This is a genomic window from Amycolatopsis sp. NPDC051061, from assembly GCF_040682935.1.
Lineage (GTDB): Bacteria > Actinomycetota > Actinomycetes > Mycobacteriales > Pseudonocardiaceae > Amycolatopsis.
Window position 1 is genome coordinate 1 of the sequence record NZ_JBFBBZ010000004.1, and the last position, 55,390, is coordinate 55,390.

Genomic DNA, 55,390 nt, shown 5'->3' on the forward strand with positions numbered 1-55,390 from the left:
GCGGCGGGGCGCCACCGGCCGGGGGGGGTCGTGCGGGAGGACGATCCGGCGACCGCCGACCGGCTGGCCGTCCTGTGCCGCGCGGCCGGCCGTCCCGTCCGCGTGCTGCCCGTGCGCCCGGACCTCGTGGAGACCGCCGCGAAACTGGCGGCGGGGCTGCCGGACGGCGAAACCGGAGCCGGCTCGTCGGTGGTGGCGGTGGCGCCCCGGCGCCACGGGCACGACGAGCTGACCGCGGCCGTCGGGGTGCTGCCGGGCGACGCCGTGCTCGTGGCGGTGGTGCTGGCATGAGCGTGCGACAGCGGGTCGTGCTCGTCGTCGCGGCCGTCGCCGGGGTGCTGGGTGCCTGGCACGCGCTCGCGCCGTCGTGGCAGGTGCCGCTGCCGACGCCCGCCGACCTGGCGGAGGAACGGCTGCAGGACTTCCGCGACGCCCTGTACTTCCCGATCCGCGAGTTCCTCGCCGGGGGCAACCCGTACGACCCGGCCGCGATGTTCGCGCACTGGCCGGTGCGCCAGGACTTCAACCTCTACCAGCCCTACCACCTGCTGCTGCACGCGCCGTTCGCGCTGCCGGGCTACCGCGTCGGCGCCGTCGCCTTCTCGGTGTTCTCGTTGCTGCTGCTGGTCGCGCTCGCGGCGTTGACGGCACACTCGGTCCGGCGGCACCTCCAGGTGTCCTTTGTGGTCACCACGGTCGTCGTCTCGGCACTCCTGGTGACGAGCCAGGTCGGGAAGGCGCAGCTCTACGTCGGCCAGATCAACCCGCTGATCGCCCTCGGCGCGGCGGGCGCGTTGCTGGCGCGGCGGGACCGGCCGGGGTGGGCGGCGGTGGCGCTCGCGCTGGCCTGGCTGAAGCCGCAGTACGGCTTCCCGCTGGCCGTCCTGCTCTTCGCCCGCGGCTCGCGCGGGGTGGCGGTGCGGGGCACCGCGTTCGCGGCGGTCGCCAGCCTTCCGGTCGTGGCGGTCCTCGTGGTGCGCGGTGGCGGGATCGGGCCGTTCCTCGACGTCGTCGCCGCGAACCTCACGCACGCGCGCGGCACCGGCTACGGCGCCGTGGACTCCCTGACCGCGCAACGGATCGACATGGCCGCGGTGCTGTTCCGCGTCACCGGCTGGGCACCCTCCGGCGTCGAGCTGGTGGTCCTGGCCGCGGTGCTGGTCACGAGCGTGCTGCTGGCCCGGCGCCTCGACCGGGTCTCGGCGACGCCGGTCGCCGACCTGGTCACGTGCCTCGCCGTGGTCGTCTGCGTCGTGCACCAGCCCGGCGACGTGCTCATCGCCGTACCCGCGATGGCGGCGACGGCCGCGCTGTGGTGGCGCCACCACGCCGAGCCGGGCTGGGGTCCGGCGGGCTTCGCGGTACTGACGCTGGCGATCCCCTTCGCGCATCTGTACACAGTGGACACCGCGATCGCTTCGCCGCTCGGGCCGCGGGCGGCGGTCACGCTGGACGGCGCCGCGGTCGTCGTCGCGTGGTGCCTGCTGGTGTTCGCCGCCGTCCGGCTCACCCGCGGCTCCGCCGCCCGGACCCCGGTGGCCGCATGACCGGCACGCTCGGGAGCCGCGCGGTCCGCGGTTCCCTGTGGCTCGGCGTGGTCAACCTCGTCAGCAAGAGCAGCCAGATGCTGGTCACGCTGGTGCTGGCGGCCCTGCTGACCGAGGGGCAGCTCGGGGCCGTGGCGCTGGCGGTGGCGCTGGTCAACCTCGGCCAGGTGGTGCAGTCGATCGGGGTGTACGACGTGATCGGCCGCACCGAGCTGGACCCGCGCCGGATGGCGGGCACCCTGCTGACGCTGAGCGTGGGCGCCGGGCTGCTCCTGGCCGTCGCCCTGGTGATCGCCGCCGGTCCCCTCACGGTGCTGCTCGGCACCCCGGAGGCCGCCGATCTGGTGCGCCTGGCCGCGCTCGGCCTGCCGTTCTCCGCAGCAGGCGGCGTGCAGATGGGCTTGATGCACCGGGAGCTCGACTTCCGCCGCCGGATCCTGCCCGACGGCGGTGGCGCGGTGCTGGGCGCCGGGCTGACGGTGGTGCTCGCCCTCTGCGGGGTGGGACCGGTCTCGCTGGTGCTCGGCCTGGTCGGCACGGCGGTGGCGCAGCCGCTGCTCGGGACGCTCGTCCGCGGCGGGGTGCGCCCGCGCTGGGACATCGCGGCGGCCCGGGAAGCCCTGCGGTGGGTCGCGGTGGTCGGGCCGGCCGCGATCGTGTCCGCCCTGCTGGTCAACCTCGACTACCTCGCGGTGGGCCACGTCCTCGGACCGGCCGCGGTCGGCGTCTACTCGCTGGCCTACCGCCTCGCCTGGGTGCCCTACATCATGGTGGCGGTCGTGCTCGGCGCGGTCGCCTTCCCGGTGTTCACGCGGTTGCGGCGCGAGGGCCGACCGCTCGGTGAGGCCGTCGCCCGGTTCACCCGCGCGGTGCTCGTCGTGACCGGCGGCCTCTACCTCGCGCTGGCCCTGCTCGCCGACCGCGTCGTGCTGCTGGGCGCCCGGTGGGCGGCCGCGGCGGGTCCGCTCGTGCTGCTGTCGGGCTACGGCGCGGGGATCTGCCTGCTGCAGATCTGGTACCAGGCGGTGAAGGCCACCGGGCACGTCCGGCGGTACCTGGCGCTGGAAGCGACCCACCTCCTCCTGCTCGCGGCCGGGCTGGCGCTGCTGACCTCCGCCGGCATCGGCGCCGTCGCCGGCGTGCAGCTCGGCGCGGCGTGGCTGGTGGTGCCGCTCGCCTGGCTGGTCCTGGACCGGAGCGGGGTGGCCCCGTCGCGGGCGGAACTGGCCGGCGTGGCCGCCCGCGTCCTGCTCGCGGGCGCCGCCGCGGCCGTGCCCGCCGTCGCGCTGGCCCACGCCGGGTGGTTCGGGGCCGCGGGTTCCCTGCCGGGTGCCGTCGCCGAGGCCGCCGTTCTCGTCGCGGGCTACGCGGGCGCGACCTGTCTGCTGCAGCGGAACGCTCTCGCCGAACTGCGCCGGGGTGGCCACGGATGAGAGTCGTGCACGTTTCGCAGCCGGTGACGGCTGGCGTCGCCGTGGTCGTGCTGGAACTCGCGGTGGCGCAACGAGACCGGGGCTGGTCGGTGACCGTGGTGTGCCCGCCTTCGGGACGGCTGGCCGAGCACGCCCGCGAACTCGGCATCGACGTCCGCGGCTGGCCGGCGAGCCGCTCCCCCGGCGTGCGGTCCGCCGGCGAGACGCTGCGGCTGCACCGGCTCCTGACCGGCCTGGACCCCGATGTCGTGCACCTGCACAGTTCGAAGGCCGGGCTCGCCGGCCGGCTGGCCGTGCGGGGCAGCCGGCCCACCGTCTTCCAGCCCCACCTGTGGTCGTTCGAGACCGCGAAGGGACCGCTGCGCCGGGTGACCGCGGCGTGGGAGCGCTTCGCCTCCCGCTGGACCGATCTCGTCGTGTGCGTGAGCGACGACGAGCTCGTCGCCGGCCGGGCCGCCGGCGTGACGGCCGGAGCCGAGGTGGTCTGCAACGGCGTCGACACCGTCCGGTTCTCCCCGGGCGACCGCGCGGCGGCCCGCCGGCGGCTCGGCCTGCCCGGCCAGGTCCCGATCGCGGTCTGCGTCGGCCGGCTGGCCGAGCTCAAGGGCCAGGACCAGCTGCTGTCGGCCTGGCCCGCCGTGCTGCGGCGCGTACCGGACGCGAAGCTCGTCCTCGCCGGCGACGGGCCGATGGGTGTCGCGTGGCGGGAGCGGCACCCCGTGGCGAGCCACGAATCCGTGCGGTGGCCGGGACACACCGACGAACCGGCGGCGTGGTACACCGCCGCGGACGTCGTCGTCCTCCCGTCCCGCGCCGAGGGCATGGCCCTCGTACCGCTGGAGGCGATGGCGTGCGCGCGGCCGGTGGTCGCGTTCGACGTCGGTGGCGTCCGCCAGAGCGTCTCCACCGCGGGCGCGGTGCTGCCACCCGGGGACCTCGACGGCCTCGCGGACGCGGTCGCCGCGCGCCTCGCCGACCCGGAACTGGCCGCGCTCGAAGGCAAACGGGGCCGCCGCCGGGCGGAGGAGTCCTTCGACCGCGGCCGCATGACCGACCGGATCGCCACCCTCGCCGACCACCTCTACCGCTCGGAGCATGCCTCGTGACCCGCATCGCCTACCTGCTCACCCAGGACCGCGGCGGCCCGGTCGACGTCACCGTCCGGCTGGCCGCCACGCTGGCGGGATCCGGCGTCGAGGTACGGGTCTTCGGACCCCCGCCCGCCCGCGGCGCCGAGCTGATCGAGGGCCGGCACCAAGAGCTGCGGGTCGCCGACAAGGAAAACCTCGCGGCGGCCGGCCGGGCACGCGACGCGATCCGCGCGTGGCGGCCCGACGTGGTGCACGCGCAGGACCGGCGCGCCGGGCTCGTGATCGCGGGCCTGCGAGCCGGCCGCGGCCCCCGGCCCACACTGGTCCAGACCTATCACGGCGTACCGGACGACGTGGCCGAGCCGTGGTTCCGCGGCGGGCGCGCGGCCGGCCCGTCCGCGTACACGAGGACCGTCCTCGCGGCGGACGCCGTGGTCGCCCGCCTCCTCGACCGCACGATCGTGCCCGCCGAGGCGATGGGCGGGTTCCTGCGCCGCCGCTTGAAGGTGCCCGTGGCCCGGCTGGCGCACATCGACAACTGCGTCGAACCCGCCGAGCCGGTCCCCCCGCGCGGACCCGTGCGGAACCTGGTCTTCGCCGGGCTGCTCGTGGAACGCAAGGGGATCCTCGACCTCCTGGCCGCGTTGGCCGTTCCCGGCGTGCTGCCCCCGGACGCCCGGCTGACCGTGGTCGGCGACGGCCCCCAGCGCGCCGAGGCGGAGCGCGCCGCGCGGGCGGCCCCGCTGGCCGGTCGGGTCACCTTCCTCGGCTTCCGGCCGGACGTCCCGGCGCTGCTGGCCGAGGCGGACGCGCTGGTCCTGCCGTCCTCGATGGAGCAGCAGCCGCTGGTGGTGGCGGAGGCGATGGCGGCGGGCAAGCCCGTCGTCGCCACCGCGACCGGCGGCGTGGCCGACATGCTCGACCTCGACGGCGGACCGTCCTTCCTCGCCCCACCCGGCGACGTCACGGCGCTCGCCGACCGGCTGCGCGCCCTGTTCGCCGAACCGGACCCCGGCCGCGTCGGGCGGCTTCTGGCCGAGCGCGCCCACGCGCGGTACCGGCCGGAAGCCTGCGCGCGACGGCACCTGGCCCTTTACGAAGAGCTGGCCCGGATCCGGTCTCGAGCGTGACCGGACCCGGCCGGATCAGGCAGGCACCGGCCGAGCACGCCCCCGCGCACAGTCGGCCGGAACCCTGCGCACCCCCGCGCTCGCCAAGATTTTCGCCGGCGAGACGAGCACGATCCCGTCCGCGGCCTCGAGCGTGATCGGGGCGGGTGCCGGGCTCGGCGTAGTCGGCGGCGGCGAGGTCGGTGGCGAAGTCGGCGGCGGCGAAGTCGGTGGCCGCGAGCCGGGTTCCGCCAGCCCCTCGGGCGGAGTGACCGTCTGCGTCGCCGCGGTGGTGTTCACCGCGACCCAGCCGTGGCTGAACGTCCGCGTCCAAACGCCGTTCGGCAGGCGGCCGGCCGCGTCCACCGCCTCGCCCAGACCGCTGTCCTGCAGGGCCGACCACTCGGGGTCGCGGTAGTCGTCGGTGGTGGCCCGGGTCCAGCAGGTCCGGGGACCGGCGAGCAGGGCGGCACTCGCGTACCCGGCCCGCTCCTCCCGCGTGTTCCTCGTCCGCGTCACCAGCAGCAGCATCGACTCCCCCAGCGCCGCCTGGGCGCGCAGCTCCTGGAACTCGTTGCCCCGGAACGTCAGGAGACCACCGGTGCCGCCGTCTTCGCGGAACCCGAAGTTCTCCTCCATCGCGCCGCCGAAGCGGGAATGCGCGGTCCAGCGGCCCGGCACCAGGTGCGTCTCGGACACGTTGGGCACGAGGAGCTTCCCCGCTTTCGTGAAGGCGTCGCCGACGCGGGAGAGGAACGCGTCGAGGCCGTCGCGGAGCTTGCGGTCGGTCTCCGCGACGTTCGCCGTCCCGGCGAGCACCGCCGGCGAGTAATGGCTCAGCGAGTTGAAGTCGTTGTCCGCGAGGATCCCGTCCCAGCCTTCGCGGGTCGTCTCCCCGACGACGGCGTCGGTCCAGGCCTGCTGGTAGTCCGGGTTCCAGACGGCCATCTGCCAGTGCTTCGGGTAACCCTGCCACTCGATGCGGCGGCCGCGGTCGTCCGTGGCGAACCAGTCCGGGTGCTTCTCCTGCGCGGCGACGTAGCCGATGCCGCTGGGCAGGAACGCGGCGTCCCGGCCGCCGTCGACGGCGCCCGGGTAGTTGCGGGTGCTGGAAAGGTCCTTGTACACGAGCACCTTGACCGCGGGGTTGAGCTCGTGCAGCCGGTGCATCGCCGCGCTCTGGTCGGCGTTGAGCACGACGACCTGGTACCGCTTGGCGGCCAGCTCGATCTCGCGGGACGTCGGCGGCTGACCGATCCCGTACCACCACGCGCACGGCGCCAACGGCTTCGGCGGCGGCACCGACACCTCCTGCGCGGAGCTCGTCACGCACCCGGACAGGCAGCCGGCCACCAGGACGAGCACGCCGGCCCACCCCCGGAGGCGGGTGGTCGCCGGGATCCGGCGCATCAGCGTTGCCTTCGGCACAGCAGTTCTCCCACGGTGAGGATGATGATCTTCACATCCAGCCAGAGCGACCAGTTGGCGATGTAGTAGTTGTCGTAGCGCGCCCGGTCGGCGATCGAGGTGTCGCCGCGCAGGCCGTGCACCTGAGCCAGCCCCGTCAGCCCGGTCGGGACGCGGTGCCGGGCCTGGTAGAGGTCGTGGACGGCGGAGAACTCGTGCACGAACACCGGTCGTTCCGGCCGGGGTCCGACCAGCGACATGTCGCCGCGCACGACGTTCCACAGCTGGGGCAGCTCGTCCAGCGACGTCCGGCGCAGGAGCCGGCCGACGGGACCGACCCGGCTGTCCCCGGCGACCGACCAGCGGACCTGCGAATCGTCCACAGCGGACGGCCGCACGCTGCGCAGCTTGTAGAGCACGAAGGTGCGGCCGTCCATCCCGACCCGCACCTGGCGGAAGAAGACCGGGGAGCCGCTCTCCACCAGGACGGCCAGCGCGCAACCGGCGATCACCGGGGCGAGCACGAGGAGCGCGGCCGCGGCCAGCGCGGTCTCCACGAGGCGCTTGACCCACCAGCTGAGCCGCCGGGTCGGCGCGCCGCCCAGCCACACCAGCGGGTAGCTGCGAAGCCGGTCGACCCCGGGTCCGTCGGAACAGAGTTCGAACAGGTGCGGCAGCACCAAGGTGACGCACCCGGACCGGTGGGCGCTGATCGCGGCGTCGACGACGGCGCCGTCGCGGTCGTCGCCGGGGGCGAGGATCACCGTGCCCGCGCCCAGCCGGGAGATGGCCTCGGTGAGGTCGTCCCCGATCGTCTCGATCGGCAGGCCGGCCGGCGCCGGATCGCCGCCGGACACGGCGATACCGACCGGGAGCAGCCCGAATTCCGGGTGCTCGAGCATGGTGCGGACCAGCTCACCGGCGAGCGGCCCGGATCCCACGACGACGGCCCGGTCGCACCGCCGCAGCCGGCGGCGCCCCCACCGCCCGAGCGCGAAGACCAGCGGGCGGACGCTTTCGCCGAGCGCGAAGAAGAGCAGGACGACCTCCTGCATCTCCGCCGTGCCGGTGCCGTCCATGCCGGAGGCGAGCCCCACGCCCGTCACGAGCGCGAACGCGAGGGCGGCGGTGGTGACCGACCGCGGAAGGTCCTGCAGCCAGGAAAGCCACAGCCGGCGGCGGTGCACCCCGCCACCCACCCGGACGCCCGCGAGCGCCACGGCGGTCACCACGGCACCGGCGAGGCCGGGGCCCGTCCGCACGACCGCGACCAGCCAGGCGGCGCAGTCGACGGCGACCAGCAGCACGGCCACGGCGTTGATCCGGGCCAGCAGCGGGCGCGGGCGCGCCGGTTCCCCCGACCGGGTGGTCGGCCGGGGGCGGCGCGGCAGCGGCGGCACGCCGGCGAGGACCGGGTCCTTCAGTTCGGTCATCGGCCTTGGCCTCTTCGGGAACGAACGGGGGCGGTGGTGGTCATTTCTTCCTTTTTCTTCACGACTCATCCATTCGGGGAGATCCCTGTTCTTTCGAGTGAATTTCGCGTCCGCGGGCGCGCTTTCCACCCGACCGGGGAGCCAGGGAAACCCATTCCGGTGACCCGGAGAAACACCGTGTAGTTCTGATGACGTCCATCCTTCCGGGGGACCTTCGAGGCCGCTAAAGAAAGCACACAACATAGCCGAATACGTCGTGACGGCCGCGCGATGCTCGACGCCGGTCGGGTGACAACACGATCGAACAAAGGAACCGTGGTGCACGAAGAAACCACCTTGGCCACGCCGGCGGAACCCGACCGCGCCACGAGACGGACCGTCGGACGGGCGCACGTCGTGTTGCCCGCGTACAACGAGGAAGCGTCGTTGCCGGCGTTGCTGCGGCGGCTCGCCGAGGTGGCCCGCACCGAGCAGCTCACCGTCTGGGTCGTCGACGACGGCTCCGCGGACGCCACGGTCGCGGTGGCCGAGTCGGGCGTCGACGGCCTCGACGTCCGCGTGGTGCGGCACCTGGTGAACCTCGGCCTCGGCCGCGCCGTGCTGTCCGGGCTCCGAGCGGCGCTCGAGGAGGCCGGTCCCGGCGACTCCGTCGTCGTCATGGACGCCGACGACACCCACGATCCGGCGCTGATCCGGGCGCTGCAGGCGGAAATCGACGCCGGCGCGGACGTCGCGATCTGCTCGCGGTTCGTCCCCGGCGGCGACGACCGGACCGCCCCGCTCGGGCGGCGGGTGCTGTCGCGAGGCGCGGCGAAGCTCTTCCACCACGCCCTCGACGTCGACGGCGTCCGCGACTTCACCAGCGGGTACCGCGCGTACCGCGCGTCCCTGCTCACCCGTGCCTCCGCCCACTGGGGCGAACGGCTCATCGAGGAACAGGGTTTCGCGTGCATGGTCGAGCTGCTGCTCAAGCTCCGCCACTGCCGGCCGGTCATCACCGAGATCCCGCTGGCCCTGCAGTACGACCGCAAGCAGGGGCCGAGCAAGCTCAAGCTGCGGCGGACCATCGTGCAGTACCTGAAGTTGCTCGCCCGCGACCGGCTCAGCCCGGCGCCCTTCCGAAAGCTGTGACCCACCGGTGACCCAGTCGACCACCACCCCGCACGTCGTCGTCATCGGCGGCGGCATCTGCGGCCTCGCCGCCGCCCACCGCCTGGCCCGCCGCGGCGCCGAGGTGACCCTCCTGGAGGCCGGCGACCAGCTCGGCGGCCTCGGCACGTTCTTCCCCCACGGCGACCGGTGGGTCGAGCGGTTCTACCACTGCATCATGCCGTCCGACGCGAGCTTGCTGGCGTTGCTGGACGAGGTGGGCCTGAAGGATTCGGTCCGGTGGCAGGACACGACGATGGGCATGGTCGTCGACGGCCGGCGGTACCCCTTCAACTCCGCCGTCGACCTCCTGCGGTTCACCCCGCTGCGACTCCACGACCGCGTCCGCTTCGGCGTCGTCTCGCTCCTGCTGAGGCGCCTGGGCCGAGGACGCGACCTCGACGAGCTCCGCACCGAGGACTGGCTTCGCAGCCTCTACGGCGATGTCGTCTGGGAACGGCTCTTCGCGCCGATGTTCGGCTCCAAGTTCGGGCCGTCCTTCGGCGACGTGCCCGCCCTGTACCTGTGGCAGCGGCTGGGCCGCGAGCGCAACGTGGCCGAACGCGGCTACCCCGCCGGCGGCTACAAGGCCGTCATCGACGCGATGCGCGCCGCCATCGAGCGCGCCGGCGGAACCGTCCGCACGTCGACCCCGGTGCGCCGGCTGCACAGCATGGGCGACAGCTCCATCCTCACCCTGAACGGAGGCGAGGTGCTCGGCGCGGACCACGTGGTCTCGACCGTGCCGCTGCCCCTGTTGCGGCGCATCGCCGACGAGGCGCTCGCCGCCCGGCTGCCCCGCACCGACCTGCCCTACCAGGGGGTCGTCACCGCCGTGTTCTTCCTCCGCCGGCGGCTGACCGAGCACTACTGGACCCCGGTGCTGCGTTCGGGGACCGAGTTCGACGGCGTCGTCGCGATGTCCGAGCTGGCCGGCACGGAGGCGAACGGCGGTCACCACCTCGTCTACGTCATGCGCTACACCGATCGCGATTCGCAGCTGTACATCGACGACGAGGCCGGGATCGCGGCACGCTGGACGGCTCAGCTCAGGGGCCTCTACCCGGAGCTCGGCGCCGAGGACATCGAGGACGTGCGGGTGTTCAAGGCGCCGTTCGTCGAGCCCGTGTACCCGCTGGGTTACCTGTCCCGACGTCCCGTCGTCGCGGTGGAGGACACGAACCTGCTCCTCGCGACGACGGCCCACGTGTACCCGGAGGTCACGAGCTGGAACTCCAGCGTCGCGCTCGCGAACGACGTCACCGGCCGGATCACGGCCGGGCTCGATCAGCCCGCGGTCACCGAACCGGTCCGGTGAACCAGGACTTCGCCGAGCGCCGCCACGATCCGGGCGGCGGCCGTCCCGTCCCCGTACGGCGACGGGTGGTGCCGAAGGCGCTCGCGGTGGCCGGCGACGTCCTCGAGCCACCGAGCGGCCTCCTCCCCGATCCGCGGTCCGGCCGGCACCAGCACGCCGAACGTCCCGGCGATCTCGGGCCGCTCGGTGCTGCGCCGGACCACGATCACCGGCCGCTTGAGCACGCTCGCTTCTTCTTGGATGCCCCCCGAATCGGACACGATGACCGCCGCTTCCGCGGCCAGGGCGAGGAACGTCGTGTAGGACTGGGGTTCCAGCACGACGAGGGGTTCCAGGAGCCGGCCCAAGCCGAACCGGTCCACGCTCTTCGCGGTCCGGGGGTGCAGCGGGAACACCACCGGCACCGGCAGCCGGCCCAGCTCGCCGAGGATCACCGCCAGCCGTCCGGGATCGTCGACGTTCTCCGGCCGGTGGATGGTGGCCAGCGCGTAGCGGTCCCGCGCCAGGCCCTGGCCCGCCAGGACGGCTTCGCGCTCGCGGTCACCCGGGAGCGCGGCCCGCAGCGCTTCCACGACGGTGTTGCCCGTGACCGCTATCCGGTGCGGGGGCACGTTTTCCGCCAGCAGGTTCGCGCGGTTCAGCTCGGTCGGCGCGCAGCACAGGTCGGCCAGGTGGTCGATCAGCACCCGGTTGTGCTCTTCGGGCATCGCGCGGTCGTGGCTGCGCAACCCGGCTTCGACGTGCACCAGCGGCAGACCGTGCGTGTTGGCCGCCAGCGCGCCGGCGAGGGCCGAGGTCGTGTCGCCCTGCACGACGACCACCCGGCCGGGGTGCGTCGCGAGGACCTCGTCGACGGCACTGATCGTCCGGCCGAGCTGGTCCCCGCGACGGCCGCCGCCCACGCCCAGCTCGTGGAACCGGTTCGACGGCGGGAGATCCGCGCGGATGCGCGAGTAGAGAGACTCGTCGTAGTGCTGTCCTGTGTAGACGACGGAACATTCGTCGCCGAACAGCCGCATCAGCGGGGCCAGCTTGATGAGTTCCGGGCGGGTCCCGCACACCAGCGTCGCACCCCCGACGGCCGCCAGGACCACCTCGGGACAACTCGTGACCACTTCCCGGAAATCAGCGGTTGCCGACATGAACTTCCTTTGCGACGACGATGGTTCGCCCGCACGTTACTCACCGAACCCCCGAATCCGGTGGCGACTCAGTCCATTGAGTGACCCGCGTGCGTCGTTGCCCGTCACGGCGACCTAGGCACTCCTAGAATCACCCCGATCGGAACACCGGACAGGACGGTCCAGCTCTTGCTCAAGAAACTCGTGGTACTGGCGGCCGTGGCGATGGTGGCCGCGGGCTCGTCGTCGGCTCCTCGCGCCGATGCGTCGCCCACACTGCTCCTGCCCGATCTGCGCCAGGTTCCCCCCGGCTGCGCGAGCGGCGAACCGGGCGACCTCTCACGGTGCGGCAACTGGGACGTGTGCCTGGTCGTCGACCCGGCCGCGCCCAACGGGCGCTGCGTTCCGCCCACCGCGGCGAAGGCCGCCCGGCTGCGGTTCACCAGCTCGGAAGAAAACATCGGCGACGGGCCCTTGCTGCTCTACGGTCGCCGCGACAGCACGCAGCAGGACAAGATGTCCGTCCGCCAAGCGCTGCGCAACAGCGGTGACGGCTCCATACCGCAGGACTACGCGTCCGCGCAGCGTGCCACCGGAGCCTTCACCTACTACGAACCCGCTCGGGCGCACCAGCACTGGCACCTGATGAACTTCGAGCACTTCGCGCTGGTTTCCCCGGCGGGCAAGACGGTCGTCACCGACCGCAAGAACGGCTTCTGCCTCGGCGACCGGTACCCGGTGGCCGACATCGACCGCCTGGCCCACGTGCCCGGCGACACCGGCGCGGACGCCGAACTAGCCGGGCGCCTGCACGACAACATGTGCCGCCACCACGAACCGACGGCTCTCGAAGTGCTGGAAGGCATCTCGGTCGGGTCGGGCGACGACTACAAGTACAACGTCGATTTCCAGTGGCTGGACATCACCCACGTGCCTTCGGGGACCTACGACCTCGTCAACACGGTGAACGACGACCGGACGCTGGCGGAGAAGAACTACCGGAACAACTCTTCTTCGGTCTCGGTGTCGATCCGGTGGCCACAAGGCGCGCCGGGACCGAACCAGGCGATCACGGCCGCGCCGGTCGTCGAATTCCTGCGCGCGTGTCCCGGTGAGCCGCGCTGTCGGTGACAAAAGGAAGCGGCGGTCCCGGAGCCCGGGACCGCCGCCGCACGTGTTCGTGATGATGTCGGGTGGGGCCGGTCCCCATCTCCAGGCGGAGACCGGTCCCACCCACACCGGCGTTGCTTCGCGTCGATGCGAACGCCGGATTTCCGTGCTCCCGGCCGGCTTCCGAACACACAACGGGCAGCCGGGGCACGGAGGATCAGTTGCCCTGGCTCGTTCCGCCGTCGGCCACGCCACCCGAGGCGCAGTTGTACGGCGACTCACCGCTGGCCTCGTGCTCGCCCGGCGACAGGATCGGCACGCCGATGCCGTTGAGCGAGTGACGGATCGGCACCTGGACGCCGAGCACGTTGACGTCGTTGTCGCACAGGCCGACCGTGCCGTTGACGTTGTGGAGCGCGTCGGTGTTGTCCAGGTTGAGCAGGCCGAGCTGGCTGGTGACGTCGCGGCCGTGGCCGTGGTCGTCGTGGCCCGACGGCGTGCCGGCGGCGGCGACCCCACCGGCCAGGAACGCGCCCGCCGCCGTGGCGGCGACGACGAAGCCGAACTTCTTCAGCATGAATTACTCCTCGATTGGCGATTTGGTGAGGCGGTCCGGCGGCGAAAGGTGTGTTCACCGTCCCGCCTGACGGAAATTACTGACGTGGCCCCGATCACTCCACTTGGTTCACCAATCGGGTGGGTCCCGCGGGCCGCCGACCGGGAATAGTTGACTCGATTGGGGCCGGGCGGTTTATCCCGGCACGCGCGGCCGGCACCGAGACCGGCGTCACACGATCAGGTCGTGACGATCACCGGCCGGCCGGGTCTGGACAGCGAGGACTTCCACCCAGGCAAGCAGATCCGGCCCAAAGGAGCACACGATGTCGACCCAGGCAGCCACGAAGACCCCCGTCCCCTCCACGCAGGGCTCCACCAGCATCGCCGACACGGTGGTGTCGAAGATCGCCGGACTGGCCACGCGCGAGGTGTCCGGCGTGCACGCCCTGGGCGGCGGCGCGGCCCGGGCGTTCGGCGCGCTCCGCGAGCGCATCCCCGGCGCGACCGCCTCGGCGAGCCAGGGCGTATCGGTCGAGGTGGGCGAGCGCCAGGCCGCGGTCGACCTGCAGATCCTCGTCGACTACGGCGTGTCCATCGCCGACCTGTCGCGGTCCGTGCGCCGCAACGTGATCACGGCGGTGGAGCAGATGACCGGGCTCGAGGTGGTCGAGGTGAACATCACGGTGTCCGACGTGCACCTGCCAGGCGACGACGAGGGCGGCGCCCCCAAGCCCGACCGCGTCCGGTGACCTCCGGCTCAGGATCAGCAGCGCCGCGACGGCACGGCCACGTCGAACCGGTTGAAAGAGGCTGATCGAACCCTTAAATACTTGCATGTCTCATGTCTTCCTCAGCTACTCCCGGTCCGACCGAAGGCTCCTCGACCAAGTGCGGGACGACCTGCGTACCTCAGGCGTGGAAGTCTGGTCTGACCGTCGGCTGGGTCTGGGTGGCTCGTGGATTGCCGAGATCAGTGCCGCGATCGGCGACGCGCGAGCGGTCCTTCTCCTGGCCACCCCGGCAGCCCTGGCGTCACGGTGGGTGATGCGCGAGGTGGAGGCCGCTCAGTTGCTCGGGAAGCCGATCGTGCCGCTCCTGGCCGAGGGGAGCCGGTTTGGTGACTTGCCTGCCGGCCTGGCCGGAATCAACGGGGTCGATTTGGCTGACGGGTACGAAGAATCGATGAAGGTGGTCGTGGGCGCGTTCGCGAACGTGGAGCCGGCCTCCGAAGGCGAAAAGTTCCCGGCGACGCTGCCCGTGTTGTTGCTGCTGACCGCGGCCGACACCCTGGCAAAAGTCGTCACGGAGGTCGCCCGGTCGGTCGGGCTCGCTGTAGTGCGCCCTGACCCGTCGGCCGCCGATGTGCTCGAGATCGCTGCCGGGGCGCATGTGATGGTGATCGACGGGCGATTGCCCGTCGACTGCGGATTCCTTGCCGGTTACGTCGCGGGCAAGGGCGGACGAGTGGTCTGTGTGACCGAGCCGTCCGGACGCGGGTCAAGGTGGACTGGCGTCAGATTTTGCGGGCGCGACGTCGTAGAACTGGAACGGGAGATCTGCGTTGCGGCCTTTCTGCCGGTTCTCGGTAGGGCTTAGCGGACCCGGCTCGCCAACGGCGCTGCGCAACAGCACCGCTAGGGCGCGCGCCGCCGGAATGGGCAGTTCGCCGCGCCGTGTCGCCCGCTGCCCGCGGGCCCGGGACGCCACTATCTGATCGTTGGCCCCCGGGACGGTTCTGCCGGCCAGGAGGGTGATCGTCGGTCCGGTGGACGCCGGGGTCGAACGGTGGAAAACGCCCGCTCGGAGGCAGTAGTAGGTATCGCCTGCCTCGTACAGTGTTCGTTGCTCGGTCTGCACGGTGACGGTCCGCCCGGTTGCCGCTATCCGGTCGAGTGGCCCGGTGCTCTCGACGTCGAGAAGGTGCTGATCGCCTTCAGAAGAGTCAGTCACGGCGAAGACCTCGTTGAAGAGGGCGCCGGCGATGACTTCGCTGGTGAGGTGCCAACTGTGGCAATGAACCGTCGGGGCGGCTTGGCCGTCCTGCCAGATGTGTCCGCACACGCCGAGCCCGGGGGTGCGCAGGAGCGGGATGCAGACGAACTCCAGCGGGTGCGCGACGGCGACCGGTTGCCGGTCTCCCGCGAGTACGGTGTCGAGGATCGCGCGCGCCAGCGCCCGCAGGTCGGGAGACGACTTCGCGCTGGCGGAATCACTCATCCGATGTCCTCCAGCGCCTGCCGGGTCAGGGTGACGTCCGGATGTTCGGGTCCGAGGATGCGGCCCTGATCGTCCAGCAGATGCGTGAGGACGGCCCGCTGGGCGGCACGGTCTCCGGCGGCGCCGGTCCAGTGCGCGAGGTTGTACCGGGTGCGCAGGGTGTGCGGGTGGTCCTTGCCCAATGCGCGGGTCTGATCGGCCAGCAGGTCCGCGGTCAGGTCGCGGGCGCGGACGAGTTGTCCGCTGTGACCCAGTGACTGGGCGAGGCTGTAGCGAGTGCGCAAGGTATGTGGGTGGTCGTGGCCGAGTATGCGGGTGCGAATGGGCAGCAGTTCCTCGAGCATGGCGCAGGCCGCGACATAGTCTCCGGTTTGTCCCGTCCGGTAGGCGAGGCTGTGTTTCGTCCGCAGCGTGTCGGGGTGTCCGGCACCCAGAATCCGTTCTCGCCGCGCGAGTACGTCTCGAAGACGAGCGCAGGCGCCGTCCGGGTCGGCCGCCTCGCCGAGCCAGTACGCGGAGCTGTGTACGGCCCGGAGCGCCTCTGGGTGATCCGGCTCTGCTGTCTGCACCCAGAGTGCGACCACCTCGTCGAACAAGACGACCGCCGTCGAGAAGTCGCCGGACTCGCCTGTCCACTGGGCTTGGCTGTGGCGCGAGCGCAGGGCGTCCGGATGGGTCTCATCAAGGACCCGGGCCTGGTCCTCGATCAAGCCGGCAAACGCGGCCAGGGCCTCGAGCGGGCGCCCGATCTCGCCGGTCCATTGGGCGCTCCAGTGCCGCAGCCGCAGAGACCGGATGCTCTCCGGCGCAGGAGTGATGCGCAGGTGGTGCTCGATGTGCGGGCGTAGCCGCAGCCAGGTCGCGATCTTGTCGGCGTCGGCAGGCGGGGTCGGGACGGCTGCCAGCAGGAGCGCGGCGGCGGCCCCGGCCCAGTCGGTGGCCGCGCTCTCAGGCTCGGTGCTGTCCCGGGTCACCGCTTGGATCAGCCGGTGCACCGTCGCGTCCCGGCCGGTGACCGTGGCCAGCCCGTACCCGGAGAGGGCACTCACGGCGTCCAGGTAGACGATCTCAGAAGCGAAGACGGCGCCGACCCGATCGGCGACCGGCCGCGGAACGCCGTCGACCGGCTCCCTGCTCAGCAACAGGTCCAAGGGCACCATCTCCGGTCCCAGCCACGCCAGGACGTTGAGGACCGTTTGGGCGTTCTCGGGGATCATCTGGAACGAGACCTCCCACGTCGTTCCGACCCTCAGGTCGTAGTCCGGTGCAAAGCCCAGCTGATTGAGCCGGGCCCGGTGCTCCCGGTAGAGCCGCAAGTACTCGGCCAGGCCGATCGGGTTCTCCGCGACGTAGGAGCCTGCCTGGTGCAAGGCCAGCGGCAGGCCTCCCAGTTCTTTGACCAGATCGCGCGCGGCCGGCGCATCGTCGTCGCGGCTGGTGTCGAGCAGGAGTGCCGCACCGACGTTGTCCGGCAGTGGGGGAACCGGCAGGACCATCCTCGGGTCGCTCCACGACTGCGTTCTACTGGTCACGATGACGTCCCCGGTTCCCTCGGGGGGAATCAGACCCCGCAACCCGGACTGGCGGGGCACATTGTCGAAGATCAGCAACCATCGGCCGCCCCGGTTGGCCAGCAGCACGTGGGCCAGCTGGACCGGTTGCTCCAGCCGCTGCACCTCCGATATCCCCAGGGTGGTCAAAAGCCCGCGGAAGTCGTCCACTGCCAGCTCGGCTGTCTCCGACCGGATCCACCAAATCAGGTCGTAGCGCACCTGGTTGTGCACGCCGTACGCGCGGGCAAGACTGGACTTGCCGATGCCGCCGATGCCGGTGAGAACACGGATCACAGGGGGTGCGACCGCATTGCGGGCCACGCTGAAGAAGCTGTCCGACAGCCGCGCCAACTGGCCATCGCGGCCGACAACGCGCGCCATGCCGAAAAGCTGACTGGTGATGACCCGATCGGCTGATGGGACATCAGGCCCTGCGGGCCGATGGTTCGGCCGGACGTCCCCTTTCGGGGCATAGGTCAGCAAGTCGATGGTCGGGGTGCCGCGTACCTTCGCGATTACGAGATCAGCCACCTGCTCGGGTGTCAGATCAACGGCGTTCAGGTAACCCACGGTGTCGAGCAGACCGGGAATTTCGGTCTGGTCGAAGCGCACTGGCAAAATGTACTCGGTCGCGCTGCGGATTGCCCGCGCCTGGATACTACGGCGTTCGTGGGTCGTCCAGATCTTGTCGGCGTAGTCGGAAGACACGAACATCACGCAGAAGCGCGCTTGTGTGCGGAACACTTCGTCCAGGTGGGCTACAAGGTCCTCGCCCCATAGTGCTGCGGTCTCGTAGCGGTCGTAGAAGACCCGCACCGCCTTTCGGTGCAAATGAGCAGCCACCTGGTCGACGTAGCCACGCTGCTCCCCGGCGAAGGACAGACACACGTCATATTTCGTACTGCCCTCAGGACCACCGGAAACGCCCATCGCAAGCCCTACCTCCCAGCCCATGGTCTCCGCGAGGACCACCTCGGGTCAACCATCACCGGACTCCGCCGCGGCTGTAACCGACGGCGCCCGTGTGACGACTGACGCGCCGTGCTGCTCATGACTTGCGGGCGAGCGGATCGGATGAACGAATGACCGAGCTGGCCGCTACAGCGTCCACATCGGACACAACCTGCTGCAACGGTTCGACCGGCTGCTGAACGACCTCGCGGCCGAACTCGCCAGAGCGCTTCGAGTCACCACGGAGAGATCCCTTTCGCGTCGAGGAAGCTGCCGGTCGGATCCGCCGGGGTGAACCGCGCGGCCCGCACGATCGGCGCCGCACCGGCCTCGACGGGCTGCACGCCGGGCAGCGAGTTCATGCCGGTCGCCGTGGGCCCGGGTCGACGACGTTCGAAAGGGCCGCTTTCGATGCCGTGTAAGGGATTTCGACGAGACGAGACTCCAGCGACGACGCCGTGGGCGGACTTTTCCAGCAGGGCAGGAAGGCATGCATAGCCTGGACCACGCGATGATGTTGGTGTCGAAGACCGTCCGCGCGTAGGCGGCGGTCACCTAGGCCACCGGCTTCAGCGCCGGTCGGACAGCGGCGTTGTTGACGAGCACGTCGAGGTGCCTCTGTTCGCGCTCGACGAGCGCGGCCGCCGCGGCCACGGAATCGTCATCGGTGACGTCGAGGGTGAGGGGCCGCACTCCCAGCTTCGCCGCCGCGTCGGCGGCTCGCCGCCTTGCCCGGTGGCCTCCGGGGCTACCTGGTGCTGATGGCGATCGTGTCGGGACCACCCCGGTCGCAGCTCGCGGTCGCCCAGCCTCTGGCGCTCGACAAGACTGTGACGACCTACCTCCTCGAAGCCGAGGGATTACTCACCCGGCGGCCGGACCCCGTCGACCGCCGAGCGCGTCACGTGCTCACCACGGAAAGGGCACCCAGGCGCTGACGGAGGCCCGGGAGCGTCTGGGCAAGGCCGAGGCCCAGCTGCTGGCCGATCTGGACCCGGCCGAAGAACAGCAGCCGCGGACACTGCTGGAGCGGGACCGGTCAGTGGACGATCGTCAAAATCGACACCACATCGCCCCGGACCCCGGACACAAAGAAGCCCAGGCCGCTGGCCTGGGCTTTTGCTCCCCCGCTTGGACTCGAACCAAGAACCCTCCGGTTAACAGCCGAATGCTCTGCCAGTTGAGCTACAGGGGAATGTTGCTCACTTCCGGTGCCGGTCTCTCCGACCGACGAGAAGAACTTTAGCCCATGCCCGCACACCCTCCGCACCCACCCCCCACTTGGCGCAACCGCGCCCTGCGGCCGGTTTTCCTGGACAATGGACAGTCGGACGACCTACCGACGGAAGGCGTGGACGCGGATGAAGAAGTTCCTGCTGGGGGCAGGCCTGGGGTACGTGCTGGGCGCCAAGGCAGGCCGGGGGCGGTACGAGCAGCTCGTGCGCACCTACCGCCGGGTCGTCGACCATCCCATGGTCCAAGGTGCTGCCGGTGTTGCGCGGGCCAAGATCAGCGAGAAGGTGCGCCGCTAGACCTGGCCCACGACGAACACGCGGCGGAACTCGAACCACGTCGTGCCGTCGGGGCGGGCCGGGTATGCCGAAGCCAGCCGCGGGGCCAGCTCGGTGCGGAACTGCTCCCACTCCGCGTCGGACAGGACCGCGCGGATCGGGCGCAGTGCCGTTCCCGTGATCCACTCCAGCACCGGCGACGGGCCCCGCAGCGGCTGCACGTACGTCGTCTCCCAAGCGTCGACGCCGCAGCCCTCGTCGGCCAGGAGGTTCGCGTACTCCAGTGGGCTCGAGACCGCGTCGTCCTCGCGCAAGACGACCTCGGCCAGCCGGGACGACCACGCCGGGGACGCCGCCAGTTCCCGCGTCAGCGAGTGCGACGGCGCGTTGAAGTTGCCCGGCACCTGGACCGCCAGGTACGCCCCCGAGGGCAGCGAGGAAGCCCAGCGGCGGAGCAACGAACCGTGGTCCGGCACCCACTGCAGGACGGCGTTCGACACCACGACGTCGGTGTCCGGCGCCGGCTTCCAGTCGCGGACGTCGAGCAGCGACGCGTCGAGACCTCGGGCGCGCGCGGCCGTCACCATTTCCGGTGAGCTGTCGCCGCATTCCAAAGCAGCCGAAGGCCAGCGTTCCCGCAGCGAAACCGTCAGGTTCCCCGGACCGCACCCCAGGTCGACCACCCGGCGCGGAGCGGGAGCGCCGATGCGGGCGACCAGGTCGTAGAACGGCCGGGCCCGCAGATCGGCGTAGTCGAGGTACTTCTCGGGATCCCACACGGCCGCCTCCAAAAAGTACGCTTGTACTGAGTACGAGCGTACTGTTACCCGGCGGGGTTGACCAGCTTCGCGGCGGCCTGCTCGGCGATGACCGCGACCAGCTCGGCGTCGGTACCCGGGTCGGGCCGGACCTGCAGGACGCTGCCGTCGCGGCCGGGCACCTTGCGCTGCACGAACCACGCGCCCCCGGCCCCGATCTCCTGCCGGTGCCGCGACCGGATCGAGCCCTCGACGCGCTGGTAGGCCTCGCGCGGCACCTTGCCCGGCGCGGCCAGCCGGAAGCGGACCGGCGGCAGGTCCGCCAGCAGGATCGCCGCGCCCGCCGCGCCGACCTCGGCCGACTCGGTCAGAGTGAACACGCCGTCCGCCCAGGCCGCCTTGCCGACGAGGTGCCAGCCGACGCGCCGCGCCCCGCCGTCGGAAGGGACCCACAGCCCGAGCTGCGTCACGACCAGGTACCCACCGCCCTCGACGGGGGCGCTGTCGACGACCTCTTCCCCGGGCGAAAGCGAACCGGAGAAGTCCGAAGGCGTGCGGTCGCCCAGCAACCGGCGCAGGAAACTCATCTCAGCCCCACGCGCCGGCGGCCGCCTGCTCGCCCAGCGACTTCTTGTACTGCTCCAGCGCGACGAGGTCGCCGAACAGCGCGCGGTAGTCGTCCGGCGCTTCGACCGGCGAGAGCCGCTGCAGCTTCCCCTTGATCTCCGCGATCTGCCGGCCGACGAGCCCCTCCTGCAGCCGGGCGAGGATCGAGGAGATGTAACGGGAGTCGACTTCGTCCTTGGCCTGCAACGGTTCCACGGCCAGCTCGGACAGCACGCGCCGGACCGTCCCTTCCGGACAGTGCGGGGCGGCCGCGTCCAGCAGGGCCGGGCCGGTCAGGCCCGAACCCGCGCCGCCCGCCTTGAGCACGGCCTCGTGCACCGCGACGTACACCGGGTGCGTGAACGCCTCCAGCGGCAGCGCGTCGTACTCCGGCCCGGCGATCGCCGGCTGCTGCAGCGCCGCCTTCAGCGCCTCGCGCTGGACGGCGAACCGCGGGTCCTTCGGCGCCGGGCGGGCCACGTCCTGGGGCGCCGGAGCGTCCGGGGCGGCGCCGACGCGCGCCGGCTGCTTGAGGGGCGCGCCGCCGCGCCGGTCGGTCGCGCCCGCGCTGCCGCGGACCCGGTTGACCACCTGCGCGACGTCCTGCCAGCCGACCCACCAGGCGAGCTTCGACGCGTAGCCGTCGCGGGCCGCGCGGTCCTTGATCGATGCGACCATCGGCACGGTCTTCTGCAGCGCCGAGACCTGGCCGTCGACCGAGTCGAGGTCGTAGTTCTTCAGCGTGCTCCGGATGACGAACTCGAACAGCGGGGTCCGCCGCGCGACCAGGTCCTTCACCGCGCTGTCGCCCTTGGCCAGGCGCAGCTCGCACGGGTCCATGCCGTCCGGCGCCACCGCGATGTAGGTCTGGCCGGCGAACGTCTGGTCGCCCTCGAAGGCCTTCAAAGCAGCCTTCTGGCCCGCTTCGTCACCGTCGAAGGTGAAGATCACTTCGCCGCGGAAGGCGTCGTCGTCCATCATCAGCCGGCGAAGCACCTTCATGTGGTCTTCGCCGAACGCCGTGCCCGACGACGCGACCGCCGTCGGCACGCCGGACGCGTGCATCGCCATCACGTCGGTGTAGCCCTCGACCACGACGACCTGGTGCCGCTTCGCGATCTCGCGCTTGGCCAGGTCGAGGCCGAACATGACCTGGGACTTCTTGTAGATCGGCGACTCGGCGGTGTTGAGGTACTTCGCCGAGATCCGGTCGTCGTCGAACAGCCGCCGCGCGCCGAAGCCGACGACCTCGTTGCCGACGTCGCGGATCGGCCAGACCAGGCGCCGGTGGAAGCGGTCCATCGGGCCGCGCTGGCCTTCCTTGGACAGCCCCGCCGTCAGCAGCTCCTTGACCTCGAAACCCCGCGTGAGCAGGTGCTTCGTGAGCTTGTCCCAGCCGCCGGGGGCGTAGCCGCAGCCGAACGTCTTCGCCGCGGACGCGTCGAACCCGCGCTCGGACAGGAAGTCCCGCGCGGTGCGCGCCTCGTCGGTGCCCAGCTGCTCGGCGTAGAACTCCTGGGCCGCGCGGTGCGCCTCGATCAGCCGGCTGCGGCTGCCGCGGTCACGCTGGATCGTCGCGCCGCCGCCTTCGTAGGTGAGCCGGAAGCCGATCCGGTCGGCCAGCCGCTCGACGGCCTCCACGAAGGTGATCAGGTCGATCTTCTGGACGAACTTGATGACGTCGCCGCCCTCGCCACAGCCGAAGCAGTGGAAGGTGCCGTGCGTCGGGCGGACGTTGAACGACGGGGTCTTCTCGTTGTGGAACGGGCAGAGGCCCTTCAGGCTGCCCCCGCCGGCGCGGCGCAGCGCCACGTACTCCCCGACGACCTCGTCGATCCGGTTCCGCTCGCGCACCTCCGCGATGTCGCTGTCCCGAATCCGTCCTGCCACGTCACCCACTCTAGCCGCGCCGTTTGCGGCACACTCGGGGCATGGTCTCCACGCCCACCGCCCAGGACACGCTCGCCGAGGAGTTCGCCGCCCACCGCGGTCACCTGATCGGGGTCGCCTACCGGCTGACCGGCACGCGCGCCGACGCCGAGGACGCGGTCCAGGAGTCCTGGCTGCGCCTGGCCGGCCTGGACGATGCGGGCCGCGCGGCGATCCGCGACCTGCGGGGCTGGCTGACCACCGTCGTCGGCCGGATCTGCCTCGACCGGCTGAAGTCGGCGGCGGCCCAGCGCGAGAAGTACGTCGGCAACTGGCTGCCCGAGCCGGTCGTCACGCCGTTCGGACGCCCGGTGAGCGAAGACCCGCTCGACGTCGCCGTGCGTGACGACGGGCTGCGGATGGCCGCGCTGGTCGTGCTCGACAAGCTGACTCCGGAGCAGCGCGTCGCGTTCGTGCTGCACGACGCCTTCTCGGTGCCCTTCGCGGAGATCGCCGACGCGCTCGGCGTCTCGGTCGACGCCGCGCGCCAGCACGCGTCCCGCGGCCGCAAGGCCCTCGCCGACGCCGACCCGGCGCCGCGCGTGCCGCTTGAGGAACAGGCGAAGATCCTCGAGAAGTTCGTCGTCGCGTTGCAGGCCGGGGACATCCGGGCGATGACCGAACTGCTGGCCCCGGACGTCGTGCTCGTCGGCGACTCGAACGGCAAGGGCCGGACCACGCGCCAGCTCATCGTCGGCGCGGACAAGATCGCCCGGTTCTTCGTCGGTCTCACGAGCAAGTACCCGCCCGGGGTGCTCACCGGCGGCAAGCCGGTGCTCGTCAACGGCGATCTGGGGGTCTACCTCGCTCCGCAGCCGGGCCAGGACGGCTTCTTCGCCCTCGACGAGCACGTGCAGGCGATGACCGTCCGCGACGGGAAGATCGTGGCGATCTACGACGTCGTCAATCCGGACAAGCTGACCCGGATCACGCGTCCCGCCGCCGCGCCTGAGTGATCCCGGCGGCCAGCAGCACGGCGGCGAAAGCGCCGAAGTAGGCCAGGGCCCAGCCCGGGCTCAGCGGCGAGTCCGACAGGACGGCCGCGTTCCCGCCGTCCCGGCCGGCGTTGGCCTCCCCGCTGCCGCTGAGAAACTTCGTGACGGCGTTCAGCGGCATCCACCGGTGGATCGCCTGCCCCGCCCGGGGGATCAGCTGGACGACGTTCTCCGCCATCAGCGGATAGGCGACGAGCAGCGCGACCGTGCCGGCGGTGTGGCGCACGAGCAGGCCCACCCCGACCCCGCAGACGGCGGCCAGCGCGAACACCGGACCGGTGCCGGCGACGATCGTCCAGTCCGCGACGCTGTCCAGCGCCAGGTCGGCGTCCGGGGCGAGGACCCGCGCGACCAGCCAGGCCGTGAACGCGGCGGCCTCGCCGAGTCCGAACGCGAACCCGGCGACGACCACGGCTTTCGCGACCAAGGCCGGCCACCGGCTCGGTACGGCCTGGAAGGTGCCGTGGATCGTCCCGGAGTGGTACTCGCTCGTCACGGCGAGCGCGGCGGCCACCAGGACGGCGACCATCCCCAGCTGGTAGCCGAACTGGGTGCTCGCGACGGTGGGCGGCAGCCGCGACTCGGTCGCCGTGAGGGCGGTGAGCGCGGCGGGGGCGGCCAGCGCGACGAGCGCGAAAACGCCGCACACCCAGGGCGTGGCGATGCTGAGGAGCTTGATCCGTTCACTGGCGACGAGGTGCATGCCGGAACGGTCCCGCGGCGGACCCCGGTTCCGCGTCCGCCCGGGGTCCGATTCCCGGGGTCCTACGGGAGCGGGACGCGGCAGGCGTCGCCCGAGGTGAAGCCCTGGTCGACGATGCCGAGCGCGCTGTTCATCCGGGCGCGCGAGTTCTCCAGCGCGATCTGGTAGGTCAGTTCGACGACGCCGTCGCGGCCGAACTCGCGCTCGAGTTCGGCGACCTGCTCGTCGGTCACGGTGGTCTGCTCGCCGGACATCGCGTCGGCGTAGGCGATCGCGAGCCGTTCCGGCCGGCTGAACGCGGGCGAGGTCGCGTAGTCGTCGATCTTCTTGAGCCGCTCGATATCCAGGCCGTCGTGCTTCTGCAGCATCGTGCCGAAGTCGACGCACCACGAGCAGCCGATCCGGGTCGCGACGCGGTAAACGGCGAGCTCGCGCACGTTCGCCGGTACCTTCTTCGACGCCCGCTCCACCATCAGCTCGTGCACAGCATTGGCCCGCAGCAGGCCGGCGTGGTGCGCGGCGACGGCCATCGGCTCGGGCACCGCGCCGTAGCGCCGCCCGGCGATCCGGTAGACCAGTTTGAGGAACGGGCCGGCTTCGGACGTCTTCTTCGCGGGAATGCGAGGCATCAGCGTTCTCCTTCGTTCGCGGTCACGAGGAGGACGAGACCGCTTCGGGAGACGTGACAGCGGGAGCGGTGACGCAGGCCACGAGCATGATCGCGGCCGCCGAAGCGAACACGACGGTGAGGCCGGCGGCGCCGAGCCCGCCGGTCGTGGCCAGCGCGAGCCAGCCGAACACCGCCGCGCCGGCCAGCCCGCCGGCCTGCCGGGCGAAGGTCAGCGAACCCAGAGTGACGCCCATCAGGTCGCGCTTCGCCCGGGTCTGGCCCAGGACGGTGTACGCGGACGTACAGACCGCGAAAGCCGCGCCGATCGCGAACAGCCCCGGCGCGAGGAGCCACGGACTGCCGTCCAGAGCGGCCGCGACGGCGACCGCGGCGAGCCCGGCCAGGCCGAGCAGGCAGCCGGACCGGCCCCACGCCGTCATGTCCGGGCGTCGGCGGGCCAGCGCGGCGAAGGACGCGGAGAGCGCGAGCTGCCCGGCGGTCATCGCGACGAGCAGCAGGCCGGTCCCGGCCGCATTCGCGCTCAGCGCGGCGACCAGCGCCACGTAGGTGAAGGTGCCGTAGAGCGCCGCGCCGGCCAGGCCGTTGACGACCACCGCGCGCGCCAGGACGGCGTCCGCGAAGACCTTCGGCGAGATCAGCGGGTTCGGCGTGCGGCGCTGCCTGCGCACGAACAGGAACCCCGCGCCCACGGCGACCACCGCCAGGATCGGCGTCCACAGTGGACTGCGGGCGAGGGCGTCGACGGTGCCGAGCGCGACGACCGCCGACCCCGCGGTCACGAGCACGAGGCTGCTCCCGGCGTCGAACTTCTCCTTGGTGCGGTGCGGTTTCGCGGGTAGGCCGCGCAGGCCCAGCACCAGCGCGGGCACGCACAGCGGGAGGTTGACCAGGAAGATCCACCGCCAGCCCGGGCCGGCGGCGAGCAGCCCGCCCAGCGGCGGTCCGCCGAGGGTGGCGGCCGCGAAGACCGCCGTCTGCCAGCCCTGGCGGCGCAGCAGCTCGTCCCGCTCGAACAGCTCGCCGAGCGCGCTCATCGCCGTGACGATCAGCCCGCTCCCGCCCAGGCCCTGCAGCGCACGGGCGGCGATCAGCGAGCCGAGGCCGGGCGCGGCGGCACACCACGCCGAGGCCGCGGCGAACACGAGAACCGAGCCGGCGAAGGAGATCCGGCGGCCGTACAGGTCGCCGAGCCGGCCGTGCAGCGGCGTCGCGACGGTGAGGGTGAGCAGGCCCGCGGCGGTCACCGCGACGAGGCCGGTACGGGCGTGCAGGTCTTCGCCGACCGACGGCAGCGCCGCGGTGACGATCAGGCCGTCGAGCTGGGCCATGGCCATGCCAAGTAGGAGGCCGGTGAAAGCGAGGTTCCGAGATGCGTGCATAAAGCACACGTTATAGTGTGCCTTATGCACGCATCAAGCCCCGACGGCGGCCCCGCCCTCTTCCGGCTGGTCCGGCACTGGGCGCGCCAGTGGGCTCCGGACGTCGTCGAGCGCTTCGCCGCCGACGCGCCACCGGCGTGGACGGTGCCGAACCTGTTCGTCATCCAGGCGATCGACGGTGCGGCGAGCGACGAAGTGACAGTCGCCGACGTGGCCCGCCAGCTGGGTGTCGACCGCTCGGTGGCCAGCCGGATGGTCGGCGAAGCGGGGCGAGACGGCTTCGTCGTACGCTCGACTTCGGCCCGGGACGCGCGCCGCGCGGTCCTGACGCTCACCGACGCGGCGAAGGAGTTCCTCGCGGCTTCGCAAGCCCACCAGCGTCAGGCGTTCGAGGCACTGGTGGGCGACTGGCCTCGCGAAGACCGCGAGCGCTTCGCGGGCTACTTGAGCCGGCTCGCGGGCGAGGTCCTCGGTTAGGCCAGGATTTCGTTCAGGACTTCCCAGGCGTGCCAGGCCCGGGTGACGCCGAACTGCGCGTTGAACCGCAGCGCGGCCCGCACGTCCTCCGGCGACGCACCGCCCCGCAACGCTCGCCCGACGTGCGTGCGGAAGGTGTCGGCCAGCGTCCGGTAGTGGACGTCGACGCTGAGGCTGACCAGGCCGCGCTCGCGTTCGCTGAGCGTGCCGGGCCCGTGCCCGGTGCGCATCCGCGACTGCAGGTCGAAGTACCCGGTGAAGTGCGGGTCCAGCTCGTTCAGCCGGGCGCGCGTCGGCTCCGGGAGCGGGCTGGGCGCGGCGTCCGGCCCGGTCGAGAGCAGCTCGGGTGCCAGCGGTTCGGCGTCTTCGGGGGAGATCCCCAGTTCCGCCTCCAGCTCGACGATCCGCTCGACACCCGCCGTCGCGGCGTGGTAACCGCAGTCGTACGAGACGAACCGCAGCAGCTCGCGAATGTCCGAAGTGGACACTCCGGCGGCCAGGCCGGCCCGCACGTGGGCGCTGAACGCCATACCCAGGCTCGCCTGGCAGACGTCGGCCGTGACGCACAGGAACGTCTTCTCCCGGTCGGTCAGCTCCGGGATCGCCCGGACGTACTTCGCGGTGGCGCCGGCCATCTGGGCGAACACCGGGTCGAGCGCGGCCAGGCGCTCGAGGCTGGTCGGACTTTCGGTGGTGGTCAAGATCGTGCTCCCTCAGTGTGGTGAACATTCGTAGCGCTACAGCTGTAGTGCAATTGAAGCTACACCTGTAGCGCAATGGGTGTCCAGCTACACTGGACCGACCATGACCGAGAACCGCCGCCGTCCCAACGCCCGCGGCCAGGGCGAGTTGCTGCGCGAAGAGATCGTCACGGCCGCCGTGCGGATGCTCGACGAGCTGGCCGACGACGAAGCGCTGTCCCTGCGGGCCGTCGCGCGGGAGGTGTCGATCGCGGCGACGTCGGTCTACCTGCACTTCCCGGACCGCGACGCGTTGGTGCTGGCCGCGATGCGGCGGTGTCACGAGGAGCTCGTCGGCACCGGGGACGCCGCGGCCGCGGAGGCTTCCGACCCGGCGGCCGCGTTGCGCGCCCGGATCCTGGCGCAGGCGGCGTGGGCGCGCGAGCACCCCGGGCTCTACAAGGTGCTACACGAGAGCAAGGTCCACCGACGGCTCGGCATGCCGTTCAAGGAGGTCATGGTCGCGCGCACGATCGACGCGGTCCGGGCCTGCATGGAGGCGGGCCTGGCGCCGTCCGACGACGCGGCGACCGTCGCCATCGACCTGCGGACGGCGGTCAACGGCATGCTGGCGCAGCGGATCAACGAGCCCGACCTGCCGTGGCCGCCGGCCGTCGAGCAGGTCGACCGGTTCCTGGTGAAGCTGGTCGGCCTGCGGCGCTGACTTGTGATCACGCGCGGAACCGGCTTGGCCGACGGCGGCCGGCCCGCCGAGATCCGCATCGGCGACTCGCTGATCCTGGTGTCGGCCGAAGGCGAGCGCGAGCTGTTCCCCGCCCTACGGCGACCGGTGCGCGATGGTCCGCGACCCGTTCGGCAACGTCTTCCAGATCGCGCACCGCCGTGGCTGAGCGCGTCCCGCGGCTGCGCCAGGTGGTCCTGCTCGACGCGTCCGGCGTGCCGCGGCTGGCGTTCCAGCAGGTCGACACGCTGCCGCCGCCGACGTGGCCGTCCGGTCCGCGGCCGCAGATGCTGCACCTGGACCTGATCGTGGAGACGGTCGCCGAGCTGGACGAGCAGCACGAACGAGCGATGTCGCTGGGCGCACGGCTGCTGGCGGACCGCGCGGACGACCCCGAGGAGCCACTGCGCGTCTACGCGGATCCGGCGGGCCACCCGTTCTGCTTGTTCGTCGGCCCGACTCCGCCCTGACGAGCCACTATTCCCCGGTGCTGCCGTCGATCGATTCGCGGATGAGGTCGGCGTGGCCGTTGTGGCGGCAGTACTCCTCGACCAGGTGGACCAGGATCCAGCGCAGGCTCGGCGAACTGCCGTCCCGCCGCGTGTGCTTGGAGGCCTGCGAAAGGTCGCCGTTCGTCAACGCCTCCGCGTAAAGCTCCCGGGACCGCGCCACCGCTCCCTGCCAGAGCTCACGGAGCTGCTCGGGCGAGTCCTCCGCCGCGGAATCCCAGTCCCAGTCCGGGGTTTCGCGCCAGTCGACGGTGTTCCACGGCTTCGCCGGCTCGCGGTCGAACAGGACGCACGAAAACCAGTAGTCCTCGACGTAGGCGAGGTGCTTGAGCAGCCCGCCCAGCGTCAGCGTGGACGGCGGGTGCGTCGCGCGCAGGCCGGCCGCGTCGAGTCCGGCGCACTTCCACGCCAAGGTGTCGCGGTGGAAGTCCAGGAAACCGAGCAGGATCGCGGCTTCGTCGCCATCGACGGGCGGCTCGGTCCGCCCCTGGTCGTCCACTGAGGTCACGGGCGCCGACTCTACCGAAACTGTCGGACCCCTCCACTAGGTTTCCGGCATGGCTGAATTCGTACTGGTGGCAGGCGCTTGGCTCGGTTCGTGGGCGTGGGACGACGTCGTCCCGGGGTTGCGCGAAGCGGGCCACGGCGCACACGCGGTGACGTTGTCCGGGGTCGCCGAAAAACGCGACGCGCCCGGCGGGCAGCAACGGCAGGTGCAGGACATCGTCGACGTCGTCTCGCAGGGCGACCTGCGGGAGGTCGTGATGGTCGGGCACAGCTACTCGGGCATCCCGGTGGGGCAGGCGGCCGAGCGGATCGGCGACCGGCTGAAGCGCGCGGTGTTCGTCGACTCCAACGTGCCGGCCGACGGGGAGTCGTTCACGTCCGCCTGGTCCGAGGCGCAGGCAGCGGCACTCACCGAACGCGGCTTCTGGCCGCCGCTGACCGCGGAAGACTTTGCGGACCAAGGACTTTCGGACGCCGAGATCGCCCGGATCGTCGAGGGTTCGACCCCGCACCCGGCCGCGTCGCTCACCGAGCCCGCGGTGCTTTCGCGTCCGCTGGGCGAGCTCCCGGCGACGTACATCAAGTGCCTCCTCGACGGTGAGACACCGTCGCCGGATGTCGCGAAGCTGCTCGAGAGCGCCCGCTGGCAGCTGGTGGAGATGACCACCGGGCACTGGCCGATGCTCTCTCGACCGAAGGAGCTGATCGCGATCCTGCTCGACGCCGCGAAGGCCTGACCGACGCCGGGCGCGCGCCGGGCGCCGGTCACGGCGTCAGGGGCCGCACGTCCCAGACCCACACCCCGCCGACGAACTCCGCCGGCTTGCGCAGCAGGAGCTCCACAGTGGACTTCAGCGCTTCCTGGTTCTGGCGGGGGCCGACCACCAGCACGTCCGCGTTCCAGGCGCGCAGGTCGGTCAGCGCCTGGGTGCGGTCGGCTTCGGTGACGTCCGCGGCCTGTCCCGTCTTCTCCACCTCGGCGAACAGGTCCGAGGTCGGCAGGGGCACCGCGCCGTAGCGGCCGCGGCGGTCGTCCGGGGAGGTCGGGCCGACGAAGTAGCCCTCGGGCATCGGGTAGCCGAGGCCCGCGTCGACCTGCCAGTGCAGCGGCTCGGCCTCGCCGGTGCTCGGCAGCGGGACCGGCACGAGCGAGCCGCCCGGGGCGATGTACTGGCGCCAGATCCCGTCGGCGAAGAAAGGAGGTGAGAGCGGGCGTTCGTGCGTCACCAGCTCCGTCGGGGCGATCGGCAGCAGCACCGCCACCACCGCGCCGATCCAGATCATGCGCAGCGGGAAGCGGGGTTTGCCGTCCAGGGGCTCGGGCTGCTCGGCCGCCGCCGCCCAGACGCGGTGCGTCGCGATCGCCAGGAGCCCGCCGACCACGGGGATGCAGCCCATCGCGAGCCGGGATTCGAGCAGCGAATCCAGCAGCGGCAGTTGCCCGAGCCACTTCCACGGCCCGGCGATGCCGGTGTCGTCGTGCGCGACGGTGATTTCGACGCCCAGCGAAAGGAGGGCCATCACGTACATCGTGATCGCCAGTGCGCGCGAAACGACGTCGCGCCACAGCCAGATCGTGAGCACCACCATGAGCACGATCAGCGGCCAGCCGAAGAACGCGTTCTCCTCGGTGCGGTTCATCGACACGTCCGCCGCCGCCTCGGGCGCGCCGGCGATCGACTGCGTCGCGAAGCGCGTGAACGCCGCCGTGTCGTTTCCCGCCGGACCGTGCAGCAGCGAGTGGAAGCTCTGCGGACCGAAGAACTGCCAGTACAACGGGAACCCGGCGATCAGCAACGCGACGACCGCGCCGATGCCGATCCCTTTGGCCAGCGGCGCCAGCATGCCGCGGATCTCCGCGCGGTGCGGGATCAGGTACGCGACGGCGAACACGAGGAAGGTCAGCGCGAAGATCATCAGCGGCTCTTCGCCCAGCAGGATCTGCCACGCGACGAGCAGCCCGAGCACGATCCCGTTGCGCAGCGGGCGTTCGCCGTGGGCGAGCTGGATCGTCTTGAGCGCGATGAACGGCAGCACGAACAGCACGACGAAGTTCGGGTGCGCGTTGCCGTGCGAGATCATCGGCGGGGCGAAACCGCAGAACGCGCCGCCGATCGCGGCCGCCGTGCGGTTCGGCACCAGGTGGCGGGAGAACACCCAGTACCAGCCGGCGGCGGTCCCGGCGAGCCCGGCGGTGAGCACGATCGCCCACGTCAGCGTCGCGCCGAAGGTCAGCGTGAGCGGGGCGAGCGGGACGTTCAGGCCGAACATCGCCGCGTTCGCCGCCATGTTGACGCCGTGCGGGTAGTTCTGGAGGTCCGTGGTGAACGGGTTCTGGAAGTGCAGCACGGCCTTCGCGACAACCGTCGAGTACCACTCCCACTGGCTCTGGTCGGCGGCGCCGTTCCAGAGGTAACCGCGCTTGAGGTCGAACCAGAGCCCGTTGTACAGCAGGATCGTGAACAGGAGGAAACCGCCGGTGATGGCGGAGTCCTGCCACGCCCAGCGCTTTGGGCCTTCGGGTGGTTCGGGGGCGGGTGGGACGAGATCGGGGACGGCTTCGGACTTCAAGCTCACGGTTCGACCACCCTGGCGAGGAAGTGGAGGGCCCCGGTGCCGGCGTGCCGGACCAGCAGCAGGAACGGCCGGTCGACCGTGACGGTGACCGGGTCGTCGATGATCATCGAGGTGAGGCGCATGGTCAGCGCGGTCGCCGCGGCCCCCTCGAACCCCTGTTCGTCCACCCGCAGCACGGCCTGGTGCAGCACCTCGGACACGGTCAGCCGCGGGTCCGGGGAGAGGCCGCTCAGGTCGGCCTCGTCGGTGAACATCGTGCGGACGCCGAGGCCGCGCAGCACGCCGGTGAGCGAGCTGGGGACGTCCAGCGAGATCTTGGGCAGCGCGAGCTCGACGAGCTTGAAGCCGATTTCGCCGAGCAGGCTCGTCAGGGTGGCCTGGTCGAGGGCCGCTTCGGCGTCGGCGAGGTCGCCGTCGGGCAGCAGCACCACGGCCTGGAAGCCGCCCGCCGCGACCAGCTGCACGGCCTGCCACCCGGCGGCGTGCGCGTAGCCGACGCGCTCGCTGAGCCACATGGTCGGGACGTCCCGGGTGCCGGACGGCGCGTGGAACGGCGCGTCGCCGGTGTTCGCCTCGCGGAACGGCAGCTTCCACGCGGCTTTGAGGTAGAGGGCGTTGACCAGGACGGCCGCGACGTCCCGGTCGATCGAGCCGGGCGGGAGCAGCTGCGGGATGAGGCCGCGCGTGGTGCGCCCGACATCGTCGTTGATCAGGGCGCGCGCGGCTTCGGGCTCCTTCTCGAAGGGCGCGCTCGCCACGGCGGCGCCGGGCCACCCGGCCAGCTCGGCCTTGAAGGAATCTTCGAGCGGGAGCCGGTCGTCGGCCCACAGCGTGTTCGAGACGGCGACCTCGGCTTGCTCACCCCGGCCCTCTTCGACCGGCTGCGCGGCTTCCCGCAGCAGGACGGTCTGCTGGTCGGGATCACCGAGCAGGGCGACGAGCTCCTCGCGGGTGGTCCCCCGGGCGGCCCGCGCGGCCAGGATCAGCGCACTGGCCACCGAATACGGCGAGAAACAGGAGTTCCCGCCCGCGGCACCGAGGGCCGCGTGGACGGCGAGGGCGAACCGGAGGTGGCTGTCCGTGGCCATGCGGGCGAGAGTACCGGAACGGTTCACCCCACCGGGCGGCCACGCGGAACTCCGCCCAAGGGTGACAAATCCCCCACGCGGAACCGCGCCGCCGGATGCCAGAACCACTCCGCGACCAGGTCCGCAAGGTCGGCTCGCGTACCCAGACAGTCGGCTCACGTACTCAGCCGGTCGGCTCGCGTGCCCGAACAGTCGGCTCGCGTACCCAAAGGTTGGTTCACGTGATCAGGCGGGCATCTCGCGTGGTTGGGCGGGCATCAGCCGTGATTGAGGGGGCATCAGCGCGGATGCCCCTCCAATCACACGCGATGCCCCTGCAGACACGCGTGCTGCTCGTGCGTGACCGTCAGCGGTGGTGGCGGGTCACGTGCCAGGAGTACCACGTGTGGGCTTGGGCGTCCGTGAGCGAAGCGACCTGGTCGATCACCACCCTCAGCAACCCCGCGTCGTCGCGAGCCGACTTCCAGGCCGGGGCGAACAGCGGGTCCAGGGACTCCGGGGCCCGGCGGGCCAGCGCGTGGACCAGCTCCACCAGCAGCTCGCGCTGCCCCTCCTGCATCGCCAGCCGGCGGCGGTCGCTCATCACGTACCGCAGCGCCAGCGCCTTCAGCAGCGCAACCTCCGCCGCGACCTGCTCCGGGACGCACAGCCGCGCCCCGTAGCGGCTCAGCGGCCCCTCGCCGAACTCGGCGCGGGTGCCCGTGACCGCCGCCGTCGTGAAGCGGCCGACCAGCTCGCTCGTCAACCGCTTCAACGCCACCTGCGCGCCCGGGGAACCGTCCGGCTCGGCCGAGGCCAGCTCCGCCACCACCGGCAGCGCCAGCAGCTCGGCCGCCGCATCCTCCAAAGTGGACACCGACTGCGCCGAGAAGTGCTTGGCCGCGGCCTCGGCGACGGCCGCGCGCTCGTCCGGGTGGGCGAGCACGCGCAGCTTGATCCGGCCGGCCAGCACGCCGTCCTCGACGTCGTGCACCGAGTACGCGACGTCGTCCGCCCAGTCCATGATCTGGGCTTCCAGGCACGTCCGCTCTTCCGGCGCCCCTTCCCGCACCCACTCGAACACCGGGACGTCGTCGCCGTACACGCCGTACTTCGCCTGCCCCGGCCTGCGCGGCCACGGGTACTTCGTGGTCGCGTCCAGGCACGCGCGGGTCAGGTTGAGCCCCACCGGCTCGCCGTCGGCGGACAGCAGCTTCGGCTCCAGCCGGGTGAGGATGCGCAACGTCTGCGCGTTGCCCTCGAAGCCGCCGCACGCGGTGGCCACCTCGTCGAGCGCGCGCTCGCCGTTGTGCCCGAACGGCGGGTGCCCGATGTCGTGCGCCAGCCCCGCGGTGTCGGCCAGGTCCGGGTCCGCGCCCAGCTCGTCGGCGATGCCCCGGCCGATCTGCGCGACCTCCAGGGAGTGCGTCAGCCGGGTGCGCGGGACGCCGGTGATCTCGGCGCCCTCCCCCGGCCCGACCACCTGGGTCTTGCCGGCGAGCCGCCGCAGCGCCGCCGAGTGCAGCACGCGGGCCCGGTCGCGCGAGAACGCGCTGCGCCCGTCCGCGCGCGTGCCGGGCAGCGCCGCGCCCTTCGCCGGCTCCGGCAGCAGGCGGGCGGTCTCGTGCTCGGTGTAATCCACCCGGCCAGCCTAAACGGCGGGACCGACAAAAACTCAGCCGAGGAAGGTGGCGAAGAGATCGTCGGCCGGGGTCTTCGTCAGCCGGTAGTACAGCAGCGCGCCGGTCTCGCGGATGATGTAGCGCACCTGCGTGACGCGCTCCTGCACGATCGGCCCGCTGTGCGTCGGCGCGGTCCAGGCGTCCAGGCCCAGGTCGTCGGCCATGGTCCGGGCGCGGAAGGAGTGCCACGGGTCGCTGACGAGCACGGCCGAGTGCCAGCCGCGTCCCTGGACCTCGTCGGCGACCGCACGGAGGCTGCGCAGCGTGTCGCTGCCCTCCCCGACCGCCAGCGTCGCGGACGACGGCACGCCGTGCCGGGTCAGCCACAGCTGGCCGGCCCGGGCCTCGGTGAAGTTGTCCTCGGCCTTCTTGCCGCCCGCGGTGACGATCGTCTTCGCGACGCCCGCGTCGTAGAGCTGCTTCGCCTTGACCAGCCGCGCCGCGTAGATGTCCGACGGCTTGCCGTTGTACTGCGCCGCGCCCAGCACCACGATGACGTCGGCGGGCGTCCGGTCGTTCTCGCGCGCGACCTGCCAGACGCGGAACGCCGTGCCGCCGACGAGCGCGAGCAGCATGAGGACCGTGCCGAAGGCGATCCGGCGCGCCCAGCTCGCGCGCGTCGGTTTCGTGCGTTCAGCGGTACCCACCCGGCCCATCTTGTCAGAAGGCCGGCGGCCGCTCAGAGCCAGCCGCGCTCCTCCGAGACCCGCACCGCTTCGGCCCGGGTCCGGGCGCCGGTCTTGCCGATCGCGGCGGACAGGTGGTTGCGGACGGTCCCTTCCGACAGGTGCAGCGCACGGGCGACGTCGGCCACCGTGCTGCCGTCCTTGGCTTCCCGCAAGACATCCCGCTCGCGCCCGGTGAGCGGGCTGGCGCCGGTGGCCAGCGACTCGGCGGCCAGCGCCGGGTCCACCACGCGGAGTCCACTGTGGACTCGCCGGACGGCCTCGACCAACTGCTCGGGCGGGGCGTCCTTGACGACGAACCCGGCCGCGCCCGCCGCCATCGCACGCGCCAGGTAGCCGGGCCGGCCGAACGTCGTGCAGATGATGACCCGGCACGACGGCAGCGCGGCCCGCAGGTCGGCCGCCGCCGCCAGCCCGTCCTTGCCCGGCATCTGCACGTCCAGCAAGGCGACGTCCGGCTTGGCCTCGCGCGCGGCGGCCACCACCTCGTCGCCGGAGCCGACCTGCCCGACCACCTCGATGTCCGATTCGAGGCTCAGCACGGTCGCCAGTGCGCCGCGCACCATGGCCTGGTCGTCGGCCAGCAACACCCGGATCAAGCGAGTCCTCCCGCGGGTTCGGCGCGCACGGCCGGGGCGGCCGCGCGTGGTTCCGGCAGCGGGATCTCCGCCCGCACCAGCAATCCTCCCCCGGACCGGGCCGACGCCCGCAGGGTGCCCCCGACGGCGGTCAGCCGCTCGGTGAGCCCGCGCAGGCCGTTGCCCGGGACGACCTCGGCCGCCCGGCCGTCGTCCTCGATCTCCAGCCAGGTGTCCCCCAGCTTCACCTTGACCTGCTTGGCGCCGGAGTGCCGCAGCACGTTCGTCACGGCCTCGCGCAGCACGTACCCGAAGACGCTCTGGAACTCGGGCCGCACGTTGTCGACCGCGTGCGGCAGGTCGGCGTCGATCTCCGCGGCCCGCAACGCGGCCCGGGCGCCGACGATCTCGGCCGACAACGACACCTCCCGGTACTCCGAGACGGTGGCGCGGACGTCGGACAGCGCGCTGCGGGTCAGGCCCTCGACCTCGCGGATCTCCTCGACCGCGCGCGGGATGTCCGCCGAGCTCTCCAGCACCCGTCGGGCCAGCCCCGCCTTGACGGTGATCGTGGTGAGGCTGTGCCCGAGCAGGTCGTGCAGGTCGCGGGCGACGCGCTCGCGTTCGTTCGCCACCGCGAGCGTGGCGATTTCCTCGTTGGCCAGCTGCAGCCGCCGGACCGCCCGGACCAGGCTGGACATGAAGAACATCGCCATCGTCACCGACGCGACGGTGACCAGGTCGCCCCAGTTGCCGCCGAACCGGCCGTCCACCAGCAGGATCGCCGCACCGATCAGCAGCGCCGCGCCGTCGAGGAGCACCACCCACGCCAGCGGCAGCAGGAACACCAGCGCGGCGGTGCCGTAGAGCATGACGAACGGGTTGGCGTGCGTCGCGGCGACCACGGCGAGGCCCAGAAAGAGCATCCACACGCTGTAGGCGAAGCGGAACGGGCGGCCGCGGTCGAACGCGACCGGGAACAGCGCGTAGGACACCGCGACGCCGTAGACGAGCACCCACAGCACCACGACCCAGGGCGTCACGCGGTCCACGGCCAGCAGCGACTTCGTCACCGGGATGAGGTAGGGCAGGGTGAACACGATCGACAGGAGCGGCCACCGGAACTTGTCCGGCCCGCTCTTGCCCCGGCTGCGCGGGGGGTCCTCCCACCACGTGTCGTGGTTGCTCAGCCCGTGCTGCTTCGCTTCGTCCTTGGCCATCGCCGTTCCCATTTCCCCTGTCCCGGCCCTCAGACCCGGGCGCTGTCCTTACGGTAACGCCTGATCACCAGCACCCCCAGGACCGCGGTCCACGCCGCGAGGACGCCAACGGCCTGCGGCAGCGAGACCACCATGTCGCTGGTCACGGCCGGTCGCGCGACCTGCAGCACCCAGTACGTCGGCATGATCTGCGCGACGTCGTGCATCCAGGACGGCATGCCTTCCAGCGGGATCCACAGGCCGCCGAGGAAGCCCATGCCGAGGGTGACGATCATGCTGATCGGCTGCATCGAGTCCGGCGTGCCGAACTGCCCGATGAGCAGGCCGAGCAGCACCAGCGGCAGCGTGCCGAGGAAGATTCCGACGAGGATCCGGACCCAGCCGGCGGCGTCGAGGTGCACGCCCTCGACCGTCACGGCCAGCACGGGCACGAGGATCAGTGCGGGCAGCCCGACGAGCATCCCGGACAGCGCTTTGCCGCCGAGGTAACCGAACCCGGTCAGCGGGGTCAGCCGCAGCTGCCGCTGCCAGCCCAGCGCCCGCTCCAGGGCGAGCCGGCCGCCGCTGGTGTTGGCCGCGGCGAACGTCCCGAAGGTCATCATGTTGATCATCACCACGGCCGCGAACTCGGCGTGCTGCGGATCGCCGGCCTTGACGAAGACGCTGGCCTGCAACAAGAACATCAGCACCGGGAACGCGATGACGAAGACCAGGAACCGCGGCGCCCGGAAGTTCCGGCGGATCTCGGTGAGCAGGTAGGTGGCGTTCATCGCACGGACTCCGGGGTCTCGTCGGCGGTCAGGGTGAGGAAGGCGCCTTCGAGGCCGACGGCGCTGATCTCGACGTCGTGGACAGCGGGCACGGCGGCCTTCAGCGCCCACAGCGTCGCGTCGGAGTCGCCGGTGGAGATCGCGACGCGGTCGCCGCGCAGCTCGAACTCCTTGACGCCGGGCAGGGCCGCGACGACGGCTTCGGTCGCGCCCGGGACGGCCGCCCGCAGCGTGCGGCCACCGGCCAGCGCGCGGACCTCGGCGACACTCCCGTCGGCCACGACGCGACCGCGTCGCATCAGCACCACCCGGTCGGCGAACTCCTCGGCCTCTTCGAGGTAGTGCGTGGCGAACAGGACCGTGCGGCCGGACTCGGTGAAGGAGTACATCGACCGCCAGAACTCGCGCCGGGTCCCGACGTCCATCGCGGCGGTCGGCTCGTCGAGGATCAGCAGGTCGGGGTGGCTGACCAGGGCGACGGCGAAGCGCACGCGCTGCTTCTGGCCGCCGGAGAGCTTGTTGGCGCGACGGCCGGCCAGCTCGTCGATCCCGGCGGCGCGCAGGGCCTCGGCCACCGGCATCGGCCGGCGGTGCAGGGCCGCGACCATGCCGACGGTCTCCCCGACGGTCAGGTCGTCCATCAGGGCGCCGCCCTGCAGCATCGCGCCGATCAGGCCGGCGCGGACGGCGTCGAGCGGCTTGCGGCCGAACACGCGCACGTCGCCCGCGTCCGGCGTGGTCAGGCCGAGGATCATGTCGACGGTGGTGGACTTGCCCGCGCCGTTGGGGCCGAGCAGGGCGACCACTTCGCCCGGGGCGATCGTCAGGTCGACGCCGTCGACCGCATGGACGTCGCCGTAGTGCTTGCGCAGGCCGGCGAGGTGGACCGCGGCCCCCGCCGCCACCGCCTGGGTTTCTGTTTCTCGCATGCCCCCAGACTGCCGCCCGGCGGGCCCGGGTCCCCAGACCGTGCGTCACGACCTGACCGTGACAGGTGTCAGGGGTACCCGGGCCCCGGGTGGTTCAGCAGCCGATCAGGCGGCCGGCCAGGTAGGACTCCAGCTTGTCGATCGCGACGCGTTCCTGCGCCATGGTGTCGCGGTCGCGGACCGTGACGGCGTTGTCCTCGAGGCTGTCGAAGTCGACCGTCACGCAGTACGGCGTGCCGATCTCCTCCTGGCGGCGGTAGCGCTTGCCGATCGACCCGGCGTCGTCGAAGTCGATGTTCCAGTGCTTGCGCAGCAGGTCGGCGACGGCCTTCGCCTTCGGGGTCAGGTCGGCGTTGCGCGACAGCGGCAGGACCGCGGCCTTGTACGGCGCGAGCCGCGGGTCGAGCTTCAGCACCACGCGCTTCTCGGTGCCGCCCTTGGCGTTCGGCACCTCGTCCTCGCGGTAGGCGTCGATCAGGAACGCCATCATCGACCGGCCGACACCGGCCGCCGGCTCGATCACGAACGGCCGGAACCGCTGCTTCGAGGTGGGGTCGAAGTACGACAGGTCCACGCCCGAGTGGTTCGAGTGCGTGGTCAGGTCGAAGTCGGTGCGGTTGGCGATGCCTTCGAGCTCACCCCACTCCTGCCCGGCGTTGAACGCGAACCGGTACTCGATGTCGACGGTGCGCTTCGCGTAGTGCGAGAGCTTTTCCTTCGGGTGCTCGAAGTGACGCAGGTTCTCGGCGTTGATGCCGAGGTCCGTGTACCACTTCGTGCGCTCGTCGATCCAGTACTGGTGCCAGGTCTCGTCCTCGCCCGGCTCGACGAAGAACTCCATCTCCATCTGCTCGAACTCGCGCGTCCGGAAGATGAAGTTGCCCGGCGTGATCTCGTTGCGGAACGACTTGCCGATCTGGCCGATGCCGAACGGCGGCTTCTTGCGGGCCGTCGTCTGCACGTTGAGGTAGTTGACGAAGATGCCCTGCGCGGTCTCCGGACGGAGGTAGTGCAGGCCCTCTTCGGACTCCACCGGGCCGAGGTAGGTCTTCAGCATCATGTTGAAGTCCCGCGGCGCGGTGTACTTGCCGCGGGTGCCGCAGTTCGGGCAGGGCACATCGGACAGGTCGTCCTCGGTGGTCTCCTTGCCGGTGCGGCCCGCGTACTCCTCGGCGAGCTGGTCGGCGCGGAACCGCTTGTGGCACGAGAGGCACTCGATCAGCGGGTCGGTGAACACGTTGACGTGCCCCGAAGCCACCCACACCTGGCGCGGCAGGATCACCGAGGAGTCGAGGCCGACGACGTCGTCGCGGCCCTGGACCACGGTCTTCCACCACTGGCGCTTGATGTTGTCCTTGAGCTCGACCCCGAGCGGCCCGTAGTCCCACGCCGAGCGGGTACCGCCGTAGATCTCTCCGCTGGCGAAGACGAAACCACGGCGCTTGCACAGGCTGACTACGGTATCGATGGTGTTCGTGGGCACTCCACGCTCCGGAAGCATGCGGGGACGGTTATCGGACTAGAACGTCCAGGGTATCCGCCGGGACCCAGCGCTTTTCGCGCAGGCTACGGCCGGGTCACCAGCGACGCCGTCACGACGCGGTTGTCCTCGTATCCCTCGGTCCCGCCGACGTACTCGCCACCGCAGGTGACCAGGAGCAGCTTGTGCGGGCCGGCCGGGTCGAACAGCTGCTCCGAGCGGCCGGCCAGCTCGGACTTGTGGATGGTCTCGGTCGCGTCGACCCGGTAGACCCAGGCACCGCCCGCGGCGTCGGTCAGCTTGACCTCCTGACCCTGCTTGACCTGCCAGAGCTCGTTGAACGGCCCCTTCTTGCCCTTCCAGTTCACGTGCCCGGACAGCAGCGCGACACCGTGGTCGGCGCCGAGCTTCGCGCCCCACCAGGCGGCTTCGTCGAGGCCCTCGGGGATCTTGAGGGCGCCCGCCGCGTCGAGGTCCTCCTGGACGAGCTTCGCGGCACCGCCACCGGGCAAGGACAGCTGCGACGGCGCCTGACCGGTGTCCTGCTTCGCCGGCTGGTCCGCTGCCGCGACGGGCGTGGTGGCGCCGTTCGCGCCGGCGGGTTCATCCTTTCCGGTGAAGATGAGCAGGGTGGCGACGAGCGCCGCGACCAAGAAGGCGCCGGCGACGCCGGCGATCCACCAGCGGCCGGGGCCCTTCTTCCGCTCCGCCGGGTTCTGCTCCTGCATGCGCCTGTGCTCCTTCGCTGTCGTGACCAGTGCACAGGCAGACATGCCGCGAAGGGTGCGGGAGGTTGCACCGGATCCGGCGAGGAGCGGGAACGGCGGACGTCATGAACGACTCTTTCATGACGTCCGGCGCGGTGAACGACTCGTTCATGACGTCCGGGGGCGCCGGGTCAGCCGGTCGGGCGCGTCACCAGCTTGGCCGTGACCAGGCGGTTCTCGTCGTACCCCTCGGTCCCGCCGACGTAGTCGCCGCCGCAGGTCACCAGGACCAGGCGGTGCGGGCCGTCCTGGCCGAACCACTTCGCGGCCTGCTCCGGCAGCGTCTCCTTCGGCAGCGTCGTCACGCTGTCGACGCGGTAGACCCAGCGGCCACCCCTCGCGTCGACCACGCTCACCTCGTCGCCGTCGCGCATGCGCCAGAGCTCGTCGAACGGCCCCCGCTGCCCTTCCCAGTTCACGTGCCCGGACAGCAGCGCCGCCCCTTGGGCCGCGCCCAGCTTGGCGCCCCACCAGGCCGCGTCGCCCAGGCCGCGCGGGATCGGGAGCACGCCGCGGTCGGTGAGCTCCGTGCGGACCAGGCGGGCGGTGGCGCCGTCGGGCAGCCGGACCGTGCCCGGGCGCTGCTGCGCGGCGGACTCGCTGTCCGCGGGCAGCACGGCCGGGGCCGCGTTCTCCCCCGGCAGCGAGCCGGGCGGTGGCGCGGCGAGCGACGTCGGCTCGGGTGGCAGCCAGGTCAGCACGATGACGCCGGCCGCGAAGGCGGCCACGGCCAGCGCCGCCGAGACGGCGGCCAGCCCGGTGCGCAGCACCTAGTCCGTCCCGGACTTGCGCCGCCTGCCGAGCAGCAGCGCGACGGCCCCGAAGAACACCCCGCCGAAGAGCAGGCCGAGGCCGAGCGGGACGCGCGAGCCGTCGCCGCCGGTGTCGGGCGCGGCCGCGCCGAGGTATCCGGCCGGGACCTGCGTCGGCACCGCGGCCTGCGTCGCGCTCGTGCCGCCGCCGGTGCTGCCGGCGGCCTTCGCGACGAAGCCCTTCGGCACCGAGCAGCTGACGCCGCCGAGCACGATGGTCGTCTGGACGTCCTGCAGCGCGGTGCCCGCCGCGTCCTTGACGTGGGTGGTGATCTCGACGCGCCAGCCGGCGACGGCGGTGAAGTCGCCGCCGCGCCAGCCGTCCTGCCGGATCAGCTGGTCGAACGCGCCGACGCGGGTCAGCTTGAGGTCGGAGACCGTCGTGTCCTTGCCGGCGTTCGCGATGTCGCCGGGCGGGCCGAGCCGCAGGTTCTGCAGCTGGAGGCCGGCGTTGCCGCCGGGCATCGGGACGATGCCGAGCCCACCGCTCTGGCGCACCCACAGCCGGGTCACCGACGACGTTCCGGTCAGCTTCGACGGCGCGGTGCAGTCCACCGACGTCTTCGCGCCTTCGAGCACGAGCACCGTGTTGTCGGCCGGCTTCGCGCCGCCCTGCCAGTCGTCGCGCAGCGCGTAGCTGGTCTCGGCGACGGCGGTGGGCACGGTGGTCGCCTGCAGCGCGGCGACGACGTTGTGGTCCCGGCTCACGACGCCCGCCGGGTACGGGTTGCCGTTGCTGTAACGGCCGAGGTCGATCTGGTAATGCCCGCCGAAGGTGGCGCGCTCGCCGTCGTCCTTGGGGACCGTGACGCGGTCCGTGCCGAGCTTCGACTGGCCGGGCAGCAGCGGGGAGCGCTGGGTCTCGGTGATCAGGGCGCCGCCGTGCTGGCCTTCGCCGCCGATCCGGACGGACGCGATGTTCGCGAACGAGACCGGCCCGGTCTTCTCGTCGACGGCCTGGCTCTGCGCCCCGGCGACCCCGGCACCGACCAGCGGGAAGAGGACGGCCGTCAGTGCGGCTGCTTTCGTGACGGAACGGGTCATGTCTCCCCACTGCTCTGCTCGGGCGGGTCGCCAGCGTACGAGAAGCGACGAAACGCTCCGCGACTACCTTGCCCCGTCCGCCACGACTTGCGAAGCCGAAGAGGCAATTCCCCATGAACTCACCCGAATGGCGTAATACGACCGGCCGTAGTTCGCAAGGCGCGACGACGAAGCGGGTGCTACCGCGGGGAACACTAGGATGGGTGGTGCCGTTATCGGCAATGACTACGGAATTCATGGTCGCCGGCGGCGATGACGAGCAGCGTGGAGGCGGGAATGGCGACAGTCACCGGGGGTGGCGCCCAGCCGGACCTCGCCGGGTGCGCACCGGCGCCGGCCCAGGCACCGGCGCACCCGCCGGCATCGGTCCTGACCGACGCCGGTGACCTGCTGCGCGCGCTGGCGGCGCCGGTCCGGATCGCGATCGTGCTCCAGCTGCGCGCGGCCGACCGGTGCGTGCACGAGCTGGTGGACGCCCTCGACGTCGCCCAGCCGCTGATCAGCCAGCACCTGCGGGTCCTCAAGACGGCCGGGGTGGTCCAGGGCGAGCGCCGCGGCCGCGAGGTCGTCTACCGGCTCGCGGACGACCACTTGGCGCACATCGTCGTCGACGCCGTCGCCCACGTGCAGGAAGGAAAGTGATGAACGCCGTCGCGCCGCGCAGCCAGGCCCCGGTGCCGGGGCGCCGATCGACCCGCCAGCGGGCCGCGGTCGTCGAGCTGCTGAGTACCGTCGACGACTTCCGGTCGGCCCAGGAACTGCACGACGAGCTGCGCAAACGCGGCGACGGCATCGGCCTGACGACGGTCTACCGCACACTGCAGTCGCTGTCGGAGGCCGGCGAGATCGACGTCCTGCGCACGGACTCGGGCGAAGCGATCTACCGGCGCTGCTCGGCGCACCACCACCATCACCTGGTGTGCCGCCTGTGCGGCCGCACGGTGGAGGTCGAGGGGCCGGCGGTGGAGCGGTGGGCGGAGAAGATCGCGGCCGAGCACGGCTTTTCGGAGATCTCGCACACCGTGGAGATCACCGGGACCTGCGCGGAGCACTGACCCATCCCGCCGACACCGCTGCCGCGTGGTTGCGGCTGCCGATCGGCGCGACCGGCAGCCGCCGCGAAGTCGCGAATGACTCATACGGGACCTCCGGCGCCGCGAATGACTCATTCGCGACACACCAGCCGCACCGACACCTCGGGCGAGCGCGATTCCGGCGCCGTAGCCTCGCTCAATACTCGTACGGGTCCTTCGGTGCCGGGACCATCGCGAGCGATGCCAGGGTGAAGTCCGGCGTGTAGCTGTTGTTCTTCGTCGCCGTGCCGGGGACTACCTGGCCCGTCACCCGGATCCACGCGTCGCTCGCGAGGTGGTCGGCTTCGCCGCCGCGCAGGTGGACCGTCACCGGGAACGCGTCCGCCGCGCAGCAGCTGATCACCAAGCGGGCCAGCAGCGTGCCGCCGCCGGTGTGCACCACGAAGCCGGTCAGCGAGACCGTGCGGTTGTCGAGCGTGCCCGCCGCGTCCCAGCCCGCGCGGCTGACGAACTCGTTCACCGCCAGCGGCACCACGTTCCCCGCCGGCAGCGGCGGGAAGGCGGCGGCGTTGGCGGCCGCCGCGCTCGCCGGGACCCGCGCCTCGGTGCGGATCACCGAGTCGGCGCCCAGGGCGGGCGGCGCGACGAGGAAGACCGCCAGCACCGGCACCAGCAGCAGCCAGGCGGGGCGCGCCGAGTGCGAGTGGTCGTCGTGGCCCGGCTCCGTGCCGGCTTTCGCCCGTGCGGCCAGGAGATCGCGCACGATCGCGACCGCGCCGAGCAGCACCATGACCGCTCCGCCGGCGATGATCCACGGCTGCTGCGCCGGCTTGACGTAACGCAGGTAATCGCCGTTGATCGCGATCTTGACCAGCGCGCCGCCGAGCAGGATCAGCAGGATGTTCTGCGTCTCGCGCTTCACGCCGTCACCCCCACCAGCAGGCCGGCCACCACGGCGCAGACCGCCGCCACCACGAACGTCGCCGGGGCGAACCGCGCCGCGAACGACTTGCCGAACGTGCCCGCCTGCAAGGCGAACAGCTTCACGTCCACCGCCGGCCCCACCACCAGGAACACCAGCTTCGGCAACATCGGCAACCCCGTCAGCGAAGCCGCCACGAACGCGTCCGCCTCGCTGCACAGCGCCAGCACCACCGCCAGCACCGCCATCACCACGATGCCCAGCACCACCTGCTCACCGAGGACGCCGAACCAGCGAGCCGGCACCAGCACGTTCAGCGCCGACGAGATCAGCGCCCCCAGCACCAGGAAACCGCCCGCCTCGACCAGGTCCGTGCGGGCCGTCTCGGCGAACACCCGCCACCGGTGTCCACTCGGGACTTCGGGCAGGCGCCGCAACGCGCGGGCGGTGATCCACTCCAGCTTGCCCCAGCGGGCCCAGAGCCAGCCCATCACCATCGCCGTCGCCAGCGAACCCGCGAAGCGGGCCAGCACCATCTCCGGCTTGCCCGGGAACGCCACCGCCGTCGCCACCAGCACCACCGGGTTCACCGCCGGCGCCGCCAGCAGGAACGTCAGCGCCGCCGCCGGCGCCACGCCCTGCCCCATCAGCCGGCGCGCCACCGGCACCGACGCGCACTCGCAGCCCGGCAGCGCGACCCCGGCCAGCCCGGCAACGCCGACCGCCGCGCCGGCTCGCCGGGGCAGCACCTTCTCCAGCACGCGGGCGGGCACGAACGCCGCGATGGCCCCGCTGATCAGCACGCCCAGCACGAGGAACGGCAGCGCTTGCACGCAGACGGCGACGAACACGGTCGAGCCGGTACGCAGCGCGGGCACGTCGAACGCCTGCTGCAGCCAGCCCTGGGCGAGGATCGCGACCAGCAGGATCGCGCACAGCACCTCGACGGAGCTGATGCGGAACCGGCGGGTGCGCCGCGCGTTGCCGGAAACGATGTTCACGAAGGCGATGATGCCAGCAAGGTCCGGCACCGAGAGCACCGCACAGCCGCGAACGGTCGGGAAAGGCCGCTTTTCGACCGGAATTCGCCGTTCGCGGCGGCGGAGAACCCCGGGTGGGTCAACCGCCGGGCACGATTCCCGGCAAATCGGCCCGCAGCTGCGACGCCGTCGACACCACCAGCATCAGCAACGTCCCGAGCGCCGCCGCGTCCAGCCCCGCGGCCGGGAACGCGTACCGCAGGGTCACGTCCACGCCGTTGTCGGAATGTCCGACGCCGAGCGTCCCGAACAGGCCCTGCCCCGCCCGCTCGGCGACGGCGATCGACAGCTCCGGCCCGTCCGGCAGGTCCCAGCCGACCACGCAGGTCAGCGTCAGCACGGTGAGGCCCTCGCCGAGCCGGGTCGCCTGGATCACGCACGGGACGTCGCCGTGGGCGAACGTCAGCGCGCCGTCGTCGTCGACGTGCACCTCGAGGTAGCGCTCGAGGGACTCCTTCGCCTGCGTCAGCAGCTCCGCGGTCTCCGCCGCTTCGGTCGCGCTCATGACGACGCCTGGTCGACAGCAGCGCCGAAACGGCGATCCCGCTTCGCGAACTCCAGGCACGCGCGCCACAGGTGCGTCCGGTCGAAGTCGGGGAACAGCGTGTCCTGGTAGACCATCTCGGCGTAGGCCGACTGCCAGAGCAGGAAGTTCGACGTCCGCTGCTCGCCCGAAGGCCGCAGGAACAGGTCCACGTCCGGCATGTCCGGCTGGTACAGGTACTTGCCGATGGTCTTCTCGGTGACCTTGCCGGGATCGAGACGACCGTCCGCGACGTCACGGGCGATCCGCTGCATCGCGTCGCCCAGCTCCGCGCGGCCGCCGTAGTTGACGCACATCGTCATGTTCAGCGCCGTGTTGTGCTTGGTCTTCTCCTCGGCCGCCTGCAGCTCCTTGATCACCGAAGCCCACAGCTTCGGCCGCCGCCCGGCCCACCGGATGCGCACGCCGATCGAGCCGAGGTAGTCGACCTGGCGCCGGATGGTGTCGCGGTTGAAGCCCATCAGGAACCGCACCTCTTCGGGGCTGCGCTTCCAGTTCTCCGTCGAGAACGCGTACACCGAGAGCCACTTGACGCCGATCTCGACCGCGCCGGCGGCGACGTCGATCATCACCGCCTCACCGCGCTTGTGGCCTTCGATCCGCGGCAGGCCGCGCTGGTTGGCCCAGCGGCCGTTGCCGTCCATGACCAGCGCGACGTGCTTCGGGACCAGCTCGCGCGGGATCTCCGGCGGCGTCGCGCCGGACGGGTGCGGATCCGGGGCCCGCAGCTCGTATCGCGACGCTTTGCTCTCGCGTCCCCTGCGCAGCACTGCGAGCCTCCCTGGATGGGTGAAACCGATCAGGGCCGACCCTACTGCCCGCGCAGCCCCTATCCTTCGGGGGTCCGGGTGGCGGAGCCCCCGGCTCGGGGCGAAGCCCCGGATGTCACCGCGGTCTCCCGGGCGCGTCGCTCGACCAGGGGAAGGGACCGGAGCTGACGCTCCAGATGCCACTGCAGGTGGGCCGCGACCAGGCCGCTCGCGTCGCGGCGGGTGCCCGGCAGGGTCGACTCGGCCATCGTCCACTCGCCGTGCAGCAGGGCGGTGAGCAGGTCCAGGACCTGGGGCGCGGGGTGCACGGAGCCGGGCACGCGGCAGTCCTGGCACATCGAGCCGCCGGCGGAGACGCTGAACGCGACGTGCGGGCCGGGCAGGCCGCAGCGGGCGCACTCGGTGAGCGCGGGCGCCCAGCCGGCGTAGGACATCGCGCGGAGGAAGAACGCGTCGAGCACGAGGGACGCGTCACGCTCCCCGGCGGCGAGCGAACGCAGCGCGCCGCAGACGAGGAGGTAGAGCTTGAGCACCGGCTCGCCCTCTTCGGCCGAGAGCCGGTCCGCGGTTTCGGCGATCGCGCTGGCCGCGGTGTAGCGCTGGTAGTCGGCGACCAGCGGCAGCTGGAACGCGTCGACGGTCTCGACCTGGGTGATCACGTCGAGCGTGCGGCCGGTGTAGAACTGCACGTCGACGTGGCCGAACGGCTCCAGCCGGGCCCCGAACCGCGACGAGGTGCGCCGCACGCCCTTCGCCACGGCGCGGACCTTGCCGTGCCGTCGCGTGAGCAGGGTGATGATCCGGTCGGCCTCACCCAGCTTGTGCGTGCGCAACACCACCCCGGTGTCGCGGTAGAGGTTCACCACCCCGACATCGTCCCACTCTCGGGGGATGCCGGGGTGGACCGACCCGGTTTCAGCAGTAGGTGTAGCCGTAGCAGGTGCTGACGGCGACCGCCGAGATGATGATCGAGACGATGGCGATGGCCCACGCGATGCCGCCGATCACGGTGGCGATGATGCAGAGCGTCTTGGTCGTCCGCGACGCCTGCTCCGCCATCGCGTAATTGCCCTGCATCTTGTACGTCTGGACCTCGTTGGACTTCATGATCGCGAAGATCGCGAGGATCCACATGAGGAAGATGCAGCCGATGGCCCAGCCCTTGTAGTCCTTGATGGCGTTGATGTCGCCGCCACCGGGCATGCCGTAGCCGGGAGCGCCGAAGCCACCGGTCGGGGGCTGGCCGTACGGCGCGGGCTGACCGTAAGGCGCGGGCTGGCCGTAGGCGGGCATGCCGCCCGACGGCGGGCCGTAGCCGGGCTGCTGCGGCTGCTGCGGGAAACCGCCGGACTGCGGCTGCTGCCCGTAAGGCGGCTGCTGCTGGCCGTAGGGATTGGTCATGAGCGTGTACCCCAATTATTCGTGAACGTCCGCCGGGTCACCCCGGCGGTGGTGCGGGAAAGGCGTGCCTCAGTGGTGCGGCGGCTGGTCGTTCGGCGGCCGGCCGAACTGGCCGGGCTGGAGCTTCTGGGTTTCCCCGGCGTCGCCCTGGCCCTGGCCCTGGTCTTCGGGACGCAGCATCTGCGTCCGTTCGGCCTGCTCGTCGAACGCGGATCCGCCCTCGGCGGAGTCCGGGCGGAGCATCTGGGTGCGCTCGACTTCGTCGAAGGGGGAACCGCCCGGCGGCGGGGCGAGCGGCCGGCCCGGCTGCTGCCCGAAGCCGCCCGGCTGCGGGGGCTGCCCGAACCCGCCGGACGCCGGCTGCTGCGGGAGCCCGCCGGAGGACGGCTGCTGCGGGAAGCCACCCGGTGCGGGCTGGCCGAAGCCGCCGGACTGGGGCTGCTGCGGGAATCCACCGGACTGCGGCTGCCCGGGCGGCGGGTAGCCGCCGGCGAACGGCTGCGCGCCGGGCTGGCCGAACGGGGCCTGGCCGGGCGCGGCGTCGGCCTGCACCACCACGGAGCTGACGATCTTGTCCGCGAAGGTCTGGCTCTTGTCGTCCCACAGCGGCCACAGGAAACCGATGTAGCAAGCGGCCCCGTCGACCGCGTGACAGATGTCGCGCAGGAAAGCGGTTCCGGCGCCGACCGGCTGCCCGGTCTGCTCGGAGATCAGCTTGATCCCGAGGACGCGCTTGCCCAGCGACTGCCCGGTGTTCCCCTGCTGGATCCACCGGTTGTAGACGCCCCAGCCGATGCCCGCGACCGCGCCGAGCGAGTAGAGGGTCAACCCGATGGCCCACGAGCCGGCGAGGGTGATGATGAGCGCGAGGAGGTAGATGACGATGACCGGCGCCTGGTCGATGATCAGCGCACCGGCCCGCTGGCCCCAGTTCGCGTAGTTCTGCGGTGCACCGAAGGGAGTTCCCGGCTGGCCGAACGGCGCCTGCTGCCCGTAGGGGGCGGGCTGCCCGTACGGCGCGGGCTGCCCGTAAGGCGGCGGCGCCTGGCCGGGCTGCGGTGGTCCGAACGGCTGCCGGCCCCCGGGCTGCTGCCCGAACGGCTGCTGGCCGTAGGGATCGGTCATCTGGCTCTCCCCCTCGCTGGTCACTCCCCGCACACTCCGTGCGGAACCGCGCCGGATCTACGGCACTGGTCCGCGGGAGCGTACTCGGTTCACCTGCGGCGGCGTTGCCCAGGCATCCACTTCCGGGTGAACCGGACGAGCCTCCGACGCGGTGCGTGGCGAAGCGGTTCCCGTCTGTCGAAATCAGACTTTCAAGCCGGTGAACGGGGCGAACGGGAGGTTGCGAATGACGAACCAGAGGGCGAACACGACGCCGACGGTCAGCGGGGTCCAGCGCCAGTGCAGCCAGCTGTTCACCCAGCGGCCGCGCAGCCGCCCGAGCGTCCAGGCGATCGTGCTCCACACGAAGAGGAGGACGACGACGAGCGACACGGCGTTGTAGTGCAGGGCCGCGGGCAGGTCGCCGTGCATCAGGCTGTACGCCATCCGCATGCCGCCGCAGCCCGGGCAGTCGATGCCGAACAGCGCCTTGGTCGGGCAGACCGGGAGCCAGCCGCCCGGCGTGGTCGGGTCGCCGATCAGGACCGCCGCGCAGCACAGGCCGAGCCCGCCCACGACGGCCATCGGGGCGCCAAGGGCGCGCAGCGTGGCCCTGGCGCCGCGGGCCGGATATCCCGTGTAGACGGTCGTCATGGCACCAGCGACCAGAAGGAGACGCCGACGAGGGCGAACATGACCAGGACGAACGCCAGGTAGACCCCGATCAGCACGCCGGACGCGATCGCCGACCACATCGCCCACTTGCGGGCTTCGTCGGCGGCCCGGTGCGCTTCGGCGTGGAAGCCCTGGAACCACAGGGAGTTGACCTGGCTCGCCTTCACGATGGCGACGATACCCAACGGCAGGCAGCACATCACCGTCGACAGGATCGCCCAGACCAGGTTGTTCTCCGGCGGCGGCCCGTAGTTCGGCACCCAGCCGTGCGGCGGGTACTGCTGATAGGGCTGGGTCACCGGGATCGCCTCCTGCTCGGGTCGCGTCAGTACGACGCGGCGTCGTCCAGCAGCGTTCCCAGCAGCAGGACACCGCCGGCGACCAAGGCGACCCAGAACACCACTCCGACGACCGCGCCGATGATCGCCCAGCGCCGCGCGGCACCGGCCGCGCCGCGGGCGGCGTCCGGGTCACCCTGCGCCCAGAGCTTCTCCACCTTGGCCGCCTGGAAGATCGAGACGATCCCGAAGGGCAGGCAGATGATCGCGGCGACGATGCCCCAGACCAGGTTGCTCGCGGGCGGGGGCCCGGGGTTGTAGTCCGCGGGCGGCCGCGGCTGCTCGCTCACGTCAGAACCCGAGCCGGCGCAGCTGCCGGGGGTCGCGCTGCCACTCCTTGGCCACCTTGATGTGCAGGTCGAGGTAGACCTTGGAGCCGAGCAGCGCCTCGATGTTCTTGCGGGCGGCGGCGCCGACCTCGCGCAGCCGCTCCCCTTTGTGCCCGAGGATGATGCCCTTCTGGCTGGGCCGCTCCACGTACAGGAACGCGTGCACGTCGATGAGGTCGTCGCGGCCTTCGTGCGGCAGCATCTCCTCGACGGTGACGGCGATCGAGTGCGGCAGCTCGTCGCGGACGCCTTCCAGCGCCGCCTCGCGGATCAGCTCGGCGACCAGCGTCTGCTCGGGTTCGTCGGTGAGCTCGCCGCCCGGGTAGAGCTGCGGGCCTTCGGGGAGCTTGCCGACGAGCAGGTCCGCGAGCGCGCCGACCTGGAAGCCGTCCACGGCGGACACCGGGATCAGCTCGGCGAACTCCATCACCGCCTGCAGCGCGAGCAGCTGCTCGGCGACCTGCTGGGGCTGGACGAGGTCGGTCTTGGTCACCACCCCGATCACCGGCGTGCGCTTGGCGATCTTCGCCAGCTCCGCGGCGATGAACTTGTCGCCGGGGCCGATCTTTTCGTTGGCGGGCACGCAGAACCCGACGACGTCCACTTCGGACCACGTCGTGTGCACGATGTCGTTGAGCCGCTGACCGAGCAGGGTCCGGGGGCGGTGCAGGCCGGGGGTGTCGATGAGGATGAGCTGGGCGTCCTCGCGGGACACGATGCCGCGGATCGCGTGGCGCGTGGTCTGCGGCTTGCTGGAGGTGATCGCGACCTTGGTGCCGACGAGGGCGTTGGTCAGCGTCGACTTGCCCGCGTTGGGACGGCCGACGAAGCAGGCGAAGCCGGAGCGGTGTTCGGTCATCGTTCGAGCACCTCGAGAACCGTGCCGTCCGGGGCGGCGAGGATGATCGGCGCGTACCTCGCCAGGTCGCGGACGGCGTGCACGGACGCTCCCTTCAGCAGTCCTTCTTCGCTGACGACGGCGGCGGCTTCGATGCCTTCGGCGCCGCTGGAGAGCGCCGCGGCGACCGCGGCCTGGAGCGCGGTGAGCTTGAACGACGGCTGGTCGACCGTGCCCGCGGCGTAGGTGCGGCCGTCGGTGTCGCGGACCGCGGCGCCTTCGGGGGCCTGGATGCGGGCGCGCGAGGACCGGGCGAGGGTGACCAGCTTCTGGTCCTCCGCCTCGAGGTCAGGCATGTTCGACGCTCCTGTCGCGTTCGTCGGGGTGGGGCAGGCGCGTGCGGCGCCGGGTGGTGCGGTCGGCCGGGTCGGTCATTCCGTCGGCGTCGGCCGGGTGCACGACCACGGACGTGATCCGCATGCGGCCGCGCCGGTCCTTGCCCCCTTCGGCGAACAGCCGAAGGCCGGCGACCTCGGCTTCGGCCCCCGGTAGCGGGACCCTACCCAGTCGTTCCGCGAGCAGCCCGCCCACGGTCTCCACGTCGTGGTCTTCGAGGTCGATGCCGAAGAGCTCGCCCAGGTCGTCGACGCTCATCCGCGACGAGACGCGGACGGCGCCGTCGGCGAGCTCCTCGACCTCGGGGCGCTCGTCGGCGTCGGACTCGTCGGTGATCTCGCCGACGATCTCCTCGAGGACGTCCTCGATGGTGAGCAGGCCGGCGGTGCCGCCGTACTCGTCGACGGCGATCGCCATGTGGTGGTGCGAGCGCTGCATTTCCTTGAGGAGCTCGTCGAGCCGCTTCGAGTCGGGGACGAAGGAGGCCTCGTTCATCAGCGTGCCGACGACGGTGCTCGCGCCGTCCGGGTCCATGTACGCGGCCATCAGGTCCTTGATGTTGACGACGCCGACGATGTCGTCGACGGACTCGTCGATCACCGGGAGCCGGGTGAAGCCGGTGCGCAGCGCGAGCGCGAGGGCCTGCCGGACGGTCTTGGCGCGCTCGATCCAGACGATCTCCGTGCGCGGCACCATGACCTCGCGCGCGACGGTGTCGCCGAGCTCGAACACCGAGTGGATCATCTCGCGCTCGGAGTCTTCGACGACGCCGCGTTCCTGGGCGAGGTCGACGAGCTCGCGCAGCTCGACCTCGGAGGTGAACGGGCCTTCGCGGAAGCCCTGGCCGGGGGTGATGGCGTTACCGATGAGGATGAGCAGCCGGGACAGCGGGCCGAGGACCGAGCCGAGGACGCGGACGGGCCCGGCGATGTAGCGGCCGATGCGGTAGGGGTGCTGGCGGCCGAGGGTGCGTGGGCCGACGCCGATGAGGACGTAGCTGACCACGACCATGACGACGGCGGCGACGAGCACGGCAAGGCCGAGCGGGCGGATGCGGGTGCCGAGGGCGACCGTGACGAGCACGGTGGCGGTGAGTTCGCAGCCGAGGCGGAGCAGGAGCAGCAGGTTGATGTGCCGGCGGCGTTCGGCGACGACGGCGGCGAGCTGGCGGGCGCCGGGCAGCCCGAGCCGGGCGAGGCCTTCGGCCCGGGCTTGCGACACGGTGCTGATGGCGGCGTCGGCCGCCGCGAACACGCCCGCGAGGAGCACGAGCGCGATCGCGAAGAAGAGCTGGACCATGGCTGGCGCCTAGGGCGTTTCCCCGGTGGCCGGTTCGCCGGCCGGGGCGGCGCCCGTGTCGAGCCCGGCGATGCCGAGGACGCGGTCGTCGGTGTTCCGCTGCGCGTCACGCTTCTCCAGCGCGGCGACGGCGTCCTGGTACTCGCCGAGGATCCGCTTCTGGAGGGCGAACATTTCGCGTTCCTCGGCGGGCTCGGCGTGGTCGTAGCCGAGCAGGTGCAGGCAGCCGTGCACGGTGAGCAGGTGCAGCTCGTCGACCAGGGCGTGGCCCGCGGTCTTGGCCTGGTCCTTGGCGAACGCCGGGCAGAGCACGATGTCCCCGAGCAGCGCCGGCGACGCGTCGGGCGCGTCGGGGCGGCGGGAGGAATCGAGCTCGTCCATCGGGAAGGCCATGACGTCGGTGGGGCCGGGCAGGTCCATCCAGCGTTCGTGCAGGTCTTCCATGACGTCGAGGGTGACGAGCAGGATGGACAGCTCGGCGAGCGGGCTGACCTCCATCTTGTCGAGGGCGTAGCGGGCGGCCGAGACGATGGACGTCTCGTCGACGTCGACGCCGGACTCGTTGGCGATCTCGATGCTCACCGCCGGGTGCCCTTCCAGCCGTTGCCCTGCTGTTCCTGCGCGTCCTGCACGGCCTGCCACTTCTCGTAGGCGTCGACGATGTCGCCGACGAGCTTGTGCCGGACGACGTCCTGGCTGGTCAGTTCGGAGAAGTGGAGCCCTTCGACCGAGCCGAGGATGTCGCGCACGACGCGCAGGCCGCTGCGCTGCCCGTTGGGCAGGTCGACCTGGGTGACGTCACCGGTGACGACGATCTTGGAACCTTGGCCGAGCCGGGTGAGGAACATCTTCATCTGCTCGGGCGTGGTGTTCTGGGCCTCGTCGAGGATGATGAAGGCGTCGTTCAACGTGCGGCCGCGCATGTAGGCGAGCGGCGCGATCTCGATGGTGCCGGCCTGCATGAGCCGCGGGATCGACTCGGGTTCGACCATGTCGTGCAGCGCGTCGTAGAGCGGCCGCAGGTAGGGGTCGATCTTCTCGTTGAGCGTGCCGGGCAGGTAGCCGAGGCGCTCGCCGGCTTCGACGGCGGGTCGGGTCAGCACGATGCGGGTGACCTGCTTGGCCTGGAGGGCCTGGACGGCCTTCGCCATGGCGAGGTAGGTCTTGCCGGTGCCGGCGGGGCCGATGCCGAAGACGACGGTGTGCTTGTCGATGGCGTCGACGTAGCGCTTCTGGTTGAGCGTCTTGGGCCGGATGGTCTTGCCGCGGCGGGAGACGATGTTGAGGCTGAGGACCTCGGCGGGCGAGGCGTCACCGGTGGAGAGCATCCCGATAGTGCGCCGGACGGTGTCCGGGCCGACCTGTTGCCCGCCGGTGGCGAGGGTGACGAGGTCGGTGAAGACGCGTTCGGCGAACGCGACGTCGGCGGGGGTGCCGGTGAGGGTGACTTCGTTGCCGCGGACGTGCACGTCGGCGGCGAGGAGTTCCTCGGCGACGCGCAGGTTCTCGTCACGGGAGCCGAGCAGGCTCAGGACAGCGGCATCGGGAATGGGGAACCGGGACTGCGCAGCTTGGACGGCGGCATCCTCGGTCTTGGCGACGTCCCCCGGGACGTCGGGTCGGGCGGCTCCACCCGGTACGGTTCCGGCCACGTGGCCTCAGGC

At 71.7% G+C, this 55,390-nt stretch carries 59 protein-coding genes, 1 tRNA gene and 2 pseudogenes; 18 read left to right on the forward strand and 44 right to left on the reverse strand.

All coding sequences use genetic code 11. The features are described 5' to 3' along the window. The 5 genes and pseudogenes from AB0N03_RS06425 to AB0N03_RS06445 all read left to right on the forward strand — a co-directional run. A pseudogene (locus AB0N03_RS06425) lies at positions 1–291 on the forward strand (hypothetical protein); the annotation flags it as partial. Further along, the gene (locus AB0N03_RS06430) at positions 288–1,547 is read left to right on the forward strand and encodes a glycosyltransferase 87 family protein (protein ID WP_364366312.1); all 1,260 of its coding nucleotides are present in this window, start codon (positions 288–290) and stop codon (positions 1,545–1,547) included. The pseudogene AB0N03_RS06425 and the gene AB0N03_RS06430, both read left to right, overlap by 4 nt. After that, on the forward strand, positions 1,544–2,980 hold the full coding sequence (locus AB0N03_RS06435; protein ID WP_364366315.1) for an oligosaccharide flippase family protein: 1,437 nt from the start codon (positions 1,544–1,546) through the stop codon (positions 2,978–2,980). The genes AB0N03_RS06430 and AB0N03_RS06435 overlap by 4 nt, the downstream gene beginning before the upstream one ends. Beyond that, a complete protein-coding gene (locus tag AB0N03_RS06440) occupies positions 2,977–4,086 on the forward strand; it encodes a glycosyltransferase (RefSeq protein WP_364366318.1) in 1,110 nt (369 codons plus the stop codon). Before AB0N03_RS06435 ends, AB0N03_RS06440 begins: the two co-directional genes overlap by 4 nt. Then, positions 4,083–5,201, forward strand: coding sequence for a glycosyltransferase family 4 protein (locus AB0N03_RS06445; protein WP_364366321.1), 1,119 nt, complete (start codon positions 4,083–4,085; stop codon positions 5,199–5,201). Before AB0N03_RS06440 ends, AB0N03_RS06445 begins: the two co-directional genes overlap by 4 nt. A gap of 15 nt (positions 5,202–5,216) precedes the next feature. Here AB0N03_RS06445 and AB0N03_RS06450 read toward each other — a convergent pair whose 3' ends face one another. Both AB0N03_RS06450 and AB0N03_RS06455 read right to left on the reverse strand, forming a co-directional pair. Continuing rightward, positions 5,217–6,608: a putative glycoside hydrolase family 15 protein gene (locus tag AB0N03_RS06450; RefSeq protein WP_364366323.1), complete on the reverse strand. Its 1,392-nt coding sequence runs from the start codon at positions 6,606–6,608 to the stop codon at positions 5,217–5,219. Beyond that, positions 6,590–8,020, reverse strand: coding sequence for an exopolysaccharide biosynthesis polyprenyl glycosylphosphotransferase (locus AB0N03_RS06455; protein ID WP_364366327.1), 1,431 nt, complete (start codon positions 8,018–8,020; stop codon positions 6,590–6,592). The genes AB0N03_RS06450 and AB0N03_RS06455 overlap by 19 nt, the downstream gene beginning before the upstream one ends. A gap of 318 nt (positions 8,021–8,338) precedes the next feature. On the opposite strand from AB0N03_RS06455, the gene AB0N03_RS06460 reads away from it, so the two are divergent. Together AB0N03_RS06460 and AB0N03_RS06465 are read left to right on the forward strand one after the other, a co-directional pair. Further along, complete coding sequence (locus AB0N03_RS06460) at positions 8,339–9,151, forward strand: glycosyltransferase (RefSeq protein ID WP_364366330.1); 813 nt, start codon at positions 8,339–8,341, stop codon at positions 9,149–9,151. 7 nt (positions 9,152–9,158) lie between these two features. Beyond that, complete coding sequence (locus tag AB0N03_RS06465) at positions 9,159–10,487, forward strand: NAD(P)/FAD-dependent oxidoreductase (RefSeq protein ID WP_364366333.1); 1,329 nt, start codon at positions 9,159–9,161, stop codon at positions 10,485–10,487. Here AB0N03_RS06465 and wecB read toward each other — a convergent pair. Next, entirely contained in the window at positions 10,457–11,629 is a 1,173-nt protein-coding gene (wecB, locus tag AB0N03_RS06470; RefSeq protein ID WP_364366336.1) for a UDP-N-acetylglucosamine 2-epimerase (non-hydrolyzing), read from the reverse strand. The two genes, AB0N03_RS06465 and wecB, sit on opposite strands and share 31 nt — an antisense overlap. A 168-nt stretch (positions 11,630–11,797) precedes the next feature. On the opposite strand from wecB, the gene AB0N03_RS06475 reads away from it, so the two are divergent. Next, positions 11,798–12,739, forward strand: coding sequence for a lysyl oxidase family protein (locus AB0N03_RS06475; RefSeq protein ID WP_364366339.1), 942 nt, complete (start codon positions 11,798–11,800; stop codon positions 12,737–12,739). Positions 12,740–12,935: 196 nt separating this feature from the next. Here the strand turns inward: AB0N03_RS06475 and AB0N03_RS06480 are convergent, their stop codons facing one another. Continuing rightward, entirely contained in the window at positions 12,936–13,295 is a 360-nt protein-coding gene (locus AB0N03_RS06480; protein ID WP_364366342.1) for a hypothetical protein, read from the reverse strand. 304 nt (positions 13,296–13,599) lie between these two features. Here AB0N03_RS06480 and AB0N03_RS06485 point away from each other — a divergent pair, with 304 nt between their 5' ends. Both AB0N03_RS06485 and AB0N03_RS06490 read left to right on the forward strand, forming a co-directional pair. Beyond that, a complete protein-coding gene (locus AB0N03_RS06485; RefSeq protein ID WP_364366344.1) occupies positions 13,600–14,025 on the forward strand; it encodes an Asp23/Gls24 family envelope stress response protein in 426 nt (141 codons plus the stop codon). 85 nt (positions 14,026–14,110) lie between these two features. Further along, positions 14,111–14,872: a toll/interleukin-1 receptor domain-containing protein gene (locus tag AB0N03_RS06490; protein WP_364366347.1), complete on the forward strand. Its 762-nt coding sequence runs from the start codon at positions 14,111–14,113 to the stop codon at positions 14,870–14,872. Here the strand turns inward: AB0N03_RS06490 and AB0N03_RS06495 are convergent. From AB0N03_RS06495 to AB0N03_RS06515, 5 genes are all read right to left on the reverse strand, one after another. Beyond that, entirely contained in the window at positions 14,774–15,493 is a 720-nt protein-coding gene (locus AB0N03_RS06495) for a hypothetical protein (protein ID WP_364366350.1), read from the reverse strand. The genes AB0N03_RS06490 and AB0N03_RS06495 overlap by 99 nt on opposite strands. Continuing rightward, positions 15,490–18,018: a tetratricopeptide repeat protein gene (locus AB0N03_RS06500; RefSeq protein WP_364366353.1), complete on the reverse strand. Its 2,529-nt coding sequence runs from the start codon at positions 18,016–18,018 to the stop codon at positions 15,490–15,492. Before AB0N03_RS06500 ends, AB0N03_RS06495 begins: the two co-directional genes overlap by 4 nt. A gap of 215 nt (positions 18,019–18,233) precedes the next feature. Beyond that, positions 18,234–18,359, reverse strand: coding sequence for a hypothetical protein (locus AB0N03_RS06505; protein ID WP_364366356.1), 126 nt, complete (start codon positions 18,357–18,359; stop codon positions 18,234–18,236). A gap of 193 nt (positions 18,360–18,552) precedes the next feature. Continuing rightward, positions 18,553–18,780 (reverse strand): SDR family oxidoreductase, encoded by a 228-nt coding sequence (locus AB0N03_RS06510; protein ID WP_364366359.1) that lies wholly within the window; start codon positions 18,778–18,780, stop codon positions 18,553–18,555. 339 nt (positions 18,781–19,119) lie between these two features. Then, positions 19,120–19,192: transfer RNA gene (locus AB0N03_RS06515), tRNA-Asn, on the reverse strand. A gap of 124 nt (positions 19,193–19,316) precedes the next feature. Between AB0N03_RS06515 and AB0N03_RS06520 the strand changes: the two genes are divergently transcribed. Continuing rightward, entirely contained in the window at positions 19,317–19,529 is a 213-nt protein-coding gene (locus tag AB0N03_RS06520; protein ID WP_364367179.1) for a hypothetical protein, read from the forward strand. On the opposite strand, the gene AB0N03_RS06525 is transcribed toward AB0N03_RS06520, so the two are convergent. Genes AB0N03_RS06525 through dnaG form a run of 3 tightly spaced genes read right to left on the reverse strand, consistent with a single transcriptional unit; the run spans position 19,526 to position 22,771 of the window. Continuing rightward, a complete protein-coding gene (locus AB0N03_RS06525) occupies positions 19,526–20,287 on the reverse strand; it encodes a trans-aconitate 2-methyltransferase (RefSeq protein WP_364366362.1) in 762 nt (253 codons plus the stop codon). The two genes, AB0N03_RS06520 and AB0N03_RS06525, sit on opposite strands and share 4 nt — an antisense overlap. A 44-nt stretch (positions 20,288–20,331) precedes the next feature. Further along, positions 20,332–20,853 carry a hypothetical protein gene (locus AB0N03_RS06530; protein ID WP_364366364.1) on the reverse strand — a complete coding sequence of 174 codons (522 nt, stop codon included), beginning with the start codon at positions 20,851–20,853 and terminating at the stop codon, positions 20,332–20,334. Position 20,854: 1 nt separating this feature from the next. After that, a complete protein-coding gene (gene dnaG, locus AB0N03_RS06535) occupies positions 20,855–22,771 on the reverse strand; it encodes a DNA primase (RefSeq protein ID WP_364366367.1) in 1,917 nt (638 codons plus the stop codon). A gap of 32 nt (positions 22,772–22,803) precedes the next feature. On the opposite strand from dnaG, the gene AB0N03_RS06540 reads away from it, so the two are divergent. Further along, entirely contained in the window at positions 22,804–23,757 is a 954-nt protein-coding gene (locus AB0N03_RS06540; protein WP_364366370.1) for a sigma-70 family RNA polymerase sigma factor, read from the forward strand. On the opposite strand, the gene AB0N03_RS06545 is transcribed toward AB0N03_RS06540, so the two are convergent. The 3 genes from AB0N03_RS06545 to AB0N03_RS06555 all read right to left on the reverse strand — a co-directional run bounded on the left by AB0N03_RS06545 (position 23,729) and on the right by AB0N03_RS06555 (position 26,464). After that, on the reverse strand, positions 23,729–24,499 hold the full coding sequence (locus AB0N03_RS06545) for a hypothetical protein (RefSeq protein WP_364366373.1): 771 nt from the start codon (positions 24,497–24,499) through the stop codon (positions 23,729–23,731). The two genes, AB0N03_RS06540 and AB0N03_RS06545, sit on opposite strands and share 29 nt — an antisense overlap. A gap of 62 nt (positions 24,500–24,561) precedes the next feature. Then, on the reverse strand, positions 24,562–25,128 hold the full coding sequence (locus tag AB0N03_RS06550) for a carboxymuconolactone decarboxylase family protein (RefSeq protein WP_364366374.1): 567 nt from the start codon (positions 25,126–25,128) through the stop codon (positions 24,562–24,564). Between the two features lie 22 nt (positions 25,129–25,150). After that, positions 25,151–26,464 (reverse strand): MFS transporter, encoded by a 1,314-nt coding sequence (locus tag AB0N03_RS06555; protein WP_364366377.1) that lies wholly within the window; start codon positions 26,462–26,464, stop codon positions 25,151–25,153. Positions 26,465–26,533: 69 nt separating this feature from the next. Between AB0N03_RS06555 and AB0N03_RS06560 the strand changes: the two genes are divergently transcribed. Next, positions 26,534–26,986 carry a MarR family winged helix-turn-helix transcriptional regulator gene (locus AB0N03_RS06560; protein ID WP_364366380.1) on the forward strand — a complete coding sequence of 151 codons (453 nt, stop codon included), beginning with the start codon at positions 26,534–26,536 and terminating at the stop codon, positions 26,984–26,986. Here the strand turns inward: AB0N03_RS06560 and AB0N03_RS06565 are convergent. Continuing rightward, positions 26,983–27,687 (reverse strand): carboxymuconolactone decarboxylase family protein, encoded by a 705-nt coding sequence (locus tag AB0N03_RS06565; RefSeq protein WP_364366383.1) that lies wholly within the window; start codon positions 27,685–27,687, stop codon positions 26,983–26,985. The two genes, AB0N03_RS06560 and AB0N03_RS06565, sit on opposite strands and share 4 nt — an antisense overlap. 103 nt (positions 27,688–27,790) lie before the next feature. Here AB0N03_RS06565 and AB0N03_RS06570 point away from each other — a divergent pair, with 103 nt between their 5' ends. Together AB0N03_RS06570 and AB0N03_RS06575 are read left to right on the forward strand one after the other, a co-directional pair. Next, positions 27,791–28,390 (forward strand): TetR/AcrR family transcriptional regulator, encoded by a 600-nt coding sequence (locus tag AB0N03_RS06570; RefSeq protein ID WP_364366386.1) that lies wholly within the window; start codon positions 27,791–27,793, stop codon positions 28,388–28,390. Between the two features lie 212 nt (positions 28,391–28,602). Then, positions 28,603–28,878 (forward strand): annotated as a pseudogene (locus AB0N03_RS06575) (VOC family protein); the annotation flags it as partial. A 7-nt stretch (positions 28,879–28,885) separates the two neighbouring features. Here the strand turns inward: AB0N03_RS06575 and AB0N03_RS06580 are convergent. Next, positions 28,886–29,425, reverse strand: a complete 540-nt coding sequence (locus tag AB0N03_RS06580; protein WP_364366389.1) for a DinB family protein — start codon at positions 29,423–29,425, stop codon at positions 28,886–28,888. Positions 29,426–29,474: 49 nt separating this feature from the next. Here AB0N03_RS06580 and AB0N03_RS06585 point away from each other — a divergent pair, with 49 nt between their 5' ends. Next, complete coding sequence (locus AB0N03_RS06585; protein WP_364366392.1) at positions 29,475–30,161, forward strand: alpha/beta hydrolase; 687 nt, start codon at positions 29,475–29,477, stop codon at positions 30,159–30,161. Between the two features lie 28 nt (positions 30,162–30,189). Here AB0N03_RS06585 and AB0N03_RS06590 read toward each other — a convergent pair whose 3' ends face one another. From AB0N03_RS06590 to AB0N03_RS06645, 12 genes are all read right to left on the reverse strand, one after another. Next, a complete protein-coding gene (locus tag AB0N03_RS06590; RefSeq protein WP_364366395.1) occupies positions 30,190–32,001 on the reverse strand; it encodes a glycosyl transferase in 1,812 nt (603 codons plus the stop codon). Next, entirely contained in the window at positions 31,998–33,089 is a 1,092-nt protein-coding gene (locus tag AB0N03_RS06595) for a serpin family protein (RefSeq protein ID WP_364366398.1), read from the reverse strand. The genes AB0N03_RS06590 and AB0N03_RS06595 overlap by 4 nt, the downstream gene beginning before the upstream one ends. Before the next feature lie 346 nt (positions 33,090–33,435). After that, positions 33,436–34,710, reverse strand: coding sequence for a deoxyguanosinetriphosphate triphosphohydrolase (locus AB0N03_RS06600; protein ID WP_364366401.1), 1,275 nt, complete (start codon positions 34,708–34,710; stop codon positions 33,436–33,438). Between the two features lie 33 nt (positions 34,711–34,743). Continuing rightward, entirely contained in the window at positions 34,744–35,397 is a 654-nt protein-coding gene (locus tag AB0N03_RS06605) for a YdcF family protein (RefSeq protein WP_364366404.1), read from the reverse strand. A gap of 32 nt (positions 35,398–35,429) precedes the next feature. Continuing rightward, positions 35,430–36,035, reverse strand: a complete 606-nt coding sequence (locus tag AB0N03_RS06610; RefSeq protein ID WP_364366407.1) for a response regulator transcription factor — start codon at positions 36,033–36,035, stop codon at positions 35,430–35,432. Then, entirely contained in the window at positions 36,032–37,234 is a 1,203-nt protein-coding gene (locus AB0N03_RS06615; protein ID WP_364366410.1) for a sensor histidine kinase, read from the reverse strand. The genes AB0N03_RS06610 and AB0N03_RS06615 overlap by 4 nt, the downstream gene beginning before the upstream one ends. 29 nt (positions 37,235–37,263) lie before the next feature. Next, entirely contained in the window at positions 37,264–38,004 is a 741-nt protein-coding gene (locus AB0N03_RS06620) for an ABC transporter permease (protein WP_364366413.1), read from the reverse strand. Then, positions 38,001–38,933 (reverse strand): ABC transporter ATP-binding protein, encoded by a 933-nt coding sequence (locus AB0N03_RS06625; RefSeq protein ID WP_364366416.1) that lies wholly within the window; start codon positions 38,931–38,933, stop codon positions 38,001–38,003. The genes AB0N03_RS06620 and AB0N03_RS06625 overlap by 4 nt, the downstream gene beginning before the upstream one ends. 94 nt (positions 38,934–39,027) lie before the next feature. Beyond that, positions 39,028–40,416, reverse strand: a complete 1,389-nt coding sequence (locus AB0N03_RS06630; protein ID WP_364366419.1) for a glycine--tRNA ligase — start codon at positions 40,414–40,416, stop codon at positions 39,028–39,030. An 83-nt stretch (positions 40,417–40,499) separates the two neighbouring features. Next, complete coding sequence (locus AB0N03_RS06635) at positions 40,500–41,141, reverse strand: class F sortase (RefSeq protein WP_364366422.1); 642 nt, start codon at positions 41,139–41,141, stop codon at positions 40,500–40,502. Between the two features lie 170 nt (positions 41,142–41,311). Continuing rightward, positions 41,312–41,950: a class F sortase gene (locus AB0N03_RS06640; protein ID WP_364366425.1), complete on the reverse strand. Its 639-nt coding sequence runs from the start codon at positions 41,948–41,950 to the stop codon at positions 41,312–41,314. Continuing rightward, a complete protein-coding gene (locus AB0N03_RS06645) occupies positions 41,951–43,036 on the reverse strand; it encodes an LPXTG cell wall anchor domain-containing protein (protein WP_364366428.1) in 1,086 nt (361 codons plus the stop codon). 276 nt (positions 43,037–43,312) lie between these two features. On the opposite strand from AB0N03_RS06645, the gene AB0N03_RS06650 reads away from it, so the two are divergent. After that, complete coding sequence (locus AB0N03_RS06650) at positions 43,313–43,678, forward strand: metalloregulator ArsR/SmtB family transcription factor (protein ID WP_364366431.1); 366 nt, start codon at positions 43,313–43,315, stop codon at positions 43,676–43,678. Continuing rightward, positions 43,678–44,091, forward strand: coding sequence for a Fur family transcriptional regulator (locus tag AB0N03_RS06655; RefSeq protein ID WP_360672400.1), 414 nt, complete (start codon positions 43,678–43,680; stop codon positions 44,089–44,091). Before AB0N03_RS06650 ends, AB0N03_RS06655 begins: the two co-directional genes overlap by 1 nt. Before the next feature lie 175 nt (positions 44,092–44,266). Here AB0N03_RS06655 and AB0N03_RS06660 read toward each other — a convergent pair whose 3' ends face one another. From AB0N03_RS06660 to AB0N03_RS06730, 15 genes are all read right to left on the reverse strand, one after another. Continuing rightward, entirely contained in the window at positions 44,267–44,992 is a 726-nt protein-coding gene (locus AB0N03_RS06660; RefSeq protein ID WP_364366434.1) for a TIGR03943 family protein, read from the reverse strand. Beyond that, positions 44,989–45,993 carry a permease gene (locus AB0N03_RS06665; protein ID WP_364366437.1) on the reverse strand — a complete coding sequence of 335 codons (1,005 nt, stop codon included), beginning with the start codon at positions 45,991–45,993 and terminating at the stop codon, positions 44,989–44,991. Before AB0N03_RS06665 ends, AB0N03_RS06660 begins: the two co-directional genes overlap by 4 nt. A gap of 118 nt (positions 45,994–46,111) precedes the next feature. Further along, entirely contained in the window at positions 46,112–46,537 is a 426-nt protein-coding gene (locus tag AB0N03_RS06670; RefSeq protein ID WP_364366440.1) for a YbjN domain-containing protein, read from the reverse strand. Beyond that, on the reverse strand, positions 46,534–47,346 hold the full coding sequence (locus AB0N03_RS06675) for an isoprenyl transferase (protein WP_364366443.1): 813 nt from the start codon (positions 47,344–47,346) through the stop codon (positions 46,534–46,536). Before AB0N03_RS06675 ends, AB0N03_RS06670 begins: the two co-directional genes overlap by 4 nt. A 59-nt stretch (positions 47,347–47,405) precedes the next feature. After that, a complete protein-coding gene (gene recO, locus AB0N03_RS06680) occupies positions 47,406–48,212 on the reverse strand; it encodes a DNA repair protein RecO (RefSeq protein WP_364366446.1) in 807 nt (268 codons plus the stop codon). 49 nt (positions 48,213–48,261) lie between these two features. Then, a complete protein-coding gene (locus AB0N03_RS06685) occupies positions 48,262–48,747 on the reverse strand; it encodes a CD225/dispanin family protein (RefSeq protein ID WP_364366447.1) in 486 nt (161 codons plus the stop codon). A 69-nt stretch (positions 48,748–48,816) separates the two neighbouring features. Then, positions 48,817–49,872: an RDD family protein gene (locus AB0N03_RS06690; RefSeq protein WP_364366450.1), complete on the reverse strand. Its 1,056-nt coding sequence runs from the start codon at positions 49,870–49,872 to the stop codon at positions 48,817–48,819. A 183-nt stretch (positions 49,873–50,055) separates the two neighbouring features. Continuing rightward, positions 50,056–50,505 carry a DUF2752 domain-containing protein gene (locus tag AB0N03_RS06695; protein WP_364366453.1) on the reverse strand — a complete coding sequence of 150 codons (450 nt, stop codon included), beginning with the start codon at positions 50,503–50,505 and terminating at the stop codon, positions 50,056–50,058. Beyond that, positions 50,502–50,825, reverse strand: coding sequence for a CD225/dispanin family protein (locus AB0N03_RS06700; protein ID WP_364366455.1), 324 nt, complete (start codon positions 50,823–50,825; stop codon positions 50,502–50,504). Before AB0N03_RS06700 ends, AB0N03_RS06695 begins: the two co-directional genes overlap by 4 nt. 26 nt (positions 50,826–50,851) lie before the next feature. Then, positions 50,852–51,154 carry a CD225/dispanin family protein gene (locus AB0N03_RS06705; RefSeq protein ID WP_364366458.1) on the reverse strand — a complete coding sequence of 101 codons (303 nt, stop codon included), beginning with the start codon at positions 51,152–51,154 and terminating at the stop codon, positions 50,852–50,854. A gap of 1 nt (position 51,155) precedes the next feature. After that, complete coding sequence (gene era, locus AB0N03_RS06710) at positions 51,156–52,052, reverse strand: GTPase Era (RefSeq protein WP_364366461.1); 897 nt, start codon at positions 52,050–52,052, stop codon at positions 51,156–51,158. After that, a complete protein-coding gene (locus AB0N03_RS06715) occupies positions 52,049–52,387 on the reverse strand; it encodes a cytidine deaminase (RefSeq protein ID WP_364366464.1) in 339 nt (112 codons plus the stop codon). Before AB0N03_RS06715 ends, era begins: the two co-directional genes overlap by 4 nt. Beyond that, positions 52,380–53,726 carry a hemolysin family protein gene (locus AB0N03_RS06720; RefSeq protein ID WP_364366467.1) on the reverse strand — a complete coding sequence of 449 codons (1,347 nt, stop codon included), beginning with the start codon at positions 53,724–53,726 and terminating at the stop codon, positions 52,380–52,382. Before AB0N03_RS06720 ends, AB0N03_RS06715 begins: the two co-directional genes overlap by 8 nt. 9 nt (positions 53,727–53,735) lie before the next feature. Continuing rightward, positions 53,736–54,308, reverse strand: a complete 573-nt coding sequence (gene ybeY / locus AB0N03_RS06725; protein ID WP_364366470.1) for an rRNA maturation RNase YbeY — start codon at positions 54,306–54,308, stop codon at positions 53,736–53,738. Next, on the reverse strand, positions 54,305–55,378 hold the full coding sequence (locus tag AB0N03_RS06730; protein ID WP_364366473.1) for a PhoH family protein: 1,074 nt from the start codon (positions 55,376–55,378) through the stop codon (positions 54,305–54,307). Before AB0N03_RS06730 ends, ybeY begins: the two co-directional genes overlap by 4 nt. Positions 55,379–55,390: the final 12 nt, after the last annotated feature.

Bases quoted from the DNA above. Each gene is read 5' to 3' on its own strand.
- AB0N03_RS06430 (WP_364366312.1), top strand. From the start codon at position 288: ATGAGCGTGCGACAGCGGGTCGTGCTCGTCGTCGCGGCCGTCGCCGGG.
- AB0N03_RS06435 (WP_364366315.1), top strand. From the start codon at position 1,544: ATGACCGGCACGCTCGGGAGCCGCGCGGTCCGCGGTTCCCTGTGGCTC.
- AB0N03_RS06440 (WP_364366318.1), top strand. From the start codon at position 2,977: ATGAGAGTCGTGCACGTTTCGCAGCCGGTGACGGCTGGCGTCGCCGTG.
- AB0N03_RS06455 (WP_364366327.1), bottom strand. From the start codon at position 8,020: ATGACCGAACTGAAGGACCCGGTCCTCGCCGGCGTGCCGCCGCTGCCG.
- wecB (WP_364366336.1), bottom strand. From the start codon at position 11,629: ATGTCGGCAACCGCTGATTTCCGGGAAGTGGTCACGAGTTGTCCCGAG.
- AB0N03_RS06480 (WP_364366342.1), bottom strand. From the start codon at position 13,295: ATGCTGAAGAAGTTCGGCTTCGTCGTCGCCGCCACGGCGGCGGGCGCG.
- AB0N03_RS06485 (WP_364366344.1), top strand. From the start codon at position 13,600: ATGTCGACCCAGGCAGCCACGAAGACCCCCGTCCCCTCCACGCAGGGC.
- AB0N03_RS06490 (WP_364366347.1), top strand. From the start codon at position 14,111: ATGTCTCATGTCTTCCTCAGCTACTCCCGGTCCGACCGAAGGCTCCTC.
- AB0N03_RS06495 (WP_364366350.1), bottom strand. From the start codon at position 15,493: ATGAGTGATTCCGCCAGCGCGAAGTCGTCTCCCGACCTGCGGGCGCTG.
- AB0N03_RS06505 (WP_364366356.1), bottom strand. From the start codon at position 18,359: ATGAACTCGCTGCCCGGCGTGCAGCCCGTCGAGGCCGGTGCGGCGCCG.
- AB0N03_RS06520 (WP_364367179.1), top strand. From the start codon at position 19,317: ATGGACAGTCGGACGACCTACCGACGGAAGGCGTGGACGCGGATGAAG.
- AB0N03_RS06530 (WP_364366364.1), bottom strand. From the start codon at position 20,853: ATGAGTTTCCTGCGCCGGTTGCTGGGCGACCGCACGCCTTCGGACTTC.
- AB0N03_RS06540 (WP_364366370.1), top strand. From the start codon at position 22,804: ATGGTCTCCACGCCCACCGCCCAGGACACGCTCGCCGAGGAGTTCGCC.
- AB0N03_RS06545 (WP_364366373.1), bottom strand. From the start codon at position 24,499: ATGCACCTCGTCGCCAGTGAACGGATCAAGCTCCTCAGCATCGCCACG.
- AB0N03_RS06550 (WP_364366374.1), bottom strand. From the start codon at position 25,128: ATGCCTCGCATTCCCGCGAAGAAGACGTCCGAAGCCGGCCCGTTCCTC.
- AB0N03_RS06555 (WP_364366377.1), bottom strand. From the start codon at position 26,464: ATGGCCATGGCCCAGCTCGACGGCCTGATCGTCACCGCGGCGCTGCCG.
- AB0N03_RS06560 (WP_364366380.1), top strand. From the start codon at position 26,534: ATGCACGCATCAAGCCCCGACGGCGGCCCCGCCCTCTTCCGGCTGGTC.
- AB0N03_RS06570 (WP_364366386.1), top strand. From the start codon at position 27,791: ATGACCGAGAACCGCCGCCGTCCCAACGCCCGCGGCCAGGGCGAGTTG.
- AB0N03_RS06585 (WP_364366392.1), top strand. From the start codon at position 29,475: ATGGCTGAATTCGTACTGGTGGCAGGCGCTTGGCTCGGTTCGTGGGCG.
- AB0N03_RS06595 (WP_364366398.1), bottom strand. From the start codon at position 33,089: ATGGCCACGGACAGCCACCTCCGGTTCGCCCTCGCCGTCCACGCGGCC.
- AB0N03_RS06615 (WP_364366410.1), bottom strand. From the start codon at position 37,234: ATGGCCAAGGACGAAGCGAAGCAGCACGGGCTGAGCAACCACGACACG.
- AB0N03_RS06620 (WP_364366413.1), bottom strand. From the start codon at position 38,004: ATGAACGCCACCTACCTGCTCACCGAGATCCGCCGGAACTTCCGGGCG.
- AB0N03_RS06625 (WP_364366416.1), bottom strand. From the start codon at position 38,933: ATGCGAGAAACAGAAACCCAGGCGGTGGCGGCGGGGGCCGCGGTCCAC.
- AB0N03_RS06635 (WP_364366422.1), bottom strand. From the start codon at position 41,141: ATGCAGGAGCAGAACCCGGCGGAGCGGAAGAAGGGCCCCGGCCGCTGG.
- AB0N03_RS06645 (WP_364366428.1), bottom strand. From the start codon at position 43,036: ATGACCCGTTCCGTCACGAAAGCAGCCGCACTGACGGCCGTCCTCTTC.
- AB0N03_RS06650 (WP_364366431.1), top strand. From the start codon at position 43,313: ATGGCGACAGTCACCGGGGGTGGCGCCCAGCCGGACCTCGCCGGGTGC.
- AB0N03_RS06655 (WP_360672400.1), top strand. From the start codon at position 43,678: ATGAACGCCGTCGCGCCGCGCAGCCAGGCCCCGGTGCCGGGGCGCCGA.
- AB0N03_RS06670 (WP_364366440.1), bottom strand. From the start codon at position 46,537: ATGAGCGCGACCGAAGCGGCGGAGACCGCGGAGCTGCTGACGCAGGCG.
- AB0N03_RS06685 (WP_364366447.1), bottom strand. From the start codon at position 48,747: ATGACCAATCCCTACGGCCAGCAGCAGCCGCCTTACGGGCAGCAGCCG.
- AB0N03_RS06690 (WP_364366450.1), bottom strand. From the start codon at position 49,872: ATGACCGATCCCTACGGCCAGCAGCCGTTCGGGCAGCAGCCCGGGGGC.
- AB0N03_RS06695 (WP_364366453.1), bottom strand. From the start codon at position 50,505: ATGACGACCGTCTACACGGGATATCCGGCCCGCGGCGCCAGGGCCACG.
- era (WP_364366461.1), bottom strand. From the start codon at position 52,052: ATGACCGAACACCGCTCCGGCTTCGCCTGCTTCGTCGGCCGTCCCAAC.
- AB0N03_RS06715 (WP_364366464.1), bottom strand. From the start codon at position 52,387: ATGCCTGACCTCGAGGCGGAGGACCAGAAGCTGGTCACCCTCGCCCGG.
- AB0N03_RS06720 (WP_364366467.1), bottom strand. From the start codon at position 53,726: ATGGTCCAGCTCTTCTTCGCGATCGCGCTCGTGCTCCTCGCGGGCGTG.